Origin of the sequence: Nostoc sp., from assembly GCF_036917235.1 — a bacterium.
Taxonomy (GTDB): domain Bacteria; phylum Cyanobacteriota; class Cyanobacteriia; order Cyanobacteriales; family Nostocaceae; genus Nostoc.
This window is the reverse complement of the sequence record NZ_JBALDU010000068.1, coordinates 1-57,671: the sequence shown is the minus strand read 5'-3', so window position 1 is coordinate 57,671 and position 57,671 is coordinate 1. Positions and strand designations below refer to the sequence as shown.

Here is a 57,671-nt window from a genome sequence, read left to right as displayed (position 1 = left end):
ATTCCTTGCCAAAGGCGTTGTACCATTTTGTTAACATTGTCTCGTCGCCAATCGCCAAGGCTGAGTGTACCACCAGCTGCTTTATATACAGCGTAGGTTTTCTCATCGGGGAAAGACTGTCCTTCGATGGGATATGGATAGAAATAATCATCTAAGTGAATGCCATCAACATCGTAGCGCTTCACTACATCGAGAATTACGTTATACGCCCTATCCTGAACTATTTTTAGTCCTGGGTCCATCCAGCGTTGAGTTTTCCACAAATAAACGCTTTCTGGATTAGTAGCTGCGATGTGGGGACGGACTGTTTTCGCTGGGTCGGTGGAAGTGCTAGCACGGTAAGGGTTGAACCAAGCATGGAGTTCAATATTGCGCTTGTGACATTCTGCGATCGCAAACGCTAAAGGATCGTAAAATGGTTCTGGTGCTTTCCCCTGAGTTCCTGTAATCCAAGCACTCCAAGGCTCTAATTGAGATTCATACAAAGCGTCTCCCTCTGGTCGCACCTGGAAAATCAGAGCATTGAAATTTAGCGCTTGTAATTTAGTAATAATCTCGGTAAGTTCTGCTTTTTGTTGAGCAACAGAAAGTCCCGGTTTGGAAGGCCAATCACCATTCCATACAGATACTACCCATGCCCCCCGGAATTCCCGGCTATGATTTACCCTAACACTACCTATAGGTGTTGGTATTGGAATTGGTGTCGGAGTTGGAGTTGGTATTGGAGTTGGAGTTGGTGTTGGTGTTAATATTGGCGGCTGTACTAAGTAACTAGACGCAATTTTTTCTGCCTGACCTAAATACATCAAGGCTTGATAAATAATCACTGCCACATCTGCACGGGTGGCTGCAAGATTAGGATTGAGTAATTTAATATTTGGAAAACTAACCACCAATCCAGCGCTGGTGGCAATAGCTACGTGATTTCTACCATACTCAGGAATCTGAACAGAATCCTGATAAATTTGTGAGAGTTTTGAGAGGAGGTCGGGTTTAACCTTGGTAGCAATTTCTAAGCCTGCTACCAAAGAAACTAAGACTTCTACTCTAGTAATTCGGTTAGCGGAACGGAAAGTTTTATCAGGAAACCCGCTAATAAATGCTTTTTCGTAAGCTGTTTTGATGGCTGCTGCTGCCCAATAATTCGTGGGTACATCAACAAAGGGAACATACTGCCGCTTCTTGGAAACTGTCCCAAATGCGTTGGCGATAATAGCGGCAAATTCAGCACGGGTAAGTGAATTATCGGGGCGATAAGTGCCATTAGGCAACCCACTGACAATACCGCGTTGGGCTAAGGCTGTAATAAATAAACGTGCCCAATGGTTTTGAATATCCGAGAAGGGAGTAGCAATAGATACCATTGTTAATTGCAGCTAGCTGGCCTTGATTTTGATTTCCTTTGTTAATTTAGCAATTTTGTTGGCGTAGGCATAGCCAGCACTTCTCTACGAGACGCTGCGCGTAGCCTTGACTTCCCCAGAGAGGTAGGACTACGCTCAGTGACCACCGTAGGCATCGCTGCTGCAATGTCTTGTAAACTTTTTTGGTATTGGGGATTGGGAATTAGGTATTTATAAAACCTTTCCCTATTGTCTATTCTCTATTTAAGGTAGTTCTCCACTTAAGGTAGAACGCCCATTCAACGCCAGCATCACGCGTGAAATGCCGCTAAAAATAATGCTGACACCAACTAATGTCCCAATTAGCCAAGGCGCATTGAAGGGCCACTGGAACCAAATCATTGCACCTAACACGAGGGTAATAATGCCATTAGTTAATATCCACGTCCAGTTTTGTTGTGGACGCAACTTGAATGCCAGAATTAACTCGAATGTGCCTTCAGTCAACAAAAATGTGCCAAGTAACAGAGTCAGTGTCAAAACACCCGTATAAGGGTAAACAAACAGCATGATGCCGGTAGCAATATAAAGCCCGCTCAAAAGAAGTTTCCAAATAAAACCTCCTCCTTCGCGGGTTTGAGTGGCATAAACTAGTTTTGTAAATCCGGCGAAAATCAAAATCCCTGCAATCCAAGTTTCGGCGAATATGGTGGTAAAGTTAGGCGCTGCGATCGCAATAACCCCTAAAATACTCAACAGAACACCTGTTATCAGTGACCCATTAACATTTTTGTTAGTATCTCTAGAAATATCGGTTGTCATAAAAATCCTTTTCCTATTCTTAGACTAAACTCTACATTTAGGTTAGGGAATTTCTAAGTAACAGGGTATGAACCCTAAGATAGACTCTTCAGTATTAACTTAATCATAATGGTGATTAAAATTCATCACTCTTGAGACACTAAACAAATCATCTCGTGACAAATCTCTTGTCTGTAAGTAATCATTATAAGAGTTCTGCAAGACTGCTAAGGCGTTCATAAACAGAGATGAGACGATCTCCTTCAAGTTCAACAGAAGTATTTGGATAATTTTGAATGGCTCCAAGTAGTGTAACTTCACCATTTTGTTGAATAGATGTACTTAAAGCGCTTCGCAATGCTTCCTGATTTAGTTCTCCTGCTGGAGGATGAACTACCTCACCAATTTGGTTAACTAAAATTGGCCCAGCCCAACTAGATAGTAAGCTATTTAAAAATGCAGCATCAGCTTTTATTGGTGCTTTCAGTGCCTTACGAGCTACTGCGGGATCTTGTTGCGCCGCCTGTAAATAAGCTCTTAATGTTGGAGTAGTTTTGCCAGTTTCTGTAAACTGACTTAATTCTTCAACCGATATTTGCCCCTGAAAAGTACCATACTTTAAAACAACTTGCTCGGCAGCATTAGCATTAGTAGTTGAAAATAGAACGATAGCGCCTAAGCCTAAAGCTACTGTCTGAGTGAGTAAATTACTAAATTTTTTATTGTTTAATCGACTAAAAAGTTGAGAAATCTGCATTTTGCTAAACTTGATAATGGTATGGGGCATATATAGACAAAAAATGCCTATATCGTTAGTATTAAACATTTTCATTAAGCGAAGCCGCATGAGGTAGTATTGATTTATCTTCGTCTAAAGTTGGTGCAGGTACGCCCAAATGCTTCCTTGCAGTTTCTTCAGCAAGCTTTCGGTCTTTTTCGTTCTCGAACTGATTCTCATCTAACAAATGAGGATTTTTTGCTGCTTCGTCTCGGCTTGGTCGATAACCATTTTTCCACCTGTACTTCCAGTCCATAATTTAAAAGGCAGATATCCTGCAATTTTATTTCCTAGTTGTCTATAGTAGACGCTGAATGGAAAGTGATACTCCTGCTATGGGTTGAAGAGGCTCATTCATAGGGTATAATTTTAAGATTTTAGCGTAAAAATACTTTGCTGCGTAAATTTTAATACTTTAATACGCAAATAACAAGTCATAAGTGGCGATCGCCAATGTAAAATCACTCTATAGATATAACTAAAAAAGCTAATTTTATTATAATTAGAATGATTAGACCTTTAGGCTCACGCAATTGAAATTAAAAAGGTTAATACTGAAAAATAACTTTATCAGCATTAAATCTGGTTGTAATCAAAAATTACAGCCCAGAAGAAATTAGAGAAATAGAGAAAAAAGTACAAACAATGACAACTTCTACAGACCGCGATCAACAGATTAAAAAACTGCATGAGCTAATCAAAGATATTGATTATGGTATGTTTACCACAGTCGATGATGATGGCAGCTTGCATAGTTACCCTATGTCAAAGAGTGGTGAGATTAACTCTGATAGTATACTCTGGTTTTTTACTTATGCTGGTTCCCATAAGGTGACTGAAATTGAACACCATGAGGAGGTTAATATTAGTTTCTCATCACAAGAACAGCAGCGATACGTTTCTATCTCAGGTACAGCACAACTCGTCAAAGACCGCAACAAGTTGCGAGAGCTATGGAAGCCGGAACTTCAAACCTGGTTTCCGAAAGGACTGGACGAACCTGATATTGCTTTGTTGAAGGTGAATATTAACCAGGTTAATTATTGGGATAGTGTGTCGAGCTTCAAGCCACAAACAATTAGTTTTTAACACCATCACGTCTTTAAGTAATAAATAATTCGTAATTCGTAATTAACAATTGAATTACGAATTATTTCAGACTTGTAGACTGATTATTGTAGAGACGGCGATTCATCGCATCTCTTAACCGAACAGTATTTAAAGTGACTAGCCACCAAAATATCAATCATAAGACGATCGCCTCAATAAAAGCGTAGGCGTAGCCCGCCATAGACATCGCTCTATTTGTTTTCATGAAAATATGATGACTAATAAGGAATCGCTTTTGCTTTATAGGATATAGTACAGTTTTAGAGGTATGAGCAAAAATGAATGTAGAGACGTAGCACCGCTATATTTCTACAAGGGTTATGGATAACACATATTTAATTTTACTCATATCTCTTTTATGTAAAATCGTAGTATTTCTAAACGCACAGGAGCGCAGAGTATTTTGGAAGCAATGTTGTATTTAGGAAGTATCAGATGTCGCACAAACAATTGATTTATTGCTGGCAAAAATGGTTACTTCCCATCTTGATGCCTGCTACTGTGCAAATAGTAGTTCTAACATTAGGGATGTTGAGCATCTTGGGAAGCACTGCTCCTATGAGTCATGCTCAAGCTGTTTTTAGCACTAGGCACATCCAAGAGCAACAGACACTATCAAAATCAACAGTGCTAAATGCTACTGTATATTACAGTCCCGATTGTAACTGTTGTGGCGGGTGGATTCAGCACTTAAAGACACAGGGTTTTAAAGTCACAGATTTTTCAACAACTGACATCGAAACAGTCAAACAAAAATACAACGTGCCGGATAACTTGTCATCTTGCCACACAGCAATTGTTAATGGATATGTCATCGAAGGACACGTTCCAGCAGACGACATCAAACGTCTACTTCAAGAAAAGCCAAATGTTGTTGGTTTATCTGTTCCTCAAATGCCTGTAGGCACTCCTGGGATGGAAATGGGGAATCGAAAAGATCCGTTTTCTGTGCTTTCCTTCGATCGCAAGAACTCAGTTGCATTATTCAATAAGTATCCTGGTGAGTCCTGAGTGAATTAAAGGGGTTTTTTAACTCGAAACTCAGCACTCTTTATTTAGAACCAGTTTTGATCGACTGCGACAAATGACTTAACCATCTGCTCAACCAGAAAGTAGATGGTGCGCTTGCAACATTTTGAGAAAGAAACTCAATGGCATGGTTACAATCTTGCAGGCTGGCATCGAGTCCCATTGCATGATAAATTTCACGAGCATTGCAAAAGGCATCCATCGCTTCTGATTCTCGATTGATTTTTTCTAATACCAAACCCAAATTAAACCAGCCATTTGCTTCCCCATTTGGATCATTAAGATCCCTTCTGATCTCTAATGAATGCTGATAGAACTCCAACGCCCTTTGGTACTTTCCTAAAGCTTTATAAGCACTGCCCAATCCACTCAAGGCCATGCTTTGGCCATTGCGATCGCTAATGAATTTTGCCAGCCCTAACCATTGTTGGTAAAACTCAATTGCTAGTTGGTAAGATCCCAATGATTCATAAGTATTGCCCAAACTTCCCAGGCTTATGCATTCCCCAGTCCAATCGCCTGTTTTCTTGGTAATACTCAACCACTGGTGATAGAATTCAATCGCTTGCTCGTACTTACCCAAGTATTCATAAGTATTCCCTAAACTTCCCAAGCAAATACCTTCCCCAGTGCGATCGCCTATTTTCCTGGTAATACTCAACCACTGGTGATAAAATTCAATCGCTCGCTGGTATTTTCCCAGTGATTGGTAAGCGTTACCCAACCCAGATAAAGATTTGGCTTCTTCTAAGCGATCGCCTATTTCTTTAGCTATATCTAACCACTGCTGATAAAACTCAATTGCTAGGTGGTACTCACCTAGTGACTGGTAAGCATTGCCCAAACTTGCCAAAGAAATGACTTCCCCATTGCGATCGCCTGTTTCTCTGGCTTTTTCTAAGCACTGCTCTTCAAACTCAATGGACTCAATATTATTTAGGCCCCCGGATCTTATTACTTCTGTCATTCTCTATAGAAATTTTTGCTCGATAAGCTGTCGATTATACAATTTTCTATAGCTTTAGCACAGGATAAATGCAACTTATGTCAAAATTTAGAAATTATTTTTCAATATCAAGCTTTCTTATATACTTTTAATACACAGCGATCGCTGTGTATAAAAGGTTCTTATTTATCCTTAGTAACAAGCATATAAATATACCATACTGAAAAACTTACTTAAAAGATGTAAGAAACAACCAAATTAATCAGAGCAGCATAATCTGGCAATACGTTGAGTTCTAAATTAACAGCACTTAAATAATTTTGATCGTTTAAAACTTGTGATGGTAATTTATCTGCATTCACAGCAGCTTTCACCAAATCTTTCGCAAGAATATTTCTATTTTGAGTTTTAAGTACTAGCGCTTCTCCGCTAGGAATACCGTGTTGTTGCAGGCCTCCTTGATAAGCAAAAGTGACTAGATTTAAAGGCTGGAGGTAATTTGCATAAGTCGAATTAGTGGATAAATTGTTAGAGTTAACAGCTATTGTTTCACTGTTGTTGGTAGTAGCTGTTTGAGCGCCAGCAATTCCAGGGATAAGGGTAATAGAAGCAAAAATAAGTGCAGAATTTATTAAGGTAGCCAGTTTCATAAATTATATTTAGGTAAAATGCAATCGGTGTTCTTTAGTAATAGAATCCTCTTTATTATTAATCTCAGCTTCCTTCAGTCAGTTCACCTGATCGGTTGATATATGACTCACCCAAAAGGGTGAGCTAATTGAGTGATACAAACAGCAATAGAGACTCAGTTAAGTCTAGAGAGAACAAAGATTGGTTGAAATTTTTAAGTACTTAACTGAGGCGAGTTCAACATTTATGCAATTTTTTAATTCGCCTGTTGAGTTCCCTTAACAAAGCAGAGATTGCTGCGGCAGGTGACTCAAATACGCTCATTCACCCAAGCCTAATCACAAGTATTTCCCCAAATGTCAGAGAAAAACACTGCGTGCTGCTTTGCTAAAGCGTCTCTACATCCCTAAAATTCTCTCTTGGAAGGAAAAACTTGACACTTAAGTGATTATTTAGTATAAATGTACTATAAAGCGCTTGATATTGCATAAAACTTTACCACTCCCGACTACGCTAATAGGAGAGTAGAAAATAAATGAAGCTATCTAAGGTAGACTTGAGCAGTTTAGTAGCGATCGCTCATTCTGATGGATATTTGCAGTTGTTGCTCGACCGAGGCAACGAACTAGAGTTTTTGGAAATTCCGGCACCGATACAAGCCTATGAAGGATTGCAAGAACTCAACGAAGCGATCGCCGAAACAACTGCATTACCCTTTGAAGAAGAACCAATTGTCATGCTACCAGTTGTCTCATCAATGGCGATGGCTGTAGGCTACGATCGCAACGAACAGATTTTGCAAGTTGAGTTTCAAAGTGGAGCGGTTTATCAGTATTTAGGCGTAGACGAGGATACTTGGGAAGATTTACATTCCTCTGACTCAATTGGCAGCTTTTTCAATCAAGAGATTAAAGGTAGATATGACTGCGATCGTCTAGATAATGCAGATTAATGACTAATAACTGCATTTAGGGTTTTCAATAATTCTTGTGTTGTATAAGGTTTAGATAAAAAGGCTGTATATTCAGCCGTTTTCTTAATTGCTATCCTGATAAGCAACAAAATTTATCAACTTCAAAAATCCTCTTTTGCCCACAAGCATTAACTAAAGCCACTCAACATAGACTAGTAATGCTTTCTTCAGAGACAATAGAAAAAACCCATATAATATCAACGCAGTTATGACAACCACACTTACCTCTGCTGTTAAACCAAGAGCCGAAGATAGTTTTGCCATTACCTTTGCACCATTATCTGTGGAAGAAATCTACGCCAAATCTGACGATCCAGCCAATGGTGCTGTGGTTGTGATGAGTGGTATGGTTCGCAATCAAACCGATGGTAAACCTGTGATTGCTCTAGAGTATCAAGCTTATGAACCGATGGCGTTGCGGATATTTTATCAAATTGCTGCTGATATTCGCTTATCTATGTCTGATGTGAATCGAGTTGCGATTTATCATCGTGTTGGACGTTTGCAAGTTGGGGAAATCAGCGTTTTAGTGGCTGTGGGTTCTCCTCATCGAGGTGAGGCGTTTGAAGCTTGCCAATATGCTATTGATACGCTCAAACACAATGCCCCTATATGGAAAAAAGAGTGGTATAGCGAACTAGATGGTAAACTATCTAGTACTTGGGTAAGTATTGGTGCTTGTGAACAGTCAGGAAAAAATTGTTAAAATTCCCGAAGTGATTGCCTATGCCCGTGTTTCGTCTAGAGAACAGGCAGAAAATTCGGCGGCGTTAGATCGGCAGATAGCTCGTCTGAAGGCAGCAGGAGCAGAGCTTGTATTAGCTGACACGGAATCTGGGCGTGAGGGCAAAGAAGACCAACGTTCTAATTTTCAGCAACTTATGCAGTGGGTTCGAGGTGGGTTAGTTAAGCGAGTTATTATTACCCGTCTTGATAGATTGTCTCGTTCCCTGCCTACACTGCGTAAGGTTTTGACTGAGTTACAGGAAAATCCTGCCAATTCATCGATCGCAACAATAACTCCTCGATTTGGTTGCTTGCTAAGGCAATCAGCGATCGCCTCTAAAGTTGCATCTTGAAGGTAATATTCCCGTGGAACTGGTTCAAATGGGATATGCACAAAAATACCCAAACTCAAGAGAAGCGCAAGCGATCGCTACCAGCATAATATTGATCAAGTATTCAAAAATATGTATACTTGACAAATACATCCAACTAAAAGATATTAATTAATTCGTGGTTCGGCAACGAGAGTTTGATAAGGACGAAGTTTTAACGATTATTATGGATTTGTTCTGGCAACGTGGTTATGCCAACACTTCCATGAAAGATATTGTGCAAGCAACACGAATACAGCCTGGAAGCTTATATTCTGCCTTTGGTGACAAAGAGAAGTTGTTTCAGCAAGCCTTCAAAAAATACACGCAAGAATTCTTTCGGGCTTCTATGCCACGCCATTGTGCTCCCTTGGAATGTATTCAACAATGGTTTGAACATTTGGCTAAAGCGATGATTAACGACTCGAAACAGAAGGGTTGTTTGATTATTAACACGGCAATAGAGCGCGAATCGCATTCACCTAGCACGATCGCCATTATTGAAGATCGTTTAGATGAGATTGAGTCATTCTTTCGGCAAAATCTGGCTCAGGCAATTCAAGATGGAGATTTACCGAACTCATTTGCGATCGAGACGAATGCTAAAGCATTGCTGGGATTAGTTATAGGGATGTTAGCAGTTGGACGAATCCGACGCGATGCTCAAACGCTTAACAGTATTGCAGCAGGAGCGGGCACACTGCTTCAAATAAATTAATTTTGCTTTTGTCTCTTGACAATTATTTTTTTTGGTTTTATTTTGAATGAGTATTCAAATTGAATGAGCGTTCAAGAAACGCCGTTAATAGCTCAGGAGTAAACCAGATGTCCAATTTAGTTGTACACGGCTTTCCAGTGAGTCCTAATGTCCGCTCTGCGCGCATTGCCTTAATCGAGAAAGGAGTTGACTACCATTTCAACGAAATTGGGTTTGACTACTTAGGGACGGACGAATACGCAAAGCTCAACCCGTTTCGGAAGATGCCAGTATTGGAGCAAGGAGATTTCATTCTGTACGAAACTCCAGCAATTTTAGGCTACGTTGATGAAGCATTCGCTGGGCCGTCTTTACAGCCAGTTGATCCAAAAGCACGCGCCCAGGTGCGGAAATGGATTGGCATTGCGGCAAATTATTTATATCCAGTCGGTGTAATGCAACTATTCTTGCAGCGAATTATGACTCCCATTATGGGTGGGGTAAGTGATGAAGTTCTGATTGCAGAGTCAGCAAACATAACCAGTCAGCATTTAGATATCCTCGAACGTGAACTGACAACATCATTATTGTGGGTGATGCGTTGAGCTTGGCTGACATCATAGTTGGGTCAATGGTGTACTACGTCAATATGACGAAGGAAGGATCGGCACTGGTTAAAGCTAGACCCAAAACAGCAGCGTGGTTAGATACTCTCAGCCAGCGAAAGAGTTTTCATCAAACTCTAGCGGGACTGCTGGAAGCAAAGACGCAAGAACTGAGTAACTTTTAATTTACTCAGCACTGGATGTGGTCAATGAGTGTTTGTTCAAACATAATTACTAGAAGGATTGAGATTTAAGTAATGCAACTAGAAGGAAAACATGTGGTTGTGGTTGGTGGTAGCCAGGGGATTGGCTATGAGACTGCGCGACTAGCAAAACAGCTAGGTGCAGATGTAACAATTGCCAGCCGCTCATTAAGCAAGTTGGAAGAAGCATCTGAGCGACTAGGAAAGGTTTACACTGCGATAGTAGACATTACCGATGAAGCCGCAGTAGACCGTTTGTTTACCACAACGGGACAGGTTGACCACGTTTACATCGCAGCCGGTAGTTTTTTCGGTGGAAAGATTCTAGACGGCTCTGTTGAGCAATTTCGCCCTGCCATTGAAAGCCGTGTTTGGGGAAGTGTTTATGTCATTCGAGCAGCTGTGCCAAAAATGTTTTCTGGCGGCTCAATAACGCTCACTGGTGGTTTATCCACCGCTCGCCCAGTTGCGGGTGCCTGGGCAACTGCGGTTGCAACTGCGGCAGCTGAACAAATGTCACGTGCTTTGGCAATCGAATTAACCCCCATTCGTGTCAATGCTGTTTCCCCTGGTTGGACTGACACTCCTATGTGGGATGCAATTTTTGGCGAAGCCAAGCAAGGAGCTTTCCAAGAGGTTGCCTCAAAGATTCTGACTGGGCGTTTAGCAACGGCTGAAGAAGTCGCCAGCAGCGTGATTTTTCTGATGACCAATCCCTCCATTACCGGCGAAGTCATTCATGTTGATGGTGGCCATCGCTATGTGTAGGTCTTTGATTTTGTTTAGTTGAGAGTCACATAAATGCAATATCGATTACTGGGACAGACGGGTTTATATGTCTCTGAAATCTGCCTTGGCACTATGACCTTCGGGGGCGATGGTTTCTGGAAAGTTATCGGCGAATTGGGCATTGATGCCGCAACAGAACTCGTTAACGCTGCTTTCGATGGAGGCGTGAACTTTTTTGACACGGCAGATGTCTATTCAGAGGGGCAGTCTGAAGTCATCTTAGGAAAGGCACTTCAGCAGTTGGGATTGCCTCGTGATGAAGTCGTGATTGCCACAAAAGTACGTGAGCGAGTAGGAAAAGGAAACACCCCAAATCAAATTGGATTATCTCGCCATCATATTTTGAATGGAGTTGATCGCAGCTTGAAACGTCTTCAAGTAGACTACATTGACCTTTACCAGGTTCATGGTTTCGATCTACTGACTCCAATTGAAGAAACTCTAAGTGTTCTAGATGATGTAATTACCGCTGGTAAAGTGCGTTATATCGGATTATGCAACTTTTCTGCCTGGCAGATTATGAAGGCATTAGCGATCGCAGATAAATACCAATGGCATCGCTTCGAGTCGGTACAAGCATACTATTCTTTAGCCGGTCGTGATTTAGAGCGCGAGATTATTCCCCTGGCTCAAGATCAACGGTTGAGCATTTTACCCTGGAGTCCCTTAGCGGGTGGTTTACTAAGTGGCAAATTTGAACGCGAGAAAGACAATCCCACAGGTGCTAGACGCACTACATTTGACTTTCCTCCGGTTGATTTAGAACGAACATACAAAATTATTGATGCTTTACAGCCGATCGCCCAAAACCACAATTGCTCCATTGCTCGAATCGCCCTGGCATGGCTACTCAGTCGTAACTACGTCACAAGCGTCCTCATTGGTGCAAAGTCTGTAGAACAGTTACGGGATAACTTGATGGCTGCTGAATTAACGTTCACAGATGACGAACTCTCTGCGATTGATGAGTCAAGTCGTTTACCCGTGGAGTATCCCCAATGGATGCTGGATTACCAAGCTAAAGAACGATCGCCCGGAGGGAGCCGTTCAGCCTCATGATTTTGCAATATGAGAAGTCCTGCTGAAGACAGAATTCAGAATACCCCAGCAGTCAAGTCAGCGCGAAGAGTCACGGAAAGAATTTAATATCACGCGTGTTTTTAGCTACGTTAATTTTATCAGAATTTCAATCATCAAATTGCACCGACTATGAACCTGAAAATCTTTGCCTTAGTGCTGGCAACTTTGATGGGCATATCTGCAAAGACAATTGCTCAAACCTGGGATCGGTCTGCCCCTGGAGATTTTCAGGGTCGTTATCTTGTTTCGGTATCAGATGCAGATATGCTGGCTTCTGCCTACGTAGATGGAAAACTTGGATCTCGTGAAGGGAAGGATGGTATAAGTGTAATTCCTCTGACAGGGAAACAGATTCGAGACTTACGTGCTTACGAAACTGAGGTGAGTAATTGGTAATTGTGTCGCTGGACCACCTGCGGCAGTAGCGGTTACACCCGATGGTCGTTATGCATTAGTGGTTGAAACTTTTCAGCAAAGACCGCTAGGGGATTGGCAAAGTCAAACCTTTGCCCATCTCAAGCATGGGAAACGCCTTTTAGTGTTTGACTTGAGCAACCCGACTCGACCAACTCAAGTGCAAGAATTAGCGATCGCCGAGCGTCCTACATCTGTTAGCATCATAACCTCCCACGAATACCTTTCCCAACACGTTTAAAAAGGCTGGGTGGTTAATGCGAATAAATAAAAATATCGAATTCTTATTTTTTAATCTGACACCTACTACCAAATAGTCAAACAAGTACGAAACTTTAAGGCTTATATTTTTCTCTCCCGATAAGTAAATAATTTTGACCAATACCTTTTAAAAGGAGTGATTTCCTTAACCTATTACTGACGAAACTTGCATAATATCTTAAACAATATCTGATAAGTTTGTAGCTGTTTAAGATATTAGGATTGCTGTATGTCAGCAAGAGAGTTTCTCAAAGCTAAGTTTGATTCCCTTTATCCTCATCTGAACGAGAGATCGCTACGTCTGTGGGCTGCCGCAGAGGCTATTGCATTCGGTAGAGGTGGAATTACGCAAGTTTCTCAAGCAACTGGTCTGTCACCAAAAACGATTCGGGTTGGAATCCGTGAACTCGAAATTGAGCCAGATACTCAAATCAAACACACCCAATTTCAGGAGAAAACTCGATGTAAAGGAGGCGGTAGAAAACGTCTTTTAGACACCGACCAAACCTTAATTCCAGACCTGGAGGCATTAATTCAACCGGTGAATTGTGTCAATTCAGACTCACCTCTACGTTGGACTTGTGAAAGCAGCACAAAAATAGCTCAAAAATTGCAAGCTAAGGGTCATATCATCAGTCCAAGAAAAGTTGCTTCCTTATTGTATCAACTGGGTTACAGCCTACAAAACAACCGTAAAACTAAAGAAGGAGACTCTAACTGCAATCGGGATGTTCAATTTCAACGTATCCACGATCAAGTGCAAAATTTTCAAGCCCGTGGTCAACTTATAATTTCACTTGATATCAAGAAAAAAGAAGCTCTTGGAAACTATAAAAATGATGTAGAAAAATGCCAATCAAAAAAACAATTTGTCAACCCTAAAACTAATTATTTTCCCGAACAAGAACTTTTAAATGCTCTTCCGTGTGAAGTTTATGATTTGACTACAAGTCAGGAGTGGGTAAATGTGGGCATTAACAATAACACCGCAGAGGTTACTGTTGAGTCAATTCGTCGATGGTGGCAAGATATGGGTAAAAAAATTTACAATAATTCTACAGAATTGTTGATTACAGCAGACTGTAGTGAGCCTGATGGGTTATGGAAAACCCAACTTCAAAAGCTTGCTAACGAAATTCGACTTATCATTCAGTTTGCACATTTTCCGGCTGGTACAAGTAAGTGGAACAACATAGAACATCGTATGTTCTGTCTGATTACAGAAAACTGGAGAGGTAGACCACTAACCATTAAAGGAGTAGCAATTAATTTAATAAGTACTACTACTACCAATAAAGAACTGATAATTAGAAATCCATCTAATGAAAATAAGTATCAGATCGACATGAACGTCACTGACAACCAATTGTCAAAAGTCCATTTAAAAAAGCCTGAATTTAATGATGACTGGAACTACCGATTTTTACCTCAAAATGCTTTGAGCTTTTCGTCTTTATTTAAATAGAAGTAAGCAAACTATTTGAAATTAACAGGGAATAAAAACTATACAGATCGAATTAGTTATAGTTGTATGAGTAGTTATGTATAAATCATAACCACTCATGCAACTTATAGTGAATATTTGAGCAATAAATTTTACTTAATCAGCGATATCTTCTCAAGTGGATAATATTGTCAAATCAATCTATAGATATTTTTGATTTTAATTTTATCTGAAAACAATGAACATAATTGCTACTTTAACATTCAATATCATTTTTTGCAATTCCAACCAAATTCAGTAGATCGAAAACTTTTGGAAGTTGACGAAAGAATGAGGGTTTCAGCCGTCGGTTTTGAAACTGGCAATCATAGCCAGTTGCGATCGCTCTGAAGTCCACCCAAAACAAAAGTTCTTGAAACGCAAATTACAAGCTGATTTCGGCTTTTGGTATATCCAAGCGGAAATCAAGGACTGGTAAGGCTTATGGAAAACTTTTCGATCTACTGAAATTGTCTTCTACTAATATTTCTATAAATCCCTACTATGACATCTTTCTCGAAAAGCAACTAGCTTCAAAAACAAGTAAGTTATTTATGCGCGATTACAATGGTCAAATCTTACTTGAATAGCCATTTTAATTATGTTATTGTAATTTCGTAATCAGTAATTACACGAGAATAAGCAATACCAAACTTAATGATTCAGGTAATATAACAACTGCTCAAGCCATAATTAGATGAGCATTCCTAGAAAAAGGAAACAATCATGTTCTCAACAAAAGTTTTAAAAGTAGCTTAACTTTGTAGGTTATAGCAAATAGAATTTTGGCTAAATCATCTAGCCAATTTAAAATTACTTTTCTTGACTATGTGTGAAACATCTTAATCCTATCTTTGTACTAGCTTGATAGAGAAGTAATTTGAGTTAAAAGGATAGTATTTATGTCCTGAATTTACCTAAATTAATTTTTTACGGGTCTAAAACTCTTTTGAATACGAGGAAATTTTTCATGTTAACAGAATCAAAACCGGAGCAGTACCTCAAAATCAGAACTACTAAACTGCTCATTAACAACGAGTGGATCGATAGTATTTCTGGCAAAACATTCAAGACAATTAATCCAGCTACTGGCGAAATCATTTGCGAGATTGCCGAGGCTGATGTTCGCGATGTTGATCGAGCAGTTAAAGTTGCTCGTACTGCTTTTGAATCCAGGGAATGGGCCACTATGTCTAGTAGTAATCGTGGCAAATTGTTATATAGATTAGCTAATTTGATAGAAGAACATGCAGATGAGCTAGCAAGGCTTGAAACTCTCGACAACGGTAAACCGTTGACAGATTCACTTAATATTGACTTACCGCTGACTATTGCCTGCTATCGCTACTACGCAGGCTGGGCTGATAAGATTCAGGGTAAAACTCTCTCAACCAATAGTCCGTTTTTCAGCTATACCAGACATGAACCAATCGGAGTTATTGGTCAGATTATTCCTTGGAACTTTCCATTAGTAATGCAAGCATGGAAGCTTGCACCAGCTTTAGCAGCAGGCAATACAGTTGTTCTCAAGCCTGCTGAACAGACACCTTTAACAGCGCTTCGAGTGGGTGAGCTAATCGTTGAAGCGGGTTTTCCCCCAGGTGTCGTTAATATTCTGCCAGGCTATGGGCCAACTGCTGGTGCTGCGATCGCAAGGCATGCAGATATCGATAAGGTTGCTTTTACTGGCTCGACTGAAGTAGGACGCTTAGTTATGGAAGCTGCCGCTAAGAGCAACCTTAAGCGTGTAACACTAGAGATGGGTGGTAAAAGTCCTAATATTGTCTTTGCTGATGCCGATATGGATCAAGCAATTGAAGGGGCACATTCCGCTCTGTTTTTCAACCAAGGGCAGTGTTGTGCTGCGGGATCTAGGCTATTTGTTGAAGAGAAATGCTACGACGAGTTTGTTGCTAAGAGTGTTGAACGAGCTAAGCAACGTATTGTTGGGAACCCATTTGATGCAAAAGTAGAACAAGGTCCAGTGATAGATCAAATGCAACTTAATAAAGTAGTAAGCTACATTGAGTCGGGTATATCCGAAGGTGCTCGGCTGTTATGTGGTGGTAGTCAAGTAGGTAATAATGGATTTTTCATAGAGCCTACGGTTTTTGCTGATGTTCAAGACTATATGAAGATTGCCCAAGAGGAAATTTTTGGGCCAGTTATGAGCATTATCAAATTTAAAGACATAGACGAAGTAATACAGCGAGCAAATGCAACAATTTATGGGCTAGCTGCAGGAGTATGGACTAAGGATATCTCTAAAGCTCATGCAATTATAAATAATGTACGGGCTGGAACTATTTGGGTTAATTGCTATGAAATATTCGACGCAGCTGCCCCTTTTGGTGGGTTTAAGCAATCTGGGATTGGCAGAGAACTGGGTGAGTACGGACTTCAGGAATATACTGAAATCAAGACTGTCACAATTAAACTCTAAATAAAGAGACTATCAAAGCTAAATTGCTGATGTCTTGGACTAATAAAAGCTCAAGTTAAATTGGTGAGTGATAAACCGTAAAATTCCCAGAGATAAATAATTTGAGCAGACTTAATTACACAATTTATCCCCTGCCTACGTCAACCTCAATCCTTTCAACAAATTCGCAACATTGCGGCACGCAGTAAAAAAGCTCTCAGAGCATAAGCCGCAAACAACAAGTATATACACATTACACTTCTTTAGAGTAGGTACGTAAAAATGACTAGCCAATCTAAATATCTCAATGATCAACGTATTCTTTCACATGGTTATAAAGATGAAACACTCGAACAAACTGTAGAAACTATTAAAGAAAGAATTCGTCGAGCAGGAGATAAACCCCATGTTAGCGTTGAAAAACAATTAATAATTGTGGACGAATTAGCTGATTGTCCTTATGGTCAATTTTTATTAAAAAATCAAGGATTAGACGGGGATTGGGCAGATTACATGATTTGTCATCCGTATACAGGGAGAATTAGTGGTATTGATCCACAAGGTCGTCATTTTACAGAAATTGAAAAGACACTTTTTGATAAATGTCCAAGCTTTCTTGCCACACAGGAAAGGTCTGTGCATTTCACTAAAATTATTCAAAAATATGTTCGAGAGGGAACAGTTTTAGCTTCTTTGCCTTGTGGTTTTATGAGAGATTTATTAAGTTTGGATTTTACGGGAATAAATAATTTCCGTTTGATTGGAATCGATATTGATCCAAATATGCTTAATGGTGCTAAAGAATTAGCAAAACAATACACTTTATCTGCTAAAGTTGAGTTCTTTCAAGAAGATGCATGGAATCTACCCTTTGAAAACAAATTTAACTTATTAACTAGTAACGGTTTAAATATTTATGAAGCTGATGATAATAAAGTTACACAATTGTATCATCAGTTTTTCAAAGCGTTGGCTCCAGGTGGGTTATTAGTAACTAGCTTTTTAACACCACCCTTAGATATAGACTCTAAATCAGAGAGAGATATAAACCGCATAGATCAAAATAATCTACTACAAGAAAATATCATTTTTGCTGATATTTTAAATTCCAAGTGGAGATGTTTTAGAAGTTGTTCCACTACAAAAGTACAACTAGAAACAGCTGGATTTGATGACATAAACTTTGTTTATGATAATGCACGTATATTTCCAACAGTGGCAGCACATAAACCAAAGTAGTACACTTATAAACTCACTGATGGATTTTGGCTTTAGAAACACCTTACAAATTCTTTTATAGAGTTTGTGAGGTGTTTCTATTCCATGCCAAATGAAAATTCGTAAGTTGAAGTGGGGATTAGAGAATGGTTTCACTGCATATTCTTGAACATTTTAATAGGGATTCAGACTTTAACCAAAGTTTACTCATACTTTCTTTACTAGTACCCAGTCCGCAGTCATAGAGCGTCCATTCTTTAGACAGCTGCTCTAATTGGGGAAGGAATGAACGCGACTAACTCTATCTAACGAGGGCTGACATAATTTTTATTTTAATAATTAATATTATTTTTACAACTTTAAACCTAATTATAATCTATTAATATTCTATAAATCCCTAATTTAACATCTTTTTAAAGACGTAATTAGCCTCTAAAACAAGTAAGTTATTTATGCGCGATTATGAATAGCCAAATCTTACTTGAATAGCCATGTTAAGTTATGCTATTGTAATTTTGTAATCAGCATTTCGCCATAGTAAACAATTCTAAAATATAGTTAATTCAAAATTACACGGTTAGCATTGCTTATTACTGCTCTTAATTTAGTTTTTGTTTTTTCAAAGGAATAGCTCAATTCCATAATAGTAATTCTCCGTTAATCAGTGCTGTAAATCTAGCAAGTTTCTTGATTTATTTTTAAGCAATGCAATGTCTATAGGTGTAGCTCTAAGGCTACTAGATTTATCTGCATCAAGTGGAATTTTAATAGGGCAATTATTGTCTGTTGTTATCAATATTGACGAATTTAAATATTCCCACCCTAGTGGCTTAAATTCGTAAATTCTCATAACTCTCAATAGCAATTTATAAGAGGTAAAAGCAAAAATGGCAAGCCAATTTGTTACCGGAACTCAAGGAAATGATTCTATCCAACTGATAGACTCACAGAATGATATCACTGTTGTTGCCCTTGGAGGTGATGACCTGATCCTGACTGGATCTGGGAACGACTTAATTATTGCAGGTAGTGGGAACGATATTATTCCTTCAGAAGAAGGGGACGACTCTATTGATGCGGGTGATGGCAATGATTTGGTTAATGGGCAAGATGGTAATGATTTTATAGATGGTGGTGCAGGAAACGACCTTCTTGCAGGTGGAAACGGTGACGATGTCATCAAATCTGGACTTGGCAACGATACTATCAATGGTGGTTCTGGCAACGATACTATTTATCTTGAAGGTAAGTTGAACATAGTTTTTGGTGAGGCTGGCAATGACATTATCTATGGCGGTGATGGCACTGACGTGATTGATGCAGGTGACGGTAACGACCTTCTTTATACTGGTGCTGGGGATGACACTGTTACTGGTGGAGGTGGTAACGATAGGCTTAATGGTGGAATCGGTAACGATTTTATAGTCGGTGCTAAAGGAGACGATCGCATTTTTGGCGATGTAGGTAACGACGTACTGTTGGGAAATGATGGCGTAGACTTTTTAAATGGTGATGTCGGGAATGATAATCTCGATGGTGGTAAAGGCAACGATTTGTTGGCTGGTGGTAGTGATAATGACATTTTGGCTGGTGCTGATAGCAATGATACCCTCGAAGGTGATAGTGGAAGCGATACCTTGAATGGTGGTGCGGGAGCAGACAGACTAATTGGTGTCAATCCCGTTGTTGCTAGTTTTGGCCTTGGAAAGGGTGAAATTGACGTTCTTACAGGCGGTCAAGCAAGAGATACTTTCGTTCTAGGTGATAAGAATGCTGTTTACTACAATGACGGCAATCCATCATCCATTGGAGATCAAGATTTCGCGCTTATCAAAGACTTTCAGTCTGGTTTGGATACTATCGAACTCAAAGGTTCGGCATCAGATTATTTATTGGTTCAATCTTTTGGCAGCCTTCCAAGTGGGACATCTATATACTTTGCTGGCACTTCAAACATTCTTCCTGAACTTATAGGTTTAATTGAAGGACAAGTCGCTACAAATTTCAATCTCAATAATACCAGCCAGTTCTCTTTTGTTTAACCTGAGTTTGACAGATTGAAAAAGGTGCAAAAAAGCTGAGACTTTAATAAAACCACAAAAGGGTGTCTCAGCAATATCCACCGTTGTATTTTGGTTTAACGTAACGGCGTTTTTGTAGCGATCGCGTGGAGACTAGCGCTAAAAACAAGTCTTAAGCGTAAGGTCTGACGCTACATCAACGCCGCAACACTCGCAATGGGAGTGGTAACAAAACTTGATTCTAGGTTTTTTCATTTTCAATACACAACATTTCAAGACGTACCGACCTATCTGATTGGAAGTGATGTATACAATGGGCTACGCCTAATTTATCTTTTGATTCGGCAACGCCCTTTTTTTACATTAAAACTGTCACATTCCCCTATTTCAAATGTTTCACATATTTTGTCAAACTTTCAGATCAGCAACTCTTAGAAACTTATTTATTAAATTGCATAATTTTCGAAATAAGCTCTGATAATTTGATAGTAGTAAATAGCAGGATTTGTACAAGTCAAAATTAATTTTTTAACTTGTATAAATTCTTAAATTAACTCTACCACCTTTGTAGGAAATCACAGAATGAATAGCTCTATGCCGAAATCCAAGCTAAATTTAGAGACTTGCGATATTAAAAAAGCAGTTAACATTCTTGGCTTAGAAATTTCTGATAGAGAAGTGGATGAATTAAAATCTGGCAATAATATTTCACTTAAAAATAGAGATTTAAGTGAGATTGGCTCCGTATTCATCCTTGCAGAAGCTGTTTTAAGAACCAAGCTAGTTAAAGTTAAAAGTGTTAACTTTGACGAATTACAAAAAGTAACAGCAGACTTTTCACAGCACTCTGGCATTCCAATTTACTGTTGGGACTCTGAAACTAGTGGTAAGAGCTGTCTTCTACTAACTCTAGTGGATGGTAAACCTAATATTCGATTGTCAAGTGGGAGGTCAATTTGATACCTGTAAAGTTATCTGCTTTAGGAGTTTACCTACCTACTCAGATCATGACAAACCATGAGATAGCTAAAATAGTGGATACGTCTGATGAGTGGATTCGTACTAGAACTGGGATAGTTCAACGGCGAATTGCTTCTCCTGAAGAAAGCACATCTACTTTAGCAACAGCTGCTGCAAAACAGGTGTTGGATAAACGCGGTATCGAATCATTAGAAGTAGAAATGATTCTAGTCGCAACTATGATGCCTGATACACCATTTCCATCAGTTGCTTGTCAGGTGCAGAATAATATAGGAGCTTTGAATGCCTTTGCCTTTGATATATCTGCGGCCTGTTCAGGATTTGTCTATGGTCTAGAAACAGCAGCACAGTTTATCAAAACTGGTACAGTTCGTAATGCCTTGGTTATAGGGGCAGAAGTTCTCTCCAGATGTATAGATTGGCAAGACCGTTCTACATGTGTGCTGTTTGGAGATGGTGCAGGAGCAGTTTTGCTTGAGTCAGGGCAAGAAGAAAATGGTTTTTTAGCTTCTGTGCTGCGTGCTGATGGTTCAGGTAAACATCTGTTGTATATGCCTGCTGGGGGTACTACACTTCCAACTTCAATTCAAACTGTCAAAAATAGGCAGCATTTTCTGAAAATGAATGGGGAAGAATTATTTCAGGTTGTAGTACCAATGGTATGCGATACCATCACCGATACCTGCAATAAAGCAAATATTTCTGTTGAAGATATTCAGCTGATTATTCCTCATCAGGCTAACATTCACATTATTGAAGAAGTTGCTGTATATTTGGGAATTTCATTTGAACGTTTCATGTGCAACCTTCATAAATATGGAAATACCTCTGCTGCTTCAATTCCACTTGCTTTATTTGATGCTGTTCAAGAAGGGAGAATTGTCACAGGCGACTATGTGATGATGGTTGGGTTTGGCGCAGGGCTGACTTGTGGAGCAAGTCTAATTCGCTGGGACAAATCGTTTGTTTGCTAGAGGGTAGTTTACACATCACAAAACAAAAATCAAATGTTTCTAAAAGACAAAATTTGTGCGTCTTCTGCCCAGTCACCAATTCAAGTCAAAACTGGAATAGATTTTATCTCTATCAAAGATATAAAAGACTTAGCGGATGCACCAATAGGAGTTTGGTTAACAGAACAAGAATGGAAAGATGTTTTAACTCTTCCAAATGAGAATCATCGACTTCAACGATTAGCAGGAAAATTCGCTTGTAAAGAAGCAATTATAAAGGTTTTGGAAAGTGGCATTAGTCAAATTGAATTGGTTGACATAGAAATATTACACAATAGTTCTGGAAAACCAATTGTTTTTTTATATGAAACTGCTCTTCCTTTTTGGCAAAATATTGCAGCTCATCATTTGGATGTAAGTATTAGCCATGAAAAAGATTATGCAACGGCGATCGCAATTGCAATATGTCTGAAGCATTGAAATTTATAGCAGAAAAAAGATGTCAAACATGGAAGCATTTGTTTTTCAAAATAAGCGTGGGCAAAACCTTGTGGGTGTTATGCATTATGGGCAAGTCAATCAACCCAGACCGTGTTTAATTGTATGTCATGGATTTGCAGGTACTAAGATTGGTGGAAGTCGGCGCTTTGTAGAATTTGCTCGCTATGCTGTGAAACATAATTTATCAGTATTTAGATTTGATTTTACAGGTTCAGGTGATAGTGATGGTGATTTAGTAGACCTAACTTTAGATAGAGAATTAGAAGATTTAGAAGCTGCAATTGATTTAGTTAAGAAGATAGATGGTGTTGACCCAAACGCAATTGGATTAGTAGGACATTGCTTAGGTGCAGTAACTGTTATCCGAGAAAGTGCGAGAAATTCAGAGATATATAAGACCGTTGCATGGGCACCATTTACTGATTTGTCAGGCACTGTTATGCGATTGATTGGAGAAGATTCATTTTCTCTTTTAGAAGAGGGTGATGAATCAGAATTTCTCTACCACGGAGAACTTATGACCTGTGGCCCTGAAATTCTTAAGCAATCTTTTGAGCTTGATATGTTAAAAGAGGTTGAGCAAGCTAATCAGCCCTTGTTAATTATTCATGGAACTGAAGATGCAACAGTTCCATTACAAGAGGTAAAGCAATTAGTAGAGCAAGCACAAATGACTTCTAATAAACCACCAAAATTACAGGTAATAGAAGGAGCGCATCATTCTTTTCCATTCCATCAACAAGAACTTTTTGAGCTAACAATTGAATGGTTTATTAACTAAATTAGCTCTATTGGTTACTCAAATACTGATTGAAAAGTACTACTATATTTAAGAAACTCTCAAAATAGAGAAGGAGAAGAACATGGTTGCAATCAATGAAAAAGACTCTAAGCCAGTTTCATTCTATGAATTTTGTAATGCTGTTGCCCAAAGACTTAACATAGACCAAAATAAGCTTCTTCCTGATGCTTCTTGGGTAGATGATGTAGGAATATCTTCCGTGGATATTGTCAAAATTGTGATGCTAATACGGCAAAAATTTGGTGTGAAGATATCTACAACTCAAGCTGGAAGAATTAAAACAGTACAAAATGCCTATCAATTATTGGAATCAGCATTAAATAATAGCTAGAAAAAGATTTTTATATCTTTAAAAGTTACGTCAAAAAGTTTAGATTTAAATATCTTGATATCAATGGAGGTTTCTTTAAACTATGAAACGATTAACTTCAAACAATTACGCGTTAGTTTTTCCCGGACAAGGTTCTCAATATGTAGGAATGGGATTAGAAATTTCTAAGAAGTTTATCTCAGCAGAAAAAATTTTTGAGACTGCCGAACAAATTACAAATTTAAATATTCGGAATCTCTCATTTTTCGGTTTGGAAGAAAATTTGATGGAAACCTCCATTGCACAACCTTGTTTATTAACAACGAACATAGCCCTGTACAGTGTTTTTCAAGAACATTTTCCTATAAAACCAAAATTTATCTGTGGACATAGTGCTGGAGAATATGCTGCATTAGTTGCTGCTGGCGTACTCTCTTTTGCAGATGCTATACGCTTGATTGAAGTTAGAGGAGCCTTAATGTCAAAAACGCAGGAGGGTGGTATGTTGGCTCTAAAAGGAGTTACATTAAAACAAGCAGAAGAACTATGTAGAGAAAATGTGCAACCAAATGGTGTGTTAGTTCCTGCTAACTTGAACTCACCAGAACAAATTGTTATATCCGGTGATAATGCTTCTATAGAAGAAGCTCTTTTTTATGCCTTTGAAAATAATCTGAAAGCTATCCCTTTAGCTGTCTCAGGGGCTTTTCATTCTCCTTTAATGCAAGAAGCTGCACAACAGTTTGCTCATATAGTTCGTAAGTTTCAATTCAATAATGCAACTATACCTGTAATCTCAAATGTTACAGCAGGACCAATGCTCAAGGGTTATGAATGGAGGCAGTTATCAGAGCAGCAAATAACTTCTGCTGTTCATTGGGAGGCTTCGATACGTTATATCCAACAACAAGGAATTGAAATTTTTGTTGAGGTCGGACCAGGGAAAATCTTGTCTAAGTTAATTAAAAAGATTGTTCCGTCTGCTCTAGTTTTTAGTGTTGAAGATGTTAAATCTTTGCAGAAGACATTGATTGAGTTACAAGAAGTTTTAGAATCGCAACTAGTCTAATTGTCGATTGTAGATATGAGCGATTTTTAAGACATTCCTAGCTAAAAATTATCAATAGCTAATCAAGGTAAAAGATTAATGGTTCATGTGCTGGTAACATTAACACCTAATCCTCATGCATCGGAAGCTGCTGAGAATTACAAAAAACGGGCTGTAGCAATTCGTGATGAATATGGAGCAGAAGTAGTTTTACGTATGCACACCAAGGAGCGATTGCTCGGTTCTTTTGAGGAAGAATCTATCCGAATATTAAAGTTCCCCTCAGTTGAGCATGTACGAGGATGGTTAACAGATCCACGTTACTTGGAAGTTTTACCATTTCGAGATCAAGCTTATCGCAAAGTAACCATTACTGTCTTAGAAGATTAATATTCTTCAAATATAGCGTTTAGACTTTGTAGCATACTTAATAATCTCGTTATTTTCTAATTGGAAGTTGTCAAGATTATCAAGTTAAAGTTGCAAGTTGCTGCTAGATGGCTCAGAGAACTGAATGACACTATTTCGTAAATATAATTAGAGGTGAATGATGAATTTAAACACATACGCAGTTATTGGTAGTGGTGCTAGTGGTATTGCTACGGCTTACTATCTACGACAACGTGGCTTCAATGTTGAATTAATTGAGCAAGATGATGCCATTGGTGGACGCATTCGCCCATTTCTATTAGGAGATAGACCAGTACAGTTAGGAGGAAAAAATATTGGTAGAACATACAATCTTTTCCGAGAGTTTACAACTGCAATGGGGAACAATCCCTATGAGTTTTTTGGGCTTAACTCTTCTCAAGTTCGTAACAATAAATTACTAACTTTAGATAACAGTCGCCGTGTCAAAGCAACCCTAGAATTTTTGAGCCAAGGGACTCCTAAAGATATCTGGCGGTTCTGGAATGTTTGTGGAGCCGTCATGCGAAACCTTCAAAATGGTCTTTTGGGTGGCCCTTACTTCACTGACTTCTGTCAACGTCTAGGAGATAAACCTCTGAGTGAATATTTCAGCCCCAATTTTTGTCAGGTTGTTATCCGACCTATGACCGTTCGGATGAATGGAGCAGAACCAGAAGAAGCTTATGTTGGAAATCTGGGGAGTAATCTCCGCATGGTTCTTGATACTTACGACCAGTTGACTCAAGGAATGCAACCTGTATTGGAACAGTTTGCTAAAACTGGGCCTGTACGATTGAATAGTCGTGTAGAGTCGTTGATGGTTCGCAATGGACGTGTTGTCGGTCTACGATTACGGGATTTATCTGGTGTGCAAGAATTAGAATATGCGGGTGTTATATTGGCAACTCCTGCATCAGTATCTTCTAAAATAGTTGCACCTCAAAGTTCAGAGCTAGCTGAAACTTTAGACTTGGTTAACTACTATCCTGTAACTGTAGTGGTAGCAGAGTACGCTCGCGAAGTTTTTTCAAAAAAAGTACGGGCTTTAGTATTTAATGACACATATCCTATCAGCAATGCCGGAGCTTACGGTATTAACGAACGCAACGTTATTCGCTATACCTTTAGTGGTCGTACAGGTCGCCGCTACATGAAGGATGGAGCTACTTCTGAAGAACTCATTCGTTTAGCAGAAGAAGCTCTAAATAAATATATTCCCATTAGCGGATCTGATCGTATGCGATACGTTGCTAAATATCATCCAGTTGGATTGTGTGCCTATACTAGCAATTATCCTCAATTCACCACCAATCTAAAAACTCAGCTTTCCCAACTTCCAGGGCTTTATCTAACAGGTGATTACATCAAAGGAGCATCTCTTGAAGCCTGCTTTGAAGCTGGTAAAACTTGTGCTGACGAAGTAGTTCAATTTGAGGAATTGCAAATTTCACAAAAATCTGAATTAGCTGCGATTAGCACTTAGCTCCCCTAATCTGCAATCATCGCTGTTTTAAGCCAGGATTATGGTTATTAGACATCTCCGCTCTGTAGCTATCCCACTTGCCATTGAAGAATTAACTCGTGGTAAGGATTCAGGTGGCAGAGTATTGACAAAGGGGACACTTGAGGGGGAGTATCACAAATATGAACCAAAACCTGCCTCAAGATTTAGACCGAGAAAGCTTGAACCAGTTATCAAAAGAAGAACTGGTAGAGATAATTATTGAGCAGAGCAAGGCAATATGTGAGTTACAGAAAACAATCTTAGAACTACAGCAAGAAGTAGAACGTTTATAATTGCTAATTCTAGTAACTCCCTGTCTCGCCCTTCTTTACTTCCTCAATATTAGACCTGAATCCTTACGCATTGAATCATGTCAATGCCGTAAGGCTCGTATTCAAAGAAATCATATTGCTTGCGCTATTTTAGTTTGGCTTCGACTTAAAGATTTAGCTTATAAAAGTGGTCAAACAATTTATAAAATTAAGCATGGATTGCTGTCAAATTATTTAATTCAACAACTAAAGCGTCCCAATGTTCCCATGTTTGCCTTTTAGGTTGTTTGGCGCTCGGCACGGCTACGCCGCACCATTGCTTGTGACAGTTGTGTAAGTCCTGAAATATTCCAATAGTGCTTCACCAATGCCGTTTCTATTCCGAATACAAAGCTTTTAGAAAGAGGCTAAATAATACTAATGTACTACTAAATGGCGATTGCAGTGGGGAGCAACGCGATTTTGTGAGGTGCTAAAAATTAGGGGTACAAATCACCTGTTTAATAGTGCGATCGCAGCGAAACATCTGTTTTTATTGAGAATCTAACCATATAACTGAGAATTAAACCCCGATCTCACTTTTTCGCGTTGCTCCCATCGCAGTGTGCCAGTTGCGTAAGTCCTGTTCTCTTTCAGAGACGCTAACGCGAACGCCAACGGCATGGCTTCGCTTAGAGTGAGTCTTCGTTCGCTTTTAGCGTCTCGTAGAGAGCGTCATTTTGAATTTTGAATTCCCCAAAGGGGTTGACTGGTGTCGATTGTTTCCACAGTAAGGGTTTCAGGCTACAAAATCGATTGTTTGTTGCTGTGCAAAAGTACTTTTAACGAACTCTGCAATCTCTATACGATTCCCGCCGGGATCTCGGAGGAAAAACCGCACGCATCCTGGAAGTGGTCGTCGATCGGGAATAATTTCTATCCCATGCTCTTTTAGGTGTTCTTCAAAGGCGTTCAAGTTATCGATTTGGAAACAAAAATGTCGTCTAGATGCTTGGTTATTGGCGTTTTTCTCTCTACTAACGTGCAGTTCAATGTCTCCCAGCTTGTACCACGCTCCTGGATCATTTTTGATGACATCAGGTCTGGCAATTTCAGTCAGTCCCAAAACTTCGCTGTAGAAAGATAGCATTGCTTCCTCCACTTCAAAAGGATAGGTTACTTGAATATGATGAATTGCATTAAGCTTCATAAATTTTTCTCCTAATTTGGGTTAAATTTGGTAGCGCTACAATCACCTTTTGCTGTAATACTGGCGTATTTCTAAAGTTTTTCTGTTCAAACTCACCACACATTTATGCGACAAGCTTTTCCATACTGATGCGTTCTTCAATGAGATAGCCAAGTTTTCTATAAAACTCAACTACTTCTGCGTTGGAGACACGAACTTGAAGATTGATTTTGAGGCATCCCATCGCTATCATTACCTTCTCTGCGTGCTGCACTAGCTTGCTACCAATACCCTGCCGTTGATACTGAGGACTGACCGCAACTGTGTATAGCCAACCGCGATGCCCGTCATATCCTGCCATGATAGTGCCTACAATTACAGAGTTAATCTCAGTAACGAAAAACAACTCAGGCTGTACAGCAAGTTTCTGACTGATTACCAATTTTGGGCTGCTGTGCGACGGATTATTAGGAAACACCTCATCCCACAAAGCACTGACTAATTCAGCATCAGATTCTTGGTATGGTCTTATGTTCATCTACATCTCTAAATCAAAGGACTTGCCTTTGCACATTGTTTGTGAAATACTACTCTTAAACTACGGTTAACTGATATGTTTTAAGTAGTATTATACAAAAATTACCATAAAACATCGCGTCCTGAAAGCAATTACAGGCTAATCCTAAGATGACAAACACAGAAATTCGTACTGCTCAAGTTAAAGTCCCTAACGGAGATTTGCAAATTGATGCTTACTTAGCTGAACCAATAAAAAAGGGAACCTTCCCAGCCGTTATTGTGATTCAGGAAATTTTTGGGGTTAATATTCACATTCGGGAAGTTGCTGAGAAATTTGCCAAAGAGGGGTATGTGGCGATCGCACCAACTTTATTTCAACGCACCGCCCCCGGTTTTGAGGGTGGATACACTCCTGAAGATGTTCAGCAAGGAAGAGGGTATAAAGAGCAGACAACAGCAGAGGAAATATTGAGTGATATTAAGGCTGCGATCGCTTATTTAAGAACTCTACCAAATGTACAAGGAGATGCGATCGGCTCTATTGGTTTCTGCTTTGGTGGTCATGTCGTTTATCTAGCTGCCACTTTACCAGATATCAAAGTTACAGCTTCTTTCTATGGCGGCGGTATTCCCAACTCAACTCCCGGCGGTGGAGAACCAACCATCACCCGCACTCCAGAGATTAAAGGCCCTATTTACGCCTTCTTTGGACTTGACGATCAGGGAATCCCCTTAGAACATACAGAACAGATTGAGGCTGAATTGAAGAAAAATCAGATTACTCATGCTATTTTCCGTTATCCCGGTGCAGGACATGGCTTTTTCTGCAACCATCGCGCCAGCTACAATGCCGAAGCTGCTGCCGATGCTTGGAAAAATGTTCAAGAACTATTCCGAAAGAACCTTCAACTTCAAAAAGTCTAAATCTTTAGGTTAGGAGCAATACAACACTAGAGGCGTACATCTGTGCGCCTCTACGACTGAAGATAGGCAAATATTAGCCAAATAAGTCAAAAGCAAATTAAAAAACAAAGTATCACGTCCATGATTCTCGCCTTAAAACAGCCACAAGTTAAGATTTTCCAACGTTTTTCACTATTCCTTTTACCTGGATTATTAACAATCTCAACAACCTTAATTAGTTGCTCAGTCCAAACCCCAAACTCAGAAAATCAAACCATCGATTTGAAAACCAAAGTTGTCCGAATGGGGTATCAAAGTTCTGGGGATATTGTCAGACTTAAAGGATTGATCGAAAAACGTCTAAAGCCTTTAGGTGTTTCTGTAGAATGGGCGCAATTTGCCGCCGGGCCACAACTGATGGAAGCGATGAATGTGGGTAGGGTTGATATTGGTTCTGTCGGCGAGACTCCCCCGATATTTGCCCAAGCTGCTGGTACATCTTTAGTTTATGTTGCTAGTAATAAACCCAGTACTGGTAAAGGAAGCGGAATTATCGTCCAAAATAATTCACCGATTCGGACTTTAGCCGATCTCAAAGGTAAAAAAGTAGTTTTTCAAAAGGGTTCTGCTTCCCATTATTTATTAATAAAAGCTTTGGAAGAGGCTGGTTTGAAATATAGTGATATTCAAGCTCTTAGCCTCCCTCCTTCAGAAGCTCGTGATGCTTTTATTCAAGGCAAAATAGATGCTTGGGTAACTTGGGACCCTTATTTAGCCGTGGCCCAAAAAAAGGCCAATGCTCGTGTTTTGCGAGATGCTAGTGGCATTTCTACTCAGGGCGGATATTATATGGCTGCGCGAAAATTTGCCACAGAAAATCCGAAATTAGTGCGATTAGTTCTTGAGGAAATCGATAACACAGGTAAATGGGGTGAGAAAAACCGAGCAGAAGTTGTAAAACTGACTATTCCTCATCTCAAAATTGATGAAGATATTTTAACAACAATGATTGAAAGGCGAACTTATGGGTTAAGACCAATTACCCCAGAAATCATGGAAAATCAACAGAAGATTGCAGATTTGTTTGCCAAAGAAAAAGTGATTCCTAAACCTATTAGTATCAAGGAAGCGATGCTGACTAATGAAGAATATACAGCCATCACACCAGAAACCATCAGTCAGAAATAGGGACAGGAGATAGGAACATGGAAGTTTTTTGGTATTTACCTACACAGGGAGATGAGCGTTATTTAGGTACTACAATTGGCAGACGAGCAGCCACTTATCCTATATGCAGCAAATCGCTCAAGCTGTTGATAAATTGGGCTATGGTGGGATGTTGATTGGTACTGGACAAAAACAAGATACTTGGATTGTAGCGACTTCCTTAATTTCAGTTACAGAACGCTTGCGGTTTCTTGTCGCTTTTCGTCCGGCAATTATGTCGCCTTCATTAGCAGTGAGGATGGCTGCTACTTTTGACCAGATTTCTAACGGTCGAATTATTCTAAATGTTGTCACTGGTGGCGACACCAAAGAACTTGCTAAAGATGGAATTTTCTTAGATCACGATCAGCGTTATGAACTCACAGATGAGTTTTTGACAATTTGGCGATCGCTCATGCAAGGTGAAGAAGTAACCTATAGTGAGTGGTCGCCACTTGCAAGTTCAAGGCGCAAAACTCCAATTTCCTCCCGTACAAAAGCCTTACCCTACCTTATATTTTGGTGGTTCTTCGGATGCTGCGCTTCAAGTTGCAGCGAAACATATTGATGTGTATTTAACTTGGGGTGAACCACCAGATCAAGTTGCTCAAAAGATTGCAAAGGTACGCCAATTAGCAGCAGAACAAGGTAGAACAGTCCGCTTTGGAATTCGGATGCACGTCATAGTCAGGGAAACTACGCAAAAAGCTTGAGATGCAGCGAATGAACTGATTCAGTATGTTGATGATGAAACCATAGCAGCTGCACATCAGCGGTTTGCTCAGTCTGAATCAGAAGGACAACGCCGTATGGCTCAACTGCATAATAGACCCGTCCTAAAACTTGCAAGCCAATATTTATAAGGCTTTGAGACCAATCCTTGCAGATTCTCTTTAAACGTAACAATTAGGGTTTGATATCGTTACTGATAGTTTAGAGCCAAAAAATGAAGTTATGCATTCAAGGCGATCGCTAATTGTTATTATTTTGAATTGTTAAGCTGGGTTCCAAGTGCCGTGGAAACTGTGGGGAATGACGCTAGGTAATCCCAGTTTGCAAACTGGTTCTGCATCCAGGCGATCGCTATCAAATATCCAAACTTTACTACTATGAGAATTACCATCGTATACAACAGTTAGCACCCAGCCTTGCTCAGGGTTTTGGGCATCTTGCGCGTAGATGGGTTCTGAAGGATAACGGTTTTCTCCTAAGTCTGCTTCGGTGAGGGTTTCGGTTTTGTAGTCGAAGCGGGCGATCGCACTGAATAATTCTTTGTCTGTATCCCCTCTTTGAGGCATTAATGATACATAAGTATAGCGCCAAGGTTGTCCAACTTGCGATCGCTGCACTACAGGAAATTCACACTTGCGATTGACAACTTCCTGTATTGCTGTTACTTTGCCGGTTTGGGGATTGAGGCGAACTTGCCACAATGTTCCTCTAGTAACTGTGTGCGTCTTAGCACTTGCAAATTCTCTGAGATATTCATTAGTTTGGTGAAAATCTGCATATCGCACCATATCTAGAACCACGGAACCGTCTTCATCTTCACAACCATTGCCAAAATGCCAATTGAACCAAGGATCAGTTTCGCCACGACTAACTAAAGATAAATTTTCCCGGTCAAAGATTAACACCTGGGTTCCTAATTGAGGTTCCCACAATAGAGATTCACTAAAGGTAGTCACACCTAGCAAAAGTGACAGCATTTTCATCCGCATCGGTGGCATAAAAAACACCAGATACCTTTGAGTTAAAACAAAATCATGCATTATCGAGTAGCGATCCAGCTTAAAAGCAGTTTTTTGGATAATTTTGCCAGTAGCATCGCTTTTGTAGAGATTCAGTTGTACGGAACTGCCGATACTGATTCCAAAGTTAAAAATTTCGCCTGTTTGGGAATCGCGCTTGTAATGAGCAGAATAAGGTAATCCGTTATCCAAAGCACCTAAATCATCTAATCCCTTCGTTTCTAAAGTTTGCAAATCAAGGGCATAAGGATTGCTTGCTTCCCATAAAGCCAACAATTTATCGGGTAAAGCCAACACTGAGGTATTTGCTGCATTCTTGATCTGTTGACCCCAGCGCTTCCAGATGGGGCCTGGTGGATGCATCCCATAGACACCATAAAGAAATCTATCTGCTTGAGTTTCAGCTTGATATTCTGCTGTTTGCACATAGCGATAGACTCCGGTAACTCCTGCATCTGTGAAATGAACGCCGAGAATTGCCCCATCTCCATCAAACCAGTGTCCTACGCGATTACCACCGCGTTCTAGGCGTGCAGGGCCATTGCGGTAAAGAGTGCCACGCAAGCCATCTGGAACTTTGCCAGAAATAATTGATAGCTGAGTAAGGGGAAATTCTTTTGCCGGTTCTGCGATCGCACCAGCCCAGGAATTATTTATTGACTTTTTATTGATAGTATGCATACTAAAATTTCTGAAAATATTGATTTCTGCAAGCCGCACACTCATGACTCTTAGTCACGAGTTAGGCGCTCCATATTTCCATACTTTATCTTACTATGGTCATGCACATGGTAAGATAAAGTATGGAAGTAAAATACGGTAGAGGCTACGTTTATGCAATTGAGTATCATATCGTATGGTGTGTTAAATATAGGCACAAGGTACTGAAAGATGAAATAGCCGAGTTTCTGAAACAGACTTTGGTTGAGACGGCAATTCTCTACAAGTTTAAAGTCGAGAGTCTTGAAGTTGTAGAAGATCATGTTCACGTTTTAGTATCTGCAACGCCTCAGCATACTATTCCGAATATAGTCAAAATGCTAAAGGGAATATCGGCCAGGAAACTGTTTTTAAAGTTTCCTCAACTCAAGGAAAAGTTATGGGGAGGTCATCTTTGGAACCCTAGTTATTTTGTTTCAACAGTTAGCGAAAATACAGAAGCACAAGTTAAGAAATACATAGAAAGCCAAAATGCAGAAAGCGTTTAAAGTTACACTCATTCCTAACCATAACCAACAAGTCTTAATTAATAAGAGTATTGGTTGTGCAAGGTTTGTATATAACCACTTTCTAGCATTAAAACAAGAATTGTACCAGACCGAACAAAAAACGTTAAGCTATAACGCTTGTAGTCAGCGATTAACTCTATTCAAAAAAGAAGTCGAATGGCTCCAAGATGTAGATAAGTTCGCCTTACAAAACTCACTTAGGAATTTAGAGACAGCATACAAAAACTTTTTTGCTGACTCAAGAAAGTTAAAGGCAAAAAAATATAGGCTTTCCTAAATTCAAAAAGAAGAATGTCTCCAAGCAGTCTTACAAAACCAACCTGACTAACGGCAACATTCAGGTAATACAAAATCGTTTAAAACTTCCCAAGATGGGATGGGTAAGGTTCCACAACTCTCAAAATATTACTGGAACGATTATAAACGTTACGATAACTCGCACCTCGTCAGGTAAATATATTGCTAGCATTCTATGTGAAACAGAGATAGAGAAACACTCTCAAGTCGCTCAAAATATTGGTTTAGACCTGGGAATTAAATCTTATCTTGTTACAAGCAATGGTGAAATTGTAGATAATCCCAAATATTACCAAATTCAAAAAAGGAAAGTACGTAAAGCGCATAAAGAACTATCCCGTAGTGCAAAAAGTAGTAATAATAGAGTCAAAGCGAAAATCAAGCTGGCTCGTACTTATGAACGCATTACGAATTTGAGAGATGACTTTTTACATAAGCTGTCAACCCGCTTAATCAAAGAAAACAGCATCATCTGTATCGTTCGCGGAGCGTGTCGGAGACAAGATTTACAAGTCGCTAACATGGTGAAGAATCACAAATTAGCTTCGAGTATTTCCGATGCTAGCTGGTCAAAATTCGTTACCATGCTCGAATACAAAGCTATGTGGCATGACAGAATTGTGCAGAAAGTTGGTACGTTTTACCCCTCATCTCAGACTTGCAACTGCTGTAGTTTTATCAATCCACTAGTCAAGGATTTAAAGTTGCGTGAATGGTCTTGCCCTACTTGCAGTAAGGAGAATTTAAGAGACGCAAACGCCGCTTTAAACATACTCGGTGAGGGCTTGAGGTTAATAGCCGCCGTGGGTATCCCGGAGGCTCTAAACGCCTGTGGAGAACTTGTAAGACCTGAAGTAATTCAGGCAGAGATCGTTGAAGCAGGAATCACGCCACTTATAGTGGTGTGAGGTTCAAATGTAGACAATTGCATTTTTACATTGTTGCAATTTTTTAAAGATGCAAAAAATGGAGTAAGCGTTGTTGATTTATCGGGAAAGCCTCTTTTTTCGCACTCCTGCACCCTTGCTCCCCTGCTCCCCTCCCCTCTGCCTCCTTCTCACTACTCTGGTAAAAAATACCGAAACTATTAATATTAGAAGCATCTGCCTACTGAATACTCACTAATCTTTCCCAGCCATGCCTCTGTCACGCATAGTAACGCTGATTGTCGGTCTGATCGTCATTTTGGGGCTAGCCCTATGGCTAATTGATTCCCTATCACGCCTCTATTGGCAATTATCCTATTCGCCGTTGCTAGGCAATTTGCTGTTGTTGCTGCTGATTATCCTGATTGGAGCCTTGGTTGCAGCTTTTGTTTATTATGTATTGGTGATTAGATCCGGGGAAAAGCGATCGCGTCGCAATCCGAAGCGAGCGACTGCGGCACAAATTCCGGCTGCTAAATCTGATGCAGCTTCTACAACTCTCCAGGCTGTACGGCAACAGGTAGCACAAATTCAAGATGAAGTCACACGTCAAGCTTTATTAAGTCGATCGCGAGAGATTGAAGCCAACCTCGCACGGGGTGAAATTCAAGTAGTGGTATTTGGTACGGGGAGTGCAGGTAAAACTTCCCTAGTAAATGCGATTATGGGACGCATGGTTGGTCAGGTGGATGCACCAATGGGTACAACTCAGGTTGGAGAAACCTATTGTTTGCGATTGAAGGGATTAGAACGCAAGATTTTAATTACAGATACGCCGGGGATTTTAGAAGCAGGGGTGGCGGGAACGGAACGCGAACAAATGGCGCGAGAACTGGCGACAGAAGCAGATTTACTCTTGTTTGTAGTAGATAATGATTTACGGCGTTCAGAATATGAGCCGTTGCGGGGGTTGGCAGAAATTGGCAAGCGATCGCTCCTAGTTCTCAACAAAACTGATTTATATACAGACGAAGATAAAGAATCCATCCTTGCGAGATTGCGTCAACGGGTACGGGGATTTATTGCTACTAATGATGTGGTAGCGATCGCTGCTAATCCGCAACCTGCACAACTTGAAACTGGCGAAACCTTCCAGCCAGAACCGGATATTGTTCCCTTGTTGCGGCGCACGGCTGCTGTTTTACGTGCCGAAGGCGAAGATTTGGTGGCGGATAATATTCTTTTGCAATCTCTGCGATTGGGAGATGAAGCGCGAAAACTCATTGATGGCCAGCGTCGCCGTCAAGCTGACAAAATCGTAGAACGGTTTCAATGGATTGGCGCTGGTGTGGTATCAGTGACGCCGATACCAGTTGTAGATTTATTGGCGACAGCCGCTGTTAATGCTCAAATGGTTGTGGAAATTGGCAGAGTGTATGGCTGTGAATTGAATATGGAACGGGGACGAGAGTTAGCCCTTTCTTTAGCGAAAACCATCGCTAGTTTAGGCATTGTCAAAGGAGCAATTCAATTATTATCTACAGCGTTGCAACTCAATGTTGCCACCTTTATTATTGGTAGAGCAATTCAAGGTGTGACAGCAGCTTATTTAACGCGAATAGCGGGAAAAAGTTTTATTGAATATTTTCGCCATGACCAAGATTGGGGTGATGGAGGAATGACGGAAGTTGTACAGCGACAGTTTCAAATTAATCGCAGAGATGAATTTATTAAAGCTTTTATTCAGGAGGCGATCGCACGGGTAGTGAAGCCATTACAAGATAAATCTGAGGTGGTTGAACATGATGATGAAGTCAATAGTTAAATAATTGAAAATTCAAAAATAAATGTGCTTACTGTTAAGCAGTCCTAAATTATTTAGCCATCGCACGCAACACCTGCCCAACTTCTTATGTTTCATATATAGCAAGCTTTTTGCTGTTTACTAACCGTCGAACTCACGTGAAATTACGCTCCTGTGCTTTAACAGTCAAAAAAAACGAACTTTTTCTTAACTGTTTCAGCGGACAGTTCAACATACCTCTACACCTGATTACTTGATGTGTAATATCCAGTCATACCAATTGGAAGAAATACGGAATTTTGCAGTCTAATTCACCTAATAGTGGTAGTATTTTCACTAATCACAGTGTAATTGCCTATTTAAGGATGTTTTTTCTGTCTAATCATCCGAATTAGCGGTATTAGACTGATAAAAACAGTCTCATAAATAGTTTGCCTACTACAAAATCTGACTGGTGGGAAATCCTGTATTTATCCCTGCCAGAACAGCACTTTGTTGCAACTGATAGCTGACAGCAGCCAAGAGAGCTAACCGCTTCACGTAGCGGTTGTGCTTGCTTGAGCTTGTCTTTAAGCTTTTGTGTCATGCCCCAAAGCGGGAGAATCTCAATTTTTAGTTGTTAGAGCGAGGTAAGGAAAATGCAAAATAAATCTACTCAAATGAGGAATATTTTCAAGGTACTGGCGGTAATTCTGGTCATATTTGGTATCTACACTGCTCAGTCTGCTATGGCCTATAGCGCTCAGACTTTCACAAAGGCCAGTCTTGAGGGAAATTATGCCTATGTCAACAACAGTGCTAATGTTGCCAGCTTAGGGCCGATAACCTTCGATGGAAAAGGTGGACTAACTGTAGACCTCATAGCGAACTTACCGTGTGGCAATCCGATTCCTAATTGTTCTAGAAGCATTAACGATCTTCCCCTGGTGGCGAATGGAACTTATTCGGTGGCCACAAATGGTACTGGTGTTGCTACGATCCCTTTCTCTACTGACACGGTGACATATAATTTTATAATCTCCGAAACTCAGAAAAAAGGAAGAATACTCCTAGCAACCCAGGTTTTTGCGATTGGTCAAAAAGGAGGATTGGCTGGGCAGTTAATCGCTCCCACATGGAGTCGAGTATCAGACTAAGGATGAAGCAAGCATAGCCGAGTAGAGTGAGCAAGACTGAAACCTTGTCCACTCTATTTTTATAAAAAATAGATTTTTACTACGCAAAAATACTTAAAAAAATTAGCTTGTATTTAAAGTATCAAAAGCTCTGATTATTTATTTCTAAAGTATTCCGGAAACAGGAGGGAATGTCAGAAAAACTAGATAAAAGGACTTACTGAGTAACCAGGTCATGACCCACCACATAATCGGTAAATTACTACAAGGGCGTTACCAAGTTGTCCAAAGCCTCGGTGCAGGGGTGTTTGGACAAACATACATTGCTGTAGACGTAGATTATCCAGAGAATCCTAAATGCGTTATTAAGCAAATTAAAGTTAGCAGTTCCGAATCCGGCTACTTGGATATGTTGAGGTTACTGTTTCTGACTGAAACTGAAACCCTCAAGCTTCTAGGAAGCCATGACCAAATTCCTGAATTTATCGCCTGTTTTGAAGAAAACGAGCGATTTTATATAGTGCAAGAGTGTATTGAAGGACATGCGCTAACTGCGGAATTGCCCATCGAGCAACATTTCGGCTGTCTGTGGAGTGAAAGCGAAGTTGTAGAATTTTTGATAGATGTCTTAGGTATTCTAGAATTTGTCCACTCTCAAGGCGTGATCCATTGCGATATCAAACCGGAAAACTTGATCAGACGTACTGTTGATAACAAGTTAGTTATGATTGACTTTGGCTCAATCCAGTCGATCGATTTTGGCATAGGTGCAGAATTGCCCATTTATAGAATTCCCGTCACTTCATTGGGATACATACCACCAGAACAATTTATTGGTCAAACACAGCCCAACAGTGATATTTATGCTTTGGGTATGATTGCTATCCAGGCTTTAACAGGGCTAGAACCACTACAATTAAAAACCGATCCTTCTACTAATGAAATTTTTTGGCGTTCTCAAAACACGCCAGTTAACGATTATCTAGCTGCTGTTCTCAGCCAAATGATCCGTTATAATCACCAAGACCGCTTTCAGTCTGCGGGTGAAGTACTGCGGGTACTCAAACAAATAATCTGGGAACCTCAGCCATCAGAAACATTAGAGGGAGATTCTCAATTTTCTCTAGAAGTAGCAAAAAATCCTGTGTCTGGAAAATCATCCCCATTATTAACGGGAATGAAAGTAGGATTGGCAGCTAATTCTTTATTGATGGGATTTGGTGTATATTCTTTAGTTAATACTGCACCTGCATATTCAGAAACAGATACATTATATAAAGCAACAAAAGAATATCAAGCAGGGGATTTAGAAGAAGCGATCGCACTCGCTAAATCAATTCCTTCCCACAGCAATGTTTATCCAGAAGCGCAAGCCACAATTGAAGAATGGCAAGAGCAATGGCAAGTAGCTGCACAGCAATACGAAATAGCACAGCTAGCTTTTCATGAGAGCAGATGGTCAGATGTTCTTCATGCTGCTGCGAAAGTTCCCAAGATTTTATATTGGCAATCTAAAACAGATAAAATAGTTCAGAAAGCATCTGTAAACATTGAAATACAGACGCAAGATTTATTAACAAAAGCTTATGAAAGAGCCGCCGAAAAAGATTTTTCTGCCGCCTTACAATATCTGCGTCAAATTCCTCAAGAAAGTCATGCGGGTGCTTTAGTTCAAGACAAGTTAGCTGAATACAATCGAAAGCGGCAAATCAGAGCGGCCTACTTTTTACAGAAAGCCTATAAAAAAGCATCTATTGGTGATTTCGATCGGGCTGTAAAATTTCTCCGAAATATTCCCCAAGATACTCTAGTTTATGCTCAAGCTCAAGTCAAATTGAATGAATATACTCAAAAACAACGCGTGGTAGCTGACTATCAAAGGATAGCTTCTGCAAAAAGAACAAATTTATTTGTCCCGAAAAAGTCAGTTACTAAGATTGGATCTCTTCAAGAAGTAAATTACTTGCAAGAAGTTAATATCCGGTAAATTTAGTAATTCGTAATGACGCTCTCTACGAGATGCTGCACGTAGCTTGCAATGGGACAAGGGGAATAACCCATGCCTAATGCCCTCTACTTTTTACCAAGGAACCACACCATTTTCATCAAAAAATCCTCCGCTAGAACCATCATCAGGTAAAGTAGCGAGTCTCACTGCTGCGTAGGCATAGCCCCCCGTAGGGATCGCACCCTGCTCAACAGTGCGATACCCTTGGTATTGGTTAATGTCAGTTGCCGTAAAACCAGGATCGGCAGCATTGATTTTAATCGGGGTATCTTTAAGTTCGGCAGCTAATAAAACTGTGATTGCATTTACTGCTGTCTTTGATGAGTTATAAGCAAGAATTTGAGCATTTAATATACAAGTACTGTGTATTACACAACATTCAAGAGCGATCGCCTGTCATATTTGCACTAGTAGTAATTCATACTTCAGATAGCTGTTGAGAGAATATTTGCAGCTTAAAGTAGCAATTGACTCTAAAATTCTTCAAAAAGGTAGATATGCAAACCAAACAGCTGGGCAATTCGGAGCTTAACATTACCCCAATCGGCTTTGGTGCCTGGGCGATTGGTGGAGGTGGGTGGGCTTTTGGCTGGGGAGAGCAAGATGACCAGGAATCGATCGCAGCCATCAATCGCGCTCTTGATCTCGGCGTTAATTGGATTGACACCGCAGCTATTTATGGTCTAGGGCATTCTGAAGAGGTTGTTGCTAAAGCACTAAAAGGTCGATCTAGTCGCCCCTATATTTTTACGAAATGCTCAATGATCTGGGATGAAAAGGGCGAAATTGGTCGCAGTCTCAAAGCGGATTCTGTGCGGCGGGAGGTTGAAGCCAGTCTGCGCCGACTAGACGTTGAAACCATCGACCTTTACCAAATCCACTGGCCTAACCCTGACTCAGATATCGAAGAAGGGTGGACAACTTTGGCCAAGCTCAAGGATGAGGGTAAGGTTCGCTATATCGGAGTTTCCAATTTCAATGTAGAACAGTTGAAACGTATCCAGGAGATTGCGCCAGTTACGTCATTGCAACCGCCTTATTCACTGGTGAAGCCTGATGTAGAAAAGGAAATTCTGCCTTTTTGTAAGGAAAATAACATAGGTGTGATTGTTTATTCACCTATGCAATCTGGCTTGCTCACAGGAAAGATGACACCTGAGCGGGTTGCTAATTTCCCAGATAATGATTGGCGCAAAAACAGTAGTGAATTTCAGGAACCACGTCTATCTCGTAACCTGAAGCTAGTCGAAGTGTTGCAACACATTGGTCAACAACACGATCGCTCTCCAGGTGAAGTTGCGATCGCTTGGACTTTAAATAATCCGACGGTGACTGCGGCGATCGTTGGCGGGCGCAATTCTAAGCAGGTGGAAGGAATCATTGGTGCTGGAGATTTTCGCCTCAATCAGCAAGAACTAAATGATATTGATACTTTCCTGCGCGAGAATCCATAAAATCTCTGGTGGAAAACCTCATAAACCCGACAGCTTTAGTCGGGGGTAATTAGTTATGCTAACCACAATCATTACACCCCACCCCGCTTGCGGGGCTACGGTGTACACACAAGTCTTCTAGAGTTGCGTCATAGGCTTTTGATCCCCCCAACCCCCCGATAAATTGGGGGGCAAAAGTCTCTTAAAGTCCCCCTTTTTAAGGGGGATTTAGGGGGATCTCCAACGATTTTGGGTTTGTACAGAGATGTATATACACCGTAGCCGCTTGCGGGGAGGGGAGATAAAGCGTAGCTTTTGCGGGGTGGGGTTCTTCGGGTTTAATAAGCAATCAAGCCGACATAGTATTATAGCGTTTCCTAATCATAGTCCCCTCATCGCTTGCGGGGAGGGGGTTGGGGGTGGGGTTCTTGTATCTCACCCAAGCGAGAACCGCTATATTCATACTTTTATTTTGTCGCTACGCCGATAATATGAGGACTAACAATTGGTAATTGCGCATCAAATCGCTCATAATGAATGCTACTAAAACCAGCCTTTCCTAATGCTATCCAAGTTTCTCTATCTGGATGACAACCATCACCTATTGCTTTCCAAATTGGACTAACTGTGTTTTGTATTTGTCGCAATAAACTTCCTTCGGGTGCGGCAACATGTTCAATAAATAAGAAGCGTCCACCTGGTTTAAGTACTCTTAAAATTGCCTGTAATGTATAATCTATGTTCGGCACGGAGCATAAAACTAATGTACTAACAACAGTATCGATGCTGTTATCTTCGGCATCTAACCATTCAGCATTCCCAATGCGGAGGTCTATATTTAAACCCAGTTTTTCTGCTTGTTTTTGGAGAGAAAAATGCGTATGTGAATTTGGCTCGATTCCTATCCAATGGATATCTTTAGGATAGTACGGTAAGTTAGCGCCTGTTCTGGGGCTAATTTCTAACACTTTACCTTGGAGATTAGCAAAAAGAGAACGTTTGCGATCGCTGACAATTTGATCATATTTACTACTACTTGAAGTCATCATCCAGGCAAAAAAATGTTTACCAAGGTTTGCAAAAATATTATTTTTTGAATCTCCAATAATTTGGTTTACAGTCATTATCTACTTCCTAATTTTTGAGCCGAGAAACTGGGGTGGTAAACAACCATTTGATAGCCTCAAGGTACAATATTTCGTGTTTGTTGTACCTCACCCATTAGACTCACCTGATAGGATGAATTTAATTAACGTATTACGCGTAGCGACTGACCGTAAGATATCACATAAAGACCAAAACGGTAGATGCGCTAAATATAGGGTGATGAGCGATGCCTACGGCGGGCTTTGCCTACGCTATGGTTATACAATTTTGGGTAATTATAGCCAGAGATTTTTGAACCTATCGTGGCAGTCCCTACCCTCAACTCTTAGTAGGGTAGGAATTAGAGCGGGTTATTAGAACGAAGTGGAAATAACCAATCCATTATAGCTACTTTCTATTTTAAGTATTCCTGAGAAAAGTTAATATAACTGCGGATGTTATAATCCAAAGTGGGTTTGGCAAAACAGCGTTTATTGAACTCCAATCGCTCTAATGAAGTACGAGATACCAAATTGGCAGCGGTAGTAACTTAAATTCTACGACGAATAGTGACATAAAAATTAACTGAAAACAATTGTTTCATTCAAGAAAAATTATGAGCTTTAAACTTCAAGCTTTGCAACTTCCGACTCTCCAGAAAAAATCCGAAGGGCTAATTGTAACTGCTTGGCAGAAATTTCTTTTAGATTACGACTTCCCTATTGCTGCCGTTGATGGTGATTTTGGGAATATTACAGCTCAAGCAACTCGTGATTATCAGACTAGTAATGCTTTAACAGTAACGGGAATTGTCGATACTGCTACTTATAAAAAAGCGTTAGAGCAAGGTTTTGCAATTTATTTCGCTATCTATACCAATGCCGGTAAACAACTATTAACCTATCTCAACTTTGGAGAGAACGAGATCAAAGATTTACAAAAAAGTTTAACAGGGATCGGTCGTTTGAATCCACCGTTAGTAGCTGATGGCGACTTTGGCACCAACAGTACAAAAGGACTAGCTGAAACTTATAAAATCAGAGACATCAATTTTCGAGCCGAATTAGCTCAACAGCTTGCTAATACAACAAAAACCAAGCTTGGGATTGATTTGGAGTTGGCTTTAGACAACATAACTGAATACGCCAAAAAATTAAGACAACGACTGAGTGGAAAAGCCTGGGTTAATTTTTTCCCAGACAGCGACTTAATTGATGATTTAGCTTCTCCCTTCCGTCAAAAAGTCCAAGCTTTTGAGCAAGCTTTAAAAAATGCTGGAGCTAATATTGATATCTCTTCAGTATTTCGCCCCTCAGAACGAGCTTATTTAATGCACTATGCTTTCCGTATTAGTAATAATGAAATTGCTGCCAAAGATGTTCCACCTATGCCTAATGTAGATATTAATTGGCTACATTACACCAATGCTGGTTCTGTCCAAGCTGCTAAAGAAATGGTGTCTGCTTATAATATTGCTTTTCGACCTGTTCTTACCTCTCGTCATACCCAAAGATTAGCAATTGATTGGGAAATTACTTGGTCAGGAACCTTAAATATCAAAAACGCTAGTGGAACGACAGTTAGTATTAATCAGCCACGAACGAGTTATGAAAATTCTACTTTATGGCAGGTTGGGCGTTCTTACGGTGTGATTAAATTATCTAGCGATCGCCCCCACTGGTCAAATGATGGACATTAATAGCTAGGAGGAACTGCATATATGGAGAACGCTGTTCCAAAGTTCAAAGTGAAATTATTGAAGAATTCAGGAGTGGAGCAAGGAAAGCTCCGCCAAGCCTCCAAAATAACTCTTCGTGAGGGATTTCTATTTGCGTCTCCCAATCTATGCATATTCTTTTAGTACGGTAAACCGTATTTGCTCGTTAGTTCACAAAGATTCATTAAATTGTTAAGTTTAGTTACATAAATAAGTAAAAAAAGCTGCAAACATTGCTAAATGGGAGAAATTATGAGAAACGGTAGTATAGTTGAAGATCGAGACAAGCTGAACAACTTTGCCTTACCGTTAGCGAGTCTTCTCCCAAAGAGAGATGGCTAACGAGCATCATGAGCCTTACAGCCCGTAGTAGACATTGCTCAGATGCGAATATACCAGCATTTTTGACTAGTCTTTAATCAAGTTTCTCAAAGCGTTAAGGGAAACAAGGAACAGGGGAAGCAGGGGAAAAGCAATGCCCAATGCCCATACCCTATGCCCAATTTTCAAGTTAGTTTTCATTATTTAAGGATTGGTAAAATCTATGGGAATTAAAGAACAGCCTAAGTCACCTCGGTTTCGGATCGTTGCTAATATATTATTGGCAGTATCAGGGCTATTCCTGCTCTTAAATTTATTTTTGCCTGGTTTATTTGCTTCTGGCCCGACTGGTGTTCCCTATAGCCTGTTTATTCATCAAGTACAGGAAGGGGAAGTCAGCCGTGTTTCCGTTGGCCAAAACCAGATTATTTACCAATTAAAAGCAGAAAATGCCGAGCCGGCTCAAGTGTTTGCAACGACACCAATCTTTGATTTAGAGTTACCCAAACTTCTAGAAGAAAAGGGAGTTGAGTTCGCGGCTACACCGCCACCCAAAAATACTTGGTTTACAACCCTCTTGAGTTGGGTGATTCCACCACTGATTTTTATTGGTATTTGGCAGTTCTTTCTCGCCCGTGGTGGTGGTGGCGGTGGTCCGCAAGGTGCGCTTTCCATTGGTAAGAGCAAAGCTAAGGTTTACGTTGAAGGCGAATCTGCGAAAATCACCTTTGCAGATGTGGCTGGGGTAGAAGAAGCAAAAACTGAGTTAGTAGAAATTGTAGATTTCCTCAAGACTCCGGCACGGTTTACGCAAATTGGCGCTAGGATTCCCAAAGGTGTGTTGTTAGTTGGCCCTCCGGGTACTGGTAAGACACTGTTAGCGAAAGCCGTCGCAGGAGAAGCAGGAGTTCCATTCTTCAGCATCTCTGGTTCCGAGTTTGTAGAATTGTTTGTCGGTGTAGGTTCTTCCAGAGTCCGGGATTTGTTTGAACAGGCCAAAAAACAAGCTCCCTGTATTGTATTCATTGATGAATTAGATGCGATTGGTAAGTCTCGTAGTAGTAATGGCTTCTACGGTGGTAACGATGAGCGCGAACAAACCCTCAACCAATTACTAACTGAGATGGATGGGTTTGCAGCTGGGGATGCAACGGTGATTGTACTAGCAGCTACAAACCGTCCCGAAACCCTAGACCCGGCATTGCTGCGTCCAGGTCGCTTCGACCGCCAAGTGTTGGTAGACCGTCCTGATTTATCTGGTCGTGAAGCAATTCTCAAGATTCACGCTCAAAAGGTAAAATTAGGAGATGATGTAAATTTAAAAGCGATCGCTACTCGTACTCCTGGTTTTGCTGGCGCAGATTTGGCAAACTTGGTGAACGAAGCCGCATTATTGGCAGCGCGCAATCTGCGCGAAAAGGTTGCTCAAGAAGACTTTGCCGAAGCAATTGAGCGGGTAGTCGCCGGTTTAGAGAAGAAGAGTCGCGTGATGAACGAGACTGAGAAAAAGATTGTTGCATACCATGAAGTTGGTCACGCAATGGTCGGGGCGCTCACAACCGGAAACGGTCGCGTAGAAAAGATTTCGATTATTCCCCGTGGGATGGCTGCTTTGGGCTACACTCTGCAATTACCAACTGAAGACCGCTTTTTGATGAATGAAGAGGAACTGCGGGGTCAGATTGCAACTCTATTAGGTGGACGTTCTGCCGAAGAGGTTGTGTTTAACAGTATTACCACAGGTGCTTCCAACGATTTGCAACGAGCAACTGACTTGGCAGAACGGATGGTAACATCTTATGGTATGAGCAAAGTTTTAGGGCCACTGGCTTACCAACAAGGACAACAATCGATGTTTTTGGGTAATGGTGGGGCTAATCCTCGGCGGGCGGTGAGTGAAGACACATCAAAAGCCATTGATAGCGAAGTCAAGGAAATCGTAGAGACAGCCCACGAACAAGCCCTAGAGATTCTCAGACAGAATCGAGACTTGCTAGAAGCGATAGCTACTCAACTCTTAGAAACAGAGGTCATTGAAGGCGAAAAACTGCACGATTTGTTGAGTCAAGTTAAACCTGTAACTCATTCGTAATTCGTAATTCGTAATTCGTAATTCGTAATTCGTAATTCATACATAGAGGGACGCAGAAGATAACTTTGCGTCCCTCTGCGTTAAACCTCTGCGTTCCTTTGCGTTTCAAAAATGCCACTCACCGCAATGCAAACACCAGCAACCAAAAATGCCAATCCACCCCCAATAGCACCGACAAAAGGTGTTATCTGTTGCAGTTGGGGAAATATAACGCCAAACAAACTCATCGCTAAAGCAAACCCACCAAAATACATCCCAATTCCTAATCCCGCCCACCGCTGGGGTACTAATCCTAAAGCAAAAGGAATTGCCCCGTTGACAATTAAACTAAAGCTCGCAACGATTAACAAAATTATCGGAATTTGTGCGCCCAGAGATATCATTATCAATAACGAGGGAATGATTGCACAGATGCCACAAAGCATTGCTTGACTATTACCAATTTTGACGGCGAAAATTCCCGCTGGTATGCTGGCAATTGCGATCGCTATTCCAATCCACACCAGTTGCATATCAATATTATCAGTATTCAGTTGGGTTTTGAGTACTTTACCCAAGACATCCATGAGAAATCGGATACCCCACGCTACACCAAAACCAGTTACTAAAATCAAAGCCAATTTCTGTAAGGGCAACTTTACTACTTCTGCTTGGTGTCTATCCACTGGTGCTTCTGCGGGATTAACCAACCGCAACACAGCCGCCGCCCCCAGCATGAGAAAGGAACCGATGTCTACGACGGGCTACGCCTACGCAAAGGTATAAACTGGCCCTAAACTCAGAATAAACTTGTAGCTTATCGGTTTAAAAGCTCCAATTAAACCGCCTGCTAAAGTGACAACACTTGCTGTTAAAGGTAACTGGGCTGGCTTAGAATACATCCCCAATAGGCACATAGCTGGAGAGCGAAATATTGTCATTGCCAATGCCCAAGCTACCAATACTATAGGTAAGAGCGATGCCTGCGGCGGGCTATGCCTACGCATCACGGTAGTAGGTGGGATCAAACTTACAACACATGGTATAGCAATGAACAAAGCCGATGCGAGAATCATACCCACTGAGATGAAGGGAAACCGAGTTCCTACCCAGCGTCTAGCTTGGTCTGAAAGTCCGCCTATCACTGGTTCCAGCACCGTACCCAAGGCATTTTCGACTAACACCAAGCCAACTGCCAGTGAAGCAGGAAAACCAAACTGAGTCAAAAGTTGCGGCAAATATATATTATAAATTAACCAAGAGAGGGTAATTGCTCCCTGCACCGCTGCCAACACCCAAACTTGTACCCATAAAATATTGAGATGAGATTTCGAGGTAGTCATAAGGAGATGGGGGAATGGGGACTTAAACCGCAAACTCGCTCTGCTCACGGCAGGAAACAGAGGGTAGTATTCCTCCTGCCTCCTGCCTCCTGCCTTCTCCCTTGGCGCTAGCCTCTCCCTTTGGGAGAAGGGGAGACGCTAAAAGCGATCTGCCTCCTGCCTCTCTTTTTAATACTCTGGAACTGAAGGATCGATTTCTCGACTCCAAGCGGTAATTCCGCCTTTAACATTCGTCCCCACAATCCCGGCTTCCTTGAGAATAGCGAGGGCTTTTGCCGATCGCCCGCCCATCTTACAATGAGCAATTAAGCGGTGTCCGTTCAATATTTCCTTCACCTTAGCAACACCATTCCCATTTTCAATGTCTGGTAAGGGCACCAACACTGAACCCGGAATCTTGGCAATGTCGTACTCATGGGGGTTACGGACATCCAGCAGTACAAAATCCTTCGCACCGCTATCCAACAATTCCTTCAAATCCTTGACGGTCATTTCTTGACTTTCCAACTGCTGTTTTGCCTCCTCTGCCTTAGCTTGTGGAATCCCGCAGAATTCTTCGTAGTCTATCAGCTTTTCAATCACTGGGCGAATCGGGTTAGGACGCAGTTTTAACTCCCGAAATTTCATATCCAAGGCGTTGTATAGCAGCAATCGCCCGCTGAGAGTGTTGCCTTGTCCCAGAATGATTTTAACAGTTTCGGTTGCTTGGATTAAACCAATAATTCCTGGCAAAATTCCCAATACGCCACCTTCTGCACAAGAAGGAACCATCCCTGGTGGTGGTGGTTCTGGGAAAAGGTCACGATAATTCGGGCCACCTTCGTAATTAAATACACTAGCTTGCCCTTCAAAGCGTAAAATTGAACCGTAGACGTTGGGCTTATTCAGCAATACGCAGGCGTCGTTAACTAGATATCTGGTGGGAAAGTTATCAGTACCATCGACGACGATATCGTAAGGTTGAATCAGTTCCAGGGCGTTTTCGGAAGTCAGACGAGTTTCGTATAAATCAACCTGACAATAGGGGTTAATCTCGTGAATCCGGTTTTTTGCCGATTCAATCTTGGGTTTACCCACCCAGGATGTCCCGTGAATTACTTGGCGTTGCAGATTAGAAGTATCGACAACATCAAAATCGACAATGCCGATGCGTCCAAGACCCGCCGCCGCCAAATATAAAAGTAGTGGTGAACCTAGTCCACCTGTACCGATACACAGTACACTGGCAGCTTTTAGGCGTTTCTGTCCTTCTAGTCCTACTTCCGGTAAAATTATGTGGCGGGAGTAGCGTTCGTAATCGTCTTTGGTCAACTGGATTTCGTCCAGATTGGGATTTAGCATAGCAGTTATGATGTGGGAAAGCGGAATATTAATCCTATCGAAAAACTGGATCTTATATAGAGATAGGAGTGGGAAAGACGAATTTTCATCTGTGGGGGCGGCGAAAACCGCGATGAATGACTGTCTTTAAACTAAGCCAGTTATTTTATATTTTCAATTTCCTCTATTTGAAACTGATGAGTATCATCAAGGCTCCAACTTTTGAGTTCTCCAGCTTTGCCGTTTTGGACGGAAACTATTATATACGAGTATCCCTGCCAAGCGTATAGGCGATCGCATTCTGAGGGGATAGCAGGATGATCTGGGTGGGAGTGAAAAATGCCGATAATGTTGAGTGAGCGATCGCGCGCTTCCCTTTGTGTTTTTAACATAACTTCGGGTGCGATCGTATATTGCCGTCTTTTACTTTCTGTTGTGCGTTCCCCTGGAAACTCAGCAGCCGCTTCTGTATTCCAAGCATTTTCTGTTGGTATGACTTCTACCACAGTTTTGCCCTCATTAGCCAGATAGCCCAAAATTATACCACAGCACTCATCTGGGTAGGTGCTTTCGGCATGGGTGCGGATGGTTTGCAAGTGTTCTTGGCTAAGTTGAATCATGTCTGCGTTTGTAATTTTAGCAACTTTTAACAATTCTTGCTGAATGCGTATGCTAGCAAAAACCACAGGTGTTACCCGCATTTCTCACAAAACGGTAGGGGCGGGTTCATGAGATATTCTGTGAATGATTGAAACATATTTGTGAATCCGCCCCTACAGCCTCTGGACTCGGGTTTCATAAATTTGGTGAGAGTTGTACTTAGATAGTTTGAGATAGTTGGATAATTACTACGTATAAGTCTTAAAATAGGGTGAAAATTAGAGAAATATTACTTCTCCTCAAGGTTGAGATAAAAGTATGTCGAAAACGTCAAATTTCGCCAAATTATTTGTGTCCTAAAAATGCACAAACCGCAGATTGATAACTGAAATTTACTGAAAAAATCGATTTAGATAGGTAGAAAGTTATGGCAAATATCAATGGCACAAACGGTAATGATACCCTCTATGGGACAACAAGTGATGACTTGATTAATGGTTTAGCAGGTGACGATCAACTATATCCTAATGGAGCCTACGATACCCTCAACGGTGGCAGCGGTAAAGATAAATTTGTTTACGAGGCTAACCTTAACAGTCGTACCATTATCATCCCCGATTTCGATGGCATTGGTAAAGGCTCAAACCCATCAGCAGAGGTGATTGCCTCAGTGGATACCTTGCAATTTACAGGAGATGAGCAATTAATTGCGAGAAATTTGCTATTAACTCCATTAATTCAAAATGGAAACAACTTAGAAATCAGCTTTGACGGGGCGGAGTTTAGTGCCACAGTTTTTCTGGAAAACTTTGTCCTAGAAAACCTAGACAATTTAGCCCAGGTTGGCAATATCCTATTCTATGGGCAAACTAGTATTAAAGACAGCTTTGATGTCTTCAATGCCAACTCCACCCAAAGCACTATCTTCAACAAGAACACAGTCACTTTTCTTAACGACCTCGACAATAATGTTAACGGCTTTGACAACTCAGATGATGTCATCAATGCTCAGGGGGGCAATGACAAAATCGACGGCTTGAGTGGCAACGACTTGCTGCGAGGTGGTATGGGGAATAACACTCTCATTGGTGGTGCAGGTGACGATACCTTGCGTGCTGAAGGCTATTTATCAGGCGATAATCTACTGAATGGAGGCGATCGCAATGATTTCCTCTCCGTCTCTGACTCCTATGGCAAAAACACCATTGAGGGTGGTGCCGGTGACGATACCTTGAATGCTAGCTTTTCATCAGGCGATAATCTACTGAATGGAGGCGATGGCAACGATTCTCTTGTCTCTGGCGCCTCTGGTAATAATACCCTCAACGGTGGTAATGGTGATGATATCTTTACCACAAGTATCGGTCGCATAAACAATAATATCCTCACAGGTGGCGGTGGCAAGGATAAATTTGTTGTTTACAATTTCTCATACTACAACAAAACTAATAATATCATCACTGATTTCGGCGGAGTAGATAAAAACATAAATCCCTCGGCAGCAGTGATTGCCGAAGTGGACACCCTAAGTTTTCAGGACAATGACTTCTTCTTCTCGTTTACTGCTCAAAATATGCTGCTGGCCGAGAATGGCAACAATCTGGAAATCACCTTTGTAGGGACGCTTCCTAAAGGCAAACTCATCTTGAAAAACTTTGCCCTAGAAAACCTGGATAACCTCAGCAAATCTACAGGAGCAACTGTAGATTTGGGCAATATTCTGTTTGAGGGGCAAACTAGTATCACAGACAGCTTTGATGTTTTTAATGCCAACTCCACCCAAAACACGGTCTTTAAAAAAAACACAGTCACTTTTCTTAACGACCTCGACAATAATGTTAGCGGCTTTGACAATTCAGATGATGTCATCAATGCTCAGGGAGGCGATGACAAAATCGACGGATTGAGTGGCAATGACCTTTTGAGAGGTGGTGTAGGCAATAATACCCTCAATGGTGGTACTGGTGATGATAGCTTGAATGTTGACTCTTCATCAGGCGATAACCTGCTTTTTGGTGGCGATGGCAATGATTCTCTCTTTGCCTCTGGCTACCAGTATTACTCCAGCCAATACCAAGAAGGCGACGACACACAAGGCGACGATCTTCGCTTAGAGGGTAATAATACCCTCAACGGTGGTGCCGGTAACGATAACTTGAGTGCTAGTGGTTCAAAAGGCGATAACCTACTTTTTGGTAGCGATGGCAATGATTCTCTCTCTGTCTCTGGCTATTACTCAAACCCTGGCGGCGACTTTTTCCAGTACAAAAACAATCGCACATTAGGCAATAATACTCTTAACGGTGGTGCTGGTGACGACACCTTGAGTGCTAGTGGTTCAGCAGGAGATAACCTCCTCTCTGGGGGTGATGGCAATGATTCTCTCTCCGTCTCTGGCTTTATCGAATATAATTACGACTCCTCCTCGAACTCTGTCTCATCTGGCAATAACACCCTTAACGGTGGCGCTGGTGATGATACCTTGGATACTAGTGGTTCAACAGGCGATAACCTGCTTTTTGGTGGCGATGGCAATGATTTCTTATATATCAGTACCCCATCAAACACCCGATCTACATATCCTCCCGCCACTTCTGATTTAGTGACTCAAACGGCAGATGCGGGTAAGGGTGACGATTTATTGTCCGTCGATTACACCTTTGCTACCGGAGGAATCATTTCGACTTTTGATGCTACTACTAACATTGGATCTATTACGGCAGGTACGAATCGAGTTAGCTATAAGTTTATCGAACGATTCAATATCTTAGGTACAGCCTACGATGACAACATCGTGGGGAACAGTAGTAACGATAGGCTCTCCACAGGTTCTGGTGGCAAAGATACGATAGATGGAGGAAAAGGTGACGATGTGTTATCTGTCAATTACACCTTTGCTACAGGAGGGGTCACTTCGACTTTTGATGCCACTACTAATAGTGGAGCAATTACTGCGGGCAATGATCGAGTTAACTATAAGTTTATCGAACGATTCAATATCTCAGGTACAGCCTACGATGACAACATTGTAGGGAGCAATGGTAACGATACGCTTTCCCTGGGCTATGATGGTAATAATGGTGGCAAAGATACTATAGATGGGGGAAAGGGTGACGATGTGCTGTTCTCTTATTACTACTATAGTGATGTTAGTAATACCGAGGGAATCACTTCGACTTTTGATGCGACTACTAACAGTGGATCGATTACGCTAGGCAATAATCGAGTTAGCTACAAGAATATCGAAGGATTAAATATCATAGGTACATTTCGCCCTGACAATATTGTGGGGAGCAATGGCAACGATACGCTCTCCGGGGGCTATGGTTATAACGATTCTTCATTCTATCATGAACTTTCAGATAACGATACCCTTTATGGAGGAGATGGTATTGATACCTTTTTTTTCCATAGTATTAATAATAATAATGAAGAAGGTATCGAGCGCGTTTATGACTTTAACGCGACTAATGAACTAATTCAAGTATCGGCTGATTTTGGTGGCGGGTTATCAAGAGGTTCACTTAAGACAAGCCAGTTTACCCTCGGAACATCTGCAACGACAAGCAATCAAAGATTTATCTATGACTTTACTACAGGTGCACTGTATTTTGACTCTGATGGTAGTGTGGGTGGATTCACTCAGGTACAATTTGCACAATTATCTCCTGGCTTGACAATAACCGAAAAAAACTTTGTGGTTGTTTAATTTTTATTAGCGCTCTAGCATCAGTCTGGATACAGCTTGCGAGGTGTTCTTTTCAACACCTCGTATTCGATTGATCGATACAATTACTTTTAACAAAGAGGATGTGTTAGGTTTTGTTTCTTAACTTTTGGCATGGGTGCGGATGGTTTGCAGTATTCTTGGTTAAGTTAATTTATGTCTGCGTTAATAATTTTGATAACCTATAGCGATTTTTGCACGGTTATATATTGGCAGGCGATCGCTCTCATCGTAGTATAAGTTAACCAAGGCGTATGCTAGCAAAAACCGCAGGCGTTAGCGTTCGCGCAGCGTTCCGCAGGAAAGCTTACCGTACCCCTCCGGGGAAGCAAGCTACGCGTAGCGTCTGTCTACGACACGCTGCGCGAACGCAGAGAAGGTATCGCAGCCTTTAAAAAAAGATGTATTTTTTATTACTCTTTAAAAGATTTGCCTACTAGGTTCTACTTTCTTATTGCCTAGACCTCAGTAGAATATGAAGAATATACAAAGCTCAGTACTTGGGTATACATTTTTCAGCAAATAATGTGAAGAGTATGCAAAGATGAGTATTTAAGTATAGACATCTAAGTATGATATTGACTATGTAGTTATTTTGAGGCTCTTAAGATGTTCTCTATTTTCAAGCTAGACACCCACGGATAACAGTCCACAAAGAAGACATCAAAATCTTTTTCCCGATTAAGAGTCAACTGTTGATTATTTTCTCTTCTAGAAGGACTTAGGCACTGGCAAAAAAACAAATATCAAATATGAAGGATGAATTTCATTGAACCTGAACTTTTCGATACTTGGAAGAGTGATTTTTACTCAAAAAGAATGATAAAAAAGCCTCAAATCACCACTTATCGGAAATTCACACGCTAATTAATTTGTACAGTTGCTTAAGACTTAGATAGTTTGAGACTCTTAAAGAAAGTATACGTAAAAACCTTGGAATAAGGTGAATATTCGAGAAATTTACTGTTCCTCAAGGGTGACGTATAAAGTATGTAGATTTCGGCGAATTTTTGCGCTCTTAAACAGCACAATCTGCAAATTGACAACTGAAGTTACTGAAAAAATCGATTCAGGTAGGTAAAAGTTATGGCAAATATCATTGGAACCAACGGTGATGATACCCTACAGGGTACTTCTAATGACGCGGATACGATTAAGGGTCTTGCAGGCAACGATACCATATATCCTAATGGTGGCAAAGACACCTTAAGTGGTGGAGGCGGCAACGATAAATTCGTCTACTACTACTACAACTACGACAACAGCAACAATACTACGACGATAATCACCGATTTTGGTGGTGTAGGTAAAGGGACAAACCCAACAGCAGCAGTCATTGCCGAAGTGGACACCTTAGAATTCCAGGGCACTGGTGCCATAGCCCAAAATTTGTTGTTGACCCAAAAAGGCAACAATCTGGAAATCAGCTTTGCAGGGGATGCTTATATAACGAGGTTTTTTGATGTCCCAGTTATCCTGCAAAACTTTGCTCTGGAAAACCTGGATAACCTCAGCAAATCTACAGGTGCCACTGTAGACTTAGGCAATATCCTATTTGATGGAGAAACTAGCACTATAGATAGCTTTGATGTCTTCAATGCTAACTCCACTCAAAGCACTATCTTCAATAAGAATACAGTCACTTTTCTTAACGACCTCAACAATAATGTTAGCGGCTTTGATAACTCAAATGATGTCATCAATGGTCAGGGCGGGGATGACCTCATTGACGGCTTAAGTGGCAACGACATACTCAGAGGTGGTGCGGGTAATGACTTCCTCATTGGTGGTGTGGGGAATGATACTCTCGTTGGTGGTGTCGGGAATGACTCCCTCACAGGCAATGATACTCTCGTTGGTGGTGCGGGCAATGATATCTTGAATGTCGAATTTTCAACAGGCGATAACACCCTCAACGGTGGAGTTGGTGACGATGTTTTGAATGCCGGGGCAACATCTGGCAATAACTTACTCTCTGGGGGCGATGGCAATGATTATCTCTCTACCTCTAACGTTTATAGTAGCGTCAGCGAATACATCTATTACCCTTCCTCCAGCAATAACACCCTAGAAGGAGGCGCTGGTGACGATACCTTGAATGCTGAGTCTCCATCTGGCAATAACTTACTCTCTGGGGGCAATGGCAATGATTCTCTCTCCACTTCTGGTATTTATACTTATAGAGGGGAGCCGAATTTTAGCTCATCAGGCAATAACACCCTCAACGGTGGTGCTGGTGACGATACCTTGAATGCTGGCAATTCAACAGGCAATAACTTACTCTCTGGGGGAGATGGCAATGATTCTCTCTCCATTTATGGCGATCTTATCTCCTATAGCGGTCAAGACTCCTATAAACCTTCTTCAGGCAATAACACCCTCAACGGTGGCGCTGGTGACGATACATTGCGTGTTGAGTATTACACAGGGAATAATTTCTTCTCTGGGGACACTGGCAATGATTCCTTCTATCTAGACTTCACAATTCCAGATTCTCTCTCCTCTGGTTTAGTGACTCAAACGATAGACGGGGGTAAGGATGACGATTTGTTGTCAGTCGATTACAGCTATGCTTCTGGGGGAATCACAACGACATTGAATGCCACTACAAATAAAGGAGAACTTACGGTAGGTACTTATCGGGTTAATTACAAGAATATCGAACGATTAAATATCTTAGGTACAGCCTACGATGACAACATTGTTGGCAATGATGGGAACGATACGCTCTACACTGGTTCTGGTGGCAAAGATACGATCGATGGGGGATCTGGTGACGATGTGTTGTCCGTCGATTACAGCAATGCTACAGAGGGAATCACAACGACGTTTAATGCGACCACAAATAAAGGAGAAATTACGGGGGGAATATCTCAGGTTGACTACAAGAATATCGAACAATTAAATATTTTAGGTACAGCCTACGACGACAACATTGTTAGCAATGATGGGAACGATACGCTCTCCACTGGTTCTGGTGGCAAAGATACGATCGATGGGGGATCTGGTGACGATGTGTTGTCCGTTAATTACTATGGTTCTAAAGGGATCGCAACGACATTCAATGCCACTACAAATACGGGAGAAATTACGGCGGGGATATCTCAGGTTGATTACAAGAATATCGAGCGATTAAATATCTCAGGTACAGCCTATGATGACAACATTATTGGTAATGATGGGAATGATACGCTCTCTGGAGGCTATAGTGGCAAAGATACGATTATTGGCGGTGCAGGTAATGATATCCTGACAGGTGGAAGTGGTGACGATACCCTAACTAGTGGCGCGGGCAATGATAAATTTGTTTACAACTTCAACGACAGCTACTACTCTAACGACACTAACACTGATATTATCACCGATTTCGGTGGCGTAGGTAAAGGCTCAAATCCGTCTGCTGCGGTGATTACCTCCTCAGACACCTTGCAATTTACAGGTGGTGTATTCCCTGTAGGTAGTATCTTCACTGCTCAAAATCTGCAACTAACTCAAAATGGTAACAACTTAGAAATTACCTTTGAAGGTTGGGCTAATAGCAACAAAATCATTCTGCAAAACTTCAGCTTAGAAAACCTAGATAATCTGCCAGCAACTTCTTTACGACCAGCTATTGGCAATATCTTGTTTGATGGACAAACCAACATCACCGACAGTTTTGATGTGTTTGATGCCAATTCCACTCAAACTAGCCTATTCAACAAGAACACTGTTACCTTCCTCAATGACCTCGACAACAATATAACGGGTTTTGACAACTCCAATGATGTCATCAATGGTCAGGGGGGTGACGATACCATCGACGGCAAAAGTGGTAATGACTTTTTAAGAGGTGGTGCCGGAAATGATAGCCTCTATGGTGGTGCCGGAAATGATACCCTTGATGGTGGTGAGGGAAATAATACCCTTGATGGTGGCACTGGTGACGATCGCTTGAATGCTAGCGGTTCAACAGGCAATAATATCCTCAATGGAGGATCTGATAACGATAGTTTGAATGCTGGTAGTTCAACAGGCGATAACCTGCTCTTTGGGGGCGATGGCAATGATTCTCTTGATATCTCTGGCGGCTACTACACCAACTACTACATCCCAGACTTTCGCTCTTTAGGTAATAATACCCTCAATGGAGGCGCAGGTAGCGATAGTTTGAGTGCTGGCGGTTCAACAGGTGATAACTCGCTCTCTGGAGGTGATGGCAATGATTCTCTTGATATTTCTGGCGGCTACTACACCAACTACTACATCACAGACTCTCGCTCTTTAGGCAATAATACCCTCAATGGAGGTGGAGGTAGCGATCGCTTGAGTGCTGGCGGTTCAAAAGGTGATAACCTGCTCTCTGGAGGCGATGGCAATGACTCTCTTGACATCTCTGGCAGCTACGACTCATATCCTGGTGACAACCGCGACTTTCGCTCTTTAGGTAATAATACCCTCAATGGAGGCGCAGGTAGCGATAGTTTGAGTGCTGGCGGTTCAACAGGTGATAACTCGCTCTCTGG

Annotated in this window: 53 protein-coding genes and 3 pseudogenes (1 of these 56 running past the window's edge); 42 read left to right on the top strand and 14 right to left on the bottom strand. The window is 40.9% G+C overall.

Annotation, left to right across the window (positions count from 1 at the left end; all coding sequences use genetic code 11):
- From V7K44_RS20240 to V7K44_RS20225, 4 genes are all read right to left on the bottom strand, one after another.
- Window positions 1–1,364 carry the 5' portion of a glycoside hydrolase family 10 protein gene (locus V7K44_RS20240; RefSeq protein ID WP_334933703.1) on the bottom strand. The gene continues 715 nt to the left of window position 1, outside the view, so the window shows 1,364 of its 2,079 coding nt (coding positions 1–1,364); its start codon is at window positions 1,362–1,364; its stop codon lies beyond the left edge, outside the window.
- Window positions 1,365–1,607: 243 nt separating this feature from the next.
- A complete protein-coding gene (locus V7K44_RS20235; protein WP_334933700.1) occupies window positions 1,608–2,165 on the bottom strand; it encodes an HdeD family acid-resistance protein in 558 nt (185 codons plus the stop codon).
- 184 nt (window positions 2,166–2,349) lie between these two features.
- A complete protein-coding gene (locus V7K44_RS20230; protein WP_334933698.1) occupies window positions 2,350–2,901 on the bottom strand; it encodes an alpha/beta hydrolase in 552 nt (183 codons plus the stop codon).
- Between the two features lie 61 nt (window positions 2,902–2,962).
- Window positions 2,963–3,178, bottom strand: coding sequence for a bromodomain-containing protein (locus V7K44_RS20225; protein ID WP_334933696.1), 216 nt, complete (start codon window positions 3,176–3,178; stop codon window positions 2,963–2,965).
- 389 nt (window positions 3,179–3,567) lie between these two features.
- On the opposite strand from V7K44_RS20225, the gene V7K44_RS20220 reads away from it, so the two are divergent.
- Together V7K44_RS20220 and V7K44_RS20215 are read left to right on the top strand one after the other, a co-directional pair.
- The gene (locus V7K44_RS20220) at window positions 3,568–4,011 is read left to right on the top strand and encodes a pyridoxamine 5'-phosphate oxidase family protein (RefSeq protein ID WP_334933694.1); all 444 of its coding nucleotides are present in this window, start codon (window positions 3,568–3,570) and stop codon (window positions 4,009–4,011) included.
- Between the two features lie 456 nt (window positions 4,012–4,467).
- The gene (locus V7K44_RS20215; RefSeq protein ID WP_334933692.1) at window positions 4,468–5,043 is read left to right on the top strand and encodes a DUF411 domain-containing protein; all 576 of its coding nucleotides are present in this window, start codon (window positions 4,468–4,470) and stop codon (window positions 5,041–5,043) included.
- 40 nt (window positions 5,044–5,083) lie between these two features.
- Here V7K44_RS20215 and V7K44_RS20210 read toward each other — a convergent pair whose 3' ends face one another.
- Both V7K44_RS20210 and V7K44_RS20205 read right to left on the bottom strand, forming a co-directional pair.
- Window positions 5,084–6,028, bottom strand: a complete 945-nt coding sequence (locus V7K44_RS20210) for a tetratricopeptide repeat protein (protein ID WP_334933690.1) — start codon at window positions 6,026–6,028, stop codon at window positions 5,084–5,086.
- Window positions 6,029–6,240: 212 nt separating this feature from the next.
- Complete coding sequence (locus tag V7K44_RS20205; protein WP_334933688.1) at window positions 6,241–6,657, bottom strand: hypothetical protein; 417 nt, start codon at window positions 6,655–6,657, stop codon at window positions 6,241–6,243.
- A 515-nt stretch (window positions 6,658–7,172) separates the two neighbouring features.
- Between V7K44_RS20205 and V7K44_RS20200 the strand changes: the two genes are divergently transcribed.
- The 25 genes and pseudogenes from V7K44_RS20200 to V7K44_RS33260 form a co-directional block, all read left to right on the top strand.
- Window positions 7,173–7,589: a KTSC domain-containing protein gene (locus V7K44_RS20200; RefSeq protein WP_322662161.1), complete on the top strand. Its 417-nt coding sequence runs from the start codon at window positions 7,173–7,175 to the stop codon at window positions 7,587–7,589.
- A gap of 229 nt (window positions 7,590–7,818) precedes the next feature.
- Complete coding sequence (locus V7K44_RS20195; RefSeq protein ID WP_334933685.1) at window positions 7,819–8,316, top strand: molybdenum cofactor biosynthesis protein MoaE; 498 nt, start codon at window positions 7,819–7,821, stop codon at window positions 8,314–8,316.
- The gene (locus V7K44_RS20190; protein WP_334933683.1) at window positions 8,291–8,689 is read left to right on the top strand and encodes a recombinase family protein; all 399 of its coding nucleotides are present in this window, start codon (window positions 8,291–8,293) and stop codon (window positions 8,687–8,689) included. The genes V7K44_RS20195 and V7K44_RS20190 overlap by 26 nt, the downstream gene beginning before the upstream one ends.
- Before the next feature lie 157 nt (window positions 8,690–8,846).
- Complete coding sequence (locus V7K44_RS20185) at window positions 8,847–9,425, top strand: TetR/AcrR family transcriptional regulator (protein ID WP_334933681.1); 579 nt, start codon at window positions 8,847–8,849, stop codon at window positions 9,423–9,425.
- A 107-nt stretch (window positions 9,426–9,532) separates the two neighbouring features.
- Window positions 9,533–10,009: a glutathione S-transferase family protein gene (locus V7K44_RS20180; protein WP_334933679.1), complete on the top strand. Its 477-nt coding sequence runs from the start codon at window positions 9,533–9,535 to the stop codon at window positions 10,007–10,009.
- Window positions 9,994–10,194, top strand: a complete 201-nt coding sequence (locus V7K44_RS20175; protein ID WP_334933677.1) for a glutathione binding-like protein — start codon at window positions 9,994–9,996, stop codon at window positions 10,192–10,194. Before V7K44_RS20180 ends, V7K44_RS20175 begins: the two co-directional genes overlap by 16 nt.
- Window positions 10,195–10,266: 72 nt before the next feature.
- Window positions 10,267–10,980 (top strand): SDR family oxidoreductase, encoded by a 714-nt coding sequence (locus tag V7K44_RS20170; protein WP_334933675.1) that lies wholly within the window; start codon window positions 10,267–10,269, stop codon window positions 10,978–10,980.
- A 33-nt stretch (window positions 10,981–11,013) separates the two neighbouring features.
- Window positions 11,014–12,060 (top strand): aldo/keto reductase, encoded by a 1,047-nt coding sequence (locus tag V7K44_RS20165; RefSeq protein ID WP_334933673.1) that lies wholly within the window; start codon window positions 11,014–11,016, stop codon window positions 12,058–12,060.
- 150 nt (window positions 12,061–12,210) lie between these two features.
- Complete coding sequence (locus V7K44_RS20160; RefSeq protein WP_334933671.1) at window positions 12,211–12,477, top strand: hypothetical protein; 267 nt, start codon at window positions 12,211–12,213, stop codon at window positions 12,475–12,477.
- Window positions 12,478–12,535: 58 nt separating this feature from the next.
- On the top strand, window positions 12,536–12,736 hold the full coding sequence (locus V7K44_RS20155) for a hypothetical protein (RefSeq protein ID WP_334933669.1): 201 nt from the start codon (window positions 12,536–12,538) through the stop codon (window positions 12,734–12,736).
- A 249-nt stretch (window positions 12,737–12,985) separates the two neighbouring features.
- On the top strand, window positions 12,986–14,221 hold the full coding sequence (locus tag V7K44_RS20150; RefSeq protein WP_334933668.1) for an ISAzo13 family transposase: 1,236 nt from the start codon (window positions 12,986–12,988) through the stop codon (window positions 14,219–14,221).
- Window positions 14,222–14,552: 331 nt separating this feature from the next.
- Entirely contained in the window at window positions 14,553–14,678 is a 126-nt protein-coding gene (locus V7K44_RS20145) for a hypothetical protein (protein WP_334933667.1), read from the top strand.
- 531 nt (window positions 14,679–15,209) lie between these two features.
- Complete coding sequence (locus V7K44_RS20140; RefSeq protein ID WP_334933666.1) at window positions 15,210–16,682, top strand: aldehyde dehydrogenase family protein; 1,473 nt, start codon at window positions 15,210–15,212, stop codon at window positions 16,680–16,682.
- 261 nt (window positions 16,683–16,943) lie between these two features.
- Complete coding sequence (locus tag V7K44_RS20135; protein ID WP_334933665.1) at window positions 16,944–17,900, top strand: class I SAM-dependent methyltransferase; 957 nt, start codon at window positions 16,944–16,946, stop codon at window positions 17,898–17,900.
- A gap of 866 nt (window positions 17,901–18,766) precedes the next feature.
- The gene (locus tag V7K44_RS20130; RefSeq protein WP_334933664.1) at window positions 18,767–19,921 is read left to right on the top strand and encodes a calcium-binding protein; all 1,155 of its coding nucleotides are present in this window, start codon (window positions 18,767–18,769) and stop codon (window positions 19,919–19,921) included.
- A gap of 561 nt (window positions 19,922–20,482) precedes the next feature.
- Window positions 20,483–20,860: a hypothetical protein gene (locus V7K44_RS20125; protein ID WP_334933663.1), complete on the top strand. Its 378-nt coding sequence runs from the start codon at window positions 20,483–20,485 to the stop codon at window positions 20,858–20,860.
- Window positions 20,857–21,855 carry a beta-ketoacyl-ACP synthase III gene (locus V7K44_RS20120; protein ID WP_334933662.1) on the top strand — a complete coding sequence of 333 codons (999 nt, stop codon included), beginning with the start codon at window positions 20,857–20,859 and terminating at the stop codon, window positions 21,853–21,855. The genes V7K44_RS20125 and V7K44_RS20120 overlap by 4 nt, the downstream gene beginning before the upstream one ends.
- Window positions 21,856–21,888: 33 nt before the next feature.
- Window positions 21,889–22,314 (top strand): holo-ACP synthase, encoded by a 426-nt coding sequence (locus V7K44_RS20115; RefSeq protein WP_334933661.1) that lies wholly within the window; start codon window positions 21,889–21,891, stop codon window positions 22,312–22,314.
- Between the two features lie 28 nt (window positions 22,315–22,342).
- On the top strand, window positions 22,343–23,116 hold the full coding sequence (locus V7K44_RS20110) for an alpha/beta hydrolase (RefSeq protein ID WP_334933660.1): 774 nt from the start codon (window positions 22,343–22,345) through the stop codon (window positions 23,114–23,116).
- Between the two features lie 82 nt (window positions 23,117–23,198).
- Window positions 23,199–23,468 (top strand): acyl carrier protein, encoded by a 270-nt coding sequence (locus V7K44_RS20105; protein WP_334933659.1) that lies wholly within the window; start codon window positions 23,199–23,201, stop codon window positions 23,466–23,468.
- 82 nt (window positions 23,469–23,550) lie between these two features.
- Complete coding sequence (gene fabD / locus V7K44_RS20100; RefSeq protein ID WP_334933658.1) at window positions 23,551–24,516, top strand: ACP S-malonyltransferase; 966 nt, start codon at window positions 23,551–23,553, stop codon at window positions 24,514–24,516.
- 78 nt (window positions 24,517–24,594) lie between these two features.
- Window positions 24,595–24,885 carry a DUF1330 domain-containing protein gene (locus V7K44_RS20095; protein WP_334933657.1) on the top strand — a complete coding sequence of 97 codons (291 nt, stop codon included), beginning with the start codon at window positions 24,595–24,597 and terminating at the stop codon, window positions 24,883–24,885.
- Window positions 24,886–25,045: 160 nt separating this feature from the next.
- A complete protein-coding gene (locus V7K44_RS20090; protein ID WP_334933656.1) occupies window positions 25,046–26,389 on the top strand; it encodes a protoporphyrinogen/coproporphyrinogen oxidase in 1,344 nt (447 codons plus the stop codon).
- Between the two features lie 161 nt (window positions 26,390–26,550).
- A pseudogene (locus tag V7K44_RS20085) lies at window positions 26,551–26,700 on the top strand (IS66 family transposase); the annotation flags it as partial.
- Window positions 26,701–26,772: 72 nt separating this feature from the next.
- Window positions 26,773–26,964: pseudogene (locus V7K44_RS33260) on the top strand (IS701 family transposase); the annotation flags it as partial.
- A 496-nt stretch (window positions 26,965–27,460) separates the two neighbouring features.
- Here the strand turns inward: V7K44_RS33260 and V7K44_RS20080 are convergent.
- Together V7K44_RS20080 and V7K44_RS20075 are read right to left on the bottom strand one after the other, a co-directional pair.
- On the bottom strand, window positions 27,461–27,871 hold the full coding sequence (locus tag V7K44_RS20080) for a VOC family protein (protein ID WP_334933655.1): 411 nt from the start codon (window positions 27,869–27,871) through the stop codon (window positions 27,461–27,463).
- A 103-nt stretch (window positions 27,872–27,974) separates the two neighbouring features.
- On the bottom strand, window positions 27,975–28,388 hold the full coding sequence (locus V7K44_RS20075) for a GNAT family acetyltransferase (protein ID WP_334933654.1): 414 nt from the start codon (window positions 28,386–28,388) through the stop codon (window positions 27,975–27,977).
- Window positions 28,389–28,537: 149 nt separating this feature from the next.
- On the opposite strand from V7K44_RS20075, the gene V7K44_RS20070 reads away from it, so the two are divergent.
- The 4 genes from V7K44_RS20070 to V7K44_RS20055 all read left to right on the top strand — a co-directional run bounded on the left by V7K44_RS20070 (window position 28,538) and on the right by V7K44_RS20055 (window position 31,191).
- The gene (locus V7K44_RS20070) at window positions 28,538–29,293 is read left to right on the top strand and encodes a dienelactone hydrolase family protein (protein WP_334933653.1); all 756 of its coding nucleotides are present in this window, start codon (window positions 28,538–28,540) and stop codon (window positions 29,291–29,293) included.
- 120 nt (window positions 29,294–29,413) lie between these two features.
- Complete coding sequence (locus V7K44_RS20065) at window positions 29,414–30,460, top strand: sulfonate ABC transporter substrate-binding protein (protein WP_334933652.1); 1,047 nt, start codon at window positions 29,414–29,416, stop codon at window positions 30,458–30,460.
- Between the two features lie 103 nt (window positions 30,461–30,563).
- Complete coding sequence (locus tag V7K44_RS20060) at window positions 30,564–31,046, top strand: LLM class flavin-dependent oxidoreductase (RefSeq protein ID WP_334933651.1); 483 nt, start codon at window positions 30,564–30,566, stop codon at window positions 31,044–31,046.
- On the top strand, window positions 30,934–31,191 hold the full coding sequence (locus tag V7K44_RS20055) for an LLM class flavin-dependent oxidoreductase (protein WP_334933650.1): 258 nt from the start codon (window positions 30,934–30,936) through the stop codon (window positions 31,189–31,191). The genes V7K44_RS20060 and V7K44_RS20055 overlap by 113 nt, the downstream gene beginning before the upstream one ends.
- Before the next feature lie 282 nt (window positions 31,192–31,473).
- Here the strand turns inward: V7K44_RS20055 and V7K44_RS20050 are convergent, their stop codons facing one another.
- The gene (locus V7K44_RS20050) at window positions 31,474–32,910 is read right to left on the bottom strand and encodes a carotenoid oxygenase family protein (RefSeq protein ID WP_334933649.1); all 1,437 of its coding nucleotides are present in this window, start codon (window positions 32,908–32,910) and stop codon (window positions 31,474–31,476) included.
- 122 nt (window positions 32,911–33,032) lie between these two features.
- Between V7K44_RS20050 and tnpA the strand changes: the two genes are divergently transcribed.
- The 6 genes from tnpA (at window position 33,033) to V7K44_RS20020 (ending at window position 39,527) form a co-directional block, all read left to right on the top strand.
- The gene (gene tnpA / locus V7K44_RS20045; protein ID WP_334933648.1) at window positions 33,033–33,437 is read left to right on the top strand and encodes an IS200/IS605 family transposase; all 405 of its coding nucleotides are present in this window, start codon (window positions 33,033–33,035) and stop codon (window positions 33,435–33,437) included.
- The gene (locus tag V7K44_RS20040) at window positions 33,421–33,735 is read left to right on the top strand and encodes a helix-turn-helix domain-containing protein (RefSeq protein WP_334933647.1); all 315 of its coding nucleotides are present in this window, start codon (window positions 33,421–33,423) and stop codon (window positions 33,733–33,735) included. Before tnpA ends, V7K44_RS20040 begins: the two co-directional genes overlap by 17 nt.
- Window positions 33,722–34,663, top strand: a complete 942-nt coding sequence (locus V7K44_RS20035; RefSeq protein WP_334933730.1) for an RNA-guided endonuclease TnpB family protein — start codon at window positions 33,722–33,724, stop codon at window positions 34,661–34,663. Before V7K44_RS20040 ends, V7K44_RS20035 begins: the two co-directional genes overlap by 14 nt.
- Window positions 34,664–34,892: 229 nt before the next feature.
- Window positions 34,893–36,446, top strand: coding sequence for a YcjF family protein (locus V7K44_RS20030; protein ID WP_334933646.1), 1,554 nt, complete (start codon window positions 34,893–34,895; stop codon window positions 36,444–36,446).
- A 638-nt stretch (window positions 36,447–37,084) separates the two neighbouring features.
- Window positions 37,085–37,561 (top strand): hypothetical protein, encoded by a 477-nt coding sequence (locus tag V7K44_RS20025; RefSeq protein WP_334933645.1) that lies wholly within the window; start codon window positions 37,085–37,087, stop codon window positions 37,559–37,561.
- Between the two features lie 214 nt (window positions 37,562–37,775).
- A complete protein-coding gene (locus V7K44_RS20020; RefSeq protein ID WP_334933644.1) occupies window positions 37,776–39,527 on the top strand; it encodes a serine/threonine-protein kinase in 1,752 nt (583 codons plus the stop codon).
- A gap of 93 nt (window positions 39,528–39,620) precedes the next feature.
- Here the strand turns inward: V7K44_RS20020 and V7K44_RS33255 are convergent, their stop codons facing one another.
- Window positions 39,621–39,848, bottom strand: coding sequence for a hypothetical protein (locus tag V7K44_RS33255; protein WP_442940705.1), 228 nt, complete (start codon window positions 39,846–39,848; stop codon window positions 39,621–39,623).
- 197 nt (window positions 39,849–40,045) lie between these two features.
- Here V7K44_RS33255 and V7K44_RS20015 point away from each other — a divergent pair, with 197 nt between their 5' ends.
- Entirely contained in the window at window positions 40,046–41,002 is a 957-nt protein-coding gene (locus V7K44_RS20015; protein ID WP_334933643.1) for an aldo/keto reductase, read from the top strand.
- A gap of 446 nt (window positions 41,003–41,448) precedes the next feature.
- Here V7K44_RS20015 and V7K44_RS20010 read toward each other — a convergent pair whose 3' ends face one another.
- Entirely contained in the window at window positions 41,449–42,105 is a 657-nt protein-coding gene (locus tag V7K44_RS20010; protein ID WP_334933642.1) for a class I SAM-dependent methyltransferase, read from the bottom strand.
- A 578-nt stretch (window positions 42,106–42,683) separates the two neighbouring features.
- Between V7K44_RS20010 and V7K44_RS20005 the strand changes: the two genes are divergently transcribed.
- Entirely contained in the window at window positions 42,684–43,766 is a 1,083-nt protein-coding gene (locus tag V7K44_RS20005; protein ID WP_334933641.1) for a peptidoglycan-binding domain-containing protein, read from the top strand.
- A 562-nt stretch (window positions 43,767–44,328) separates the two neighbouring features.
- On the top strand, window positions 44,329–46,197 hold the full coding sequence (gene ftsH4, locus V7K44_RS20000; protein ID WP_334933640.1) for an ATP-dependent zinc metalloprotease FtsH4: 1,869 nt from the start codon (window positions 44,329–44,331) through the stop codon (window positions 46,195–46,197).
- An 80-nt stretch (window positions 46,198–46,277) separates the two neighbouring features.
- Here ftsH4 and V7K44_RS19995 read toward each other — a convergent pair.
- From V7K44_RS19995 to V7K44_RS19985, 3 genes and pseudogenes are all read right to left on the bottom strand, one after another.
- Window positions 46,278–47,519 (bottom strand): annotated as a pseudogene (locus V7K44_RS19995) (MFS transporter).
- Window positions 47,520–47,687: 168 nt separating this feature from the next.
- Complete coding sequence (gene moeB, locus V7K44_RS19990) at window positions 47,688–48,860, bottom strand: molybdopterin-synthase adenylyltransferase MoeB (RefSeq protein WP_334933639.1); 1,173 nt, start codon at window positions 48,858–48,860, stop codon at window positions 47,688–47,690.
- A gap of 140 nt (window positions 48,861–49,000) precedes the next feature.
- Window positions 49,001–49,459: a M67 family metallopeptidase gene (locus tag V7K44_RS19985; protein ID WP_334933728.1), complete on the bottom strand. Its 459-nt coding sequence runs from the start codon at window positions 49,457–49,459 to the stop codon at window positions 49,001–49,003.
- A gap of 407 nt (window positions 49,460–49,866) precedes the next feature.
- Between V7K44_RS19985 and V7K44_RS19980 the strand changes: the two genes are divergently transcribed.
- Together V7K44_RS19980 and V7K44_RS19975 are read left to right on the top strand one after the other, a co-directional pair.
- Window positions 49,867–53,148, top strand: a complete 3,282-nt coding sequence (locus tag V7K44_RS19980) for a calcium-binding protein (RefSeq protein ID WP_334933638.1) — start codon at window positions 49,867–49,869, stop codon at window positions 53,146–53,148.
- A gap of 1,104 nt (window positions 53,149–54,252) precedes the next feature.
- Window positions 54,253–57,671 (top strand): beta strand repeat-containing protein (locus V7K44_RS19975; RefSeq protein WP_334933637.1); only part of this gene is annotated, 3,419 nt, incomplete at its 3' end.

What these genes read in the sequence shown, in the direction of transcription:
- V7K44_RS20180 (WP_334933679.1), top strand. Translation starts at nt 9,533, where the DNA reads ATGTCCAATTTAGTTGTACACGGCTTTCCAGTGAGTCCTAATGTCCGC.
- V7K44_RS20075 (WP_334933654.1), bottom strand. Translation starts at nt 28,388, where the DNA reads ATGAACATAAGACCATACCAAGAATCTGATGCTGAATTAGTCAGTGCT.
- V7K44_RS19980 (WP_334933638.1), top strand. Translation starts at nt 49,867, where the DNA reads ATGGCAAATATCAATGGCACAAACGGTAATGATACCCTCTATGGGACA.
- V7K44_RS19985 (WP_334933728.1), bottom strand. Translation starts at nt 49,459, where the DNA reads ATGATTCAACTTAGCCAAGAACACTTGCAAACCATCCGCACCCATGCC.
- V7K44_RS20070 (WP_334933653.1), top strand. Translation starts at nt 28,538, where the DNA reads ATGACAAACACAGAAATTCGTACTGCTCAAGTTAAAGTCCCTAACGGA.
- V7K44_RS20225 (WP_334933696.1), bottom strand. Translation starts at nt 3,178, where the DNA reads ATGGACTGGAAGTACAGGTGGAAAAATGGTTATCGACCAAGCCGAGAC.
- V7K44_RS20220 (WP_334933694.1), top strand. Translation starts at nt 3,568, where the DNA reads ATGACAACTTCTACAGACCGCGATCAACAGATTAAAAAACTGCATGAG.
- fabD (WP_334933658.1), top strand. Translation starts at nt 23,551, where the DNA reads ATGAAACGATTAACTTCAAACAATTACGCGTTAGTTTTTCCCGGACAA.
- V7K44_RS20065 (WP_334933652.1), top strand. Translation starts at nt 29,414, where the DNA reads ATGATTCTCGCCTTAAAACAGCCACAAGTTAAGATTTTCCAACGTTTT.
- V7K44_RS20170 (WP_334933675.1), top strand. Translation starts at nt 10,267, where the DNA reads ATGCAACTAGAAGGAAAACATGTGGTTGTGGTTGGTGGTAGCCAGGGG.
- V7K44_RS20030 (WP_334933646.1), top strand. Translation starts at nt 34,893, where the DNA reads ATGCCTCTGTCACGCATAGTAACGCTGATTGTCGGTCTGATCGTCATT.
- V7K44_RS20090 (WP_334933656.1), top strand. Translation starts at nt 25,046, where the DNA reads ATGAATTTAAACACATACGCAGTTATTGGTAGTGGTGCTAGTGGTATT.
- V7K44_RS20105 (WP_334933659.1), top strand. Translation starts at nt 23,199, where the DNA reads ATGGTTGCAATCAATGAAAAAGACTCTAAGCCAGTTTCATTCTATGAA.
- V7K44_RS20200 (WP_322662161.1), top strand. Translation starts at nt 7,173, where the DNA reads ATGAAGCTATCTAAGGTAGACTTGAGCAGTTTAGTAGCGATCGCTCAT.
- V7K44_RS20150 (WP_334933668.1), top strand. Translation starts at nt 12,986, where the DNA reads ATGTCAGCAAGAGAGTTTCTCAAAGCTAAGTTTGATTCCCTTTATCCT.
- V7K44_RS20040 (WP_334933647.1), top strand. Translation starts at nt 33,421, where the DNA reads ATGCAGAAAGCGTTTAAAGTTACACTCATTCCTAACCATAACCAACAA.
- V7K44_RS20010 (WP_334933642.1), bottom strand. Translation starts at nt 42,105, where the DNA reads ATGACTGTAAACCAAATTATTGGAGATTCAAAAAATAATATTTTTGCA.
- V7K44_RS20115 (WP_334933661.1), top strand. Translation starts at nt 21,889, where the DNA reads ATGTTTCTAAAAGACAAAATTTGTGCGTCTTCTGCCCAGTCACCAATT.
- V7K44_RS20095 (WP_334933657.1), top strand. Translation starts at nt 24,595, where the DNA reads ATGGTTCATGTGCTGGTAACATTAACACCTAATCCTCATGCATCGGAA.
- tnpA (WP_334933648.1), top strand. Translation starts at nt 33,033, where the DNA reads ATGGAAGTAAAATACGGTAGAGGCTACGTTTATGCAATTGAGTATCAT.
- V7K44_RS20135 (WP_334933665.1), top strand. Translation starts at nt 16,944, where the DNA reads ATGACTAGCCAATCTAAATATCTCAATGATCAACGTATTCTTTCACAT.
- V7K44_RS20020 (WP_334933644.1), top strand. Translation starts at nt 37,776, where the DNA reads ATGACCCACCACATAATCGGTAAATTACTACAAGGGCGTTACCAAGTT.
- V7K44_RS20130 (WP_334933664.1), top strand. Translation starts at nt 18,767, where the DNA reads ATGGCAAGCCAATTTGTTACCGGAACTCAAGGAAATGATTCTATCCAA.
- V7K44_RS20050 (WP_334933649.1), bottom strand. Translation starts at nt 32,910, where the DNA reads ATGCATACTATCAATAAAAAGTCAATAAATAATTCCTGGGCTGGTGCG.
- V7K44_RS20005 (WP_334933641.1), top strand. Translation starts at nt 42,684, where the DNA reads ATGAGCTTTAAACTTCAAGCTTTGCAACTTCCGACTCTCCAGAAAAAA.
- V7K44_RS20230 (WP_334933698.1), bottom strand. Translation starts at nt 2,901, where the DNA reads ATGCAGATTTCTCAACTTTTTAGTCGATTAAACAATAAAAAATTTAGT.
- V7K44_RS20125 (WP_334933663.1), top strand. Translation starts at nt 20,483, where the DNA reads ATGAATAGCTCTATGCCGAAATCCAAGCTAAATTTAGAGACTTGCGAT.
- V7K44_RS20165 (WP_334933673.1), top strand. Translation starts at nt 11,014, where the DNA reads ATGCAATATCGATTACTGGGACAGACGGGTTTATATGTCTCTGAAATC.
- moeB (WP_334933639.1), bottom strand. Translation starts at nt 48,860, where the DNA reads ATGCTAAATCCCAATCTGGACGAAATCCAGTTGACCAAAGACGATTAC.
- V7K44_RS20060 (WP_334933651.1), top strand. Translation starts at nt 30,564, where the DNA reads ATGCAGCAAATCGCTCAAGCTGTTGATAAATTGGGCTATGGTGGGATG.
- V7K44_RS20195 (WP_334933685.1), top strand. Translation starts at nt 7,819, where the DNA reads ATGACAACCACACTTACCTCTGCTGTTAAACCAAGAGCCGAAGATAGT.
- V7K44_RS20080 (WP_334933655.1), bottom strand. Translation starts at nt 27,871, where the DNA reads ATGAAGCTTAATGCAATTCATCATATTCAAGTAACCTATCCTTTTGAA.
- V7K44_RS20215 (WP_334933692.1), top strand. Translation starts at nt 4,468, where the DNA reads ATGTCGCACAAACAATTGATTTATTGCTGGCAAAAATGGTTACTTCCC.
- V7K44_RS20160 (WP_334933671.1), top strand. Translation starts at nt 12,211, where the DNA reads ATGAACCTGAAAATCTTTGCCTTAGTGCTGGCAACTTTGATGGGCATA.
- ftsH4 (WP_334933640.1), top strand. Translation starts at nt 44,329, where the DNA reads ATGGGAATTAAAGAACAGCCTAAGTCACCTCGGTTTCGGATCGTTGCT.
- V7K44_RS20235 (WP_334933700.1), bottom strand. Translation starts at nt 2,165, where the DNA reads ATGACAACCGATATTTCTAGAGATACTAACAAAAATGTTAATGGGTCA.
- V7K44_RS20140 (WP_334933666.1), top strand. Translation starts at nt 15,210, where the DNA reads ATGTTAACAGAATCAAAACCGGAGCAGTACCTCAAAATCAGAACTACT.
- V7K44_RS20025 (WP_334933645.1), top strand. Translation starts at nt 37,085, where the DNA reads ATGAGGAATATTTTCAAGGTACTGGCGGTAATTCTGGTCATATTTGGT.
- V7K44_RS20205 (WP_334933688.1), bottom strand. Translation starts at nt 6,657, where the DNA reads ATGAAACTGGCTACCTTAATAAATTCTGCACTTATTTTTGCTTCTATT.
- V7K44_RS20210 (WP_334933690.1), bottom strand. Translation starts at nt 6,028, where the DNA reads ATGACAGAAGTAATAAGATCCGGGGGCCTAAATAATATTGAGTCCATT.
- V7K44_RS20110 (WP_334933660.1), top strand. Translation starts at nt 22,343, where the DNA reads ATGGAAGCATTTGTTTTTCAAAATAAGCGTGGGCAAAACCTTGTGGGT.
- V7K44_RS20015 (WP_334933643.1), top strand. Translation starts at nt 40,046, where the DNA reads ATGCAAACCAAACAGCTGGGCAATTCGGAGCTTAACATTACCCCAATC.